Source organism: Streptomyces sp. NPDC026301 (genome assembly GCF_055567935.1).
On the sequence record NZ_JBVHPN010000026.1, the window covers coordinates 1 to 57,671 of the forward strand.

Annotated in this window: 47 protein-coding genes and 1 riboswitch; of the genes, 23 read left to right on the forward strand and 24 right to left on the reverse strand. The window is 70.9% G+C overall.

Translation table 11 applies throughout. From position 1 onward, the window contains the following. Positions 1-160: 160 nt before the first annotated feature. The 3 genes from treS to ACZ4MH_RS31475 form a co-directional block, all read right to left on the reverse strand. Positions 161-1,882 carry a maltose alpha-D-glucosyltransferase gene (gene treS / locus ACZ4MH_RS31465; protein ID WP_351591667.1) on the reverse strand — a complete coding sequence of 574 codons (1,722 nt, stop codon included), beginning with the start codon at positions 1,880-1,882 and terminating at the stop codon, positions 161-163. After that, complete coding sequence (locus tag ACZ4MH_RS31470) at positions 1,879-3,870, reverse strand: alpha-1,4-glucan--maltose-1-phosphate maltosyltransferase (RefSeq protein ID WP_351591664.1); 1,992 nt, start codon at positions 3,868-3,870, stop codon at positions 1,879-1,881. The genes treS and ACZ4MH_RS31470 overlap by 4 nt, the downstream gene beginning before the upstream one ends. 328 nt (positions 3,871-4,198) lie before the next feature. Next, positions 4,199-5,425: a S8 family peptidase gene (locus tag ACZ4MH_RS31475; RefSeq protein WP_351591661.1), complete on the reverse strand. Its 1,227-nt coding sequence runs from the start codon at positions 5,423-5,425 to the stop codon at positions 4,199-4,201. A gap of 418 nt (positions 5,426-5,843) precedes the next feature. On the opposite strand from ACZ4MH_RS31475, the gene glgP reads away from it, so the two are divergent. Beyond that, positions 5,844-8,483 (forward strand): alpha-glucan family phosphorylase, encoded by a 2,640-nt coding sequence (glgP, locus tag ACZ4MH_RS31480; protein WP_351591658.1) that lies wholly within the window; start codon positions 5,844-5,846, stop codon positions 8,481-8,483. Positions 8,484-8,673: 190 nt separating this feature from the next. Here the strand turns inward: glgP and ACZ4MH_RS31485 are convergent, their stop codons facing one another. The 8 genes from ACZ4MH_RS31485 to glgX form a co-directional block, all read right to left on the reverse strand. Then, on the reverse strand, positions 8,674-10,302 hold the full coding sequence (locus ACZ4MH_RS31485; protein ID WP_351591655.1) for a M4 family metallopeptidase: 1,629 nt from the start codon (positions 10,300-10,302) through the stop codon (positions 8,674-8,676). A 221-nt stretch (positions 10,303-10,523) separates the two neighbouring features. After that, on the reverse strand, positions 10,524-12,512 hold the full coding sequence (locus ACZ4MH_RS31490) for a M4 family metallopeptidase (RefSeq protein ID WP_351591733.1): 1,989 nt from the start codon (positions 12,510-12,512) through the stop codon (positions 10,524-10,526). 336 nt (positions 12,513-12,848) lie between these two features. Continuing rightward, positions 12,849-13,466, reverse strand: a complete 618-nt coding sequence (locus ACZ4MH_RS31495; protein ID WP_351591652.1) for a hypothetical protein — start codon at positions 13,464-13,466, stop codon at positions 12,849-12,851. 24 nt (positions 13,467-13,490) lie between these two features. After that, positions 13,491-15,650: a hypothetical protein gene (locus ACZ4MH_RS31500; RefSeq protein WP_351591650.1), complete on the reverse strand. Its 2,160-nt coding sequence runs from the start codon at positions 15,648-15,650 to the stop codon at positions 13,491-13,493. Then, positions 15,650-16,099 (reverse strand): hypothetical protein, encoded by a 450-nt coding sequence (locus ACZ4MH_RS31505; protein WP_351591647.1) that lies wholly within the window; start codon positions 16,097-16,099, stop codon positions 15,650-15,652. Before ACZ4MH_RS31505 ends, ACZ4MH_RS31500 begins: the two co-directional genes overlap by 1 nt. Positions 16,100-16,310: 211 nt before the next feature. Next, positions 16,311-18,218 (reverse strand): ABC transporter ATP-binding protein, encoded by a 1,908-nt coding sequence (locus ACZ4MH_RS31510; RefSeq protein ID WP_351591644.1) that lies wholly within the window; start codon positions 18,216-18,218, stop codon positions 16,311-16,313. Further along, positions 18,215-20,155, reverse strand: coding sequence for an ABC transporter ATP-binding protein (locus tag ACZ4MH_RS31515; RefSeq protein WP_351591641.1), 1,941 nt, complete (start codon positions 20,153-20,155; stop codon positions 18,215-18,217). The genes ACZ4MH_RS31510 and ACZ4MH_RS31515 overlap by 4 nt, the downstream gene beginning before the upstream one ends. A gap of 77 nt (positions 20,156-20,232) precedes the next feature. Further along, positions 20,233-22,452, reverse strand: a complete 2,220-nt coding sequence (glgX, locus tag ACZ4MH_RS31520) for a glycogen debranching protein GlgX (RefSeq protein WP_467754811.1) — start codon at positions 22,450-22,452, stop codon at positions 20,233-20,235. A 166-nt stretch (positions 22,453-22,618) separates the two neighbouring features. Here glgX and ACZ4MH_RS31525 point away from each other — a divergent pair, with 166 nt between their 5' ends. The 9 genes from ACZ4MH_RS31525 to ACZ4MH_RS31565 all read left to right on the forward strand — a co-directional run bounded on the left by ACZ4MH_RS31525 (position 22,619) and on the right by ACZ4MH_RS31565 (position 30,703). Next, positions 22,619-23,836: a L,D-transpeptidase gene (locus ACZ4MH_RS31525; protein WP_351591638.1), complete on the forward strand. Its 1,218-nt coding sequence runs from the start codon at positions 22,619-22,621 to the stop codon at positions 23,834-23,836. A gap of 226 nt (positions 23,837-24,062) precedes the next feature. Further along, entirely contained in the window at positions 24,063-25,283 is a 1,221-nt protein-coding gene (locus ACZ4MH_RS31530) for a L,D-transpeptidase (RefSeq protein WP_351591635.1), read from the forward strand. Positions 25,284-25,423: 140 nt separating this feature from the next. Next, on the forward strand, positions 25,424-26,191 hold the full coding sequence (locus tag ACZ4MH_RS31535) for an enoyl-CoA hydratase/isomerase family protein (protein WP_351591633.1): 768 nt from the start codon (positions 25,424-25,426) through the stop codon (positions 26,189-26,191). Positions 26,192-26,467: 276 nt separating this feature from the next. Continuing rightward, positions 26,468-27,016 carry an ATP-binding protein gene (locus ACZ4MH_RS31540; RefSeq protein ID WP_351591630.1) on the forward strand — a complete coding sequence of 183 codons (549 nt, stop codon included), beginning with the start codon at positions 26,468-26,470 and terminating at the stop codon, positions 27,014-27,016. Positions 27,017-27,441: 425 nt separating this feature from the next. Then, a complete protein-coding gene (locus ACZ4MH_RS31545; RefSeq protein ID WP_467754812.1) occupies positions 27,442-27,894 on the forward strand; it encodes a hypothetical protein in 453 nt (150 codons plus the stop codon). A 91-nt stretch (positions 27,895-27,985) separates the two neighbouring features. Beyond that, positions 27,986-28,768, forward strand: coding sequence for a DsbA family protein (locus tag ACZ4MH_RS31550; protein WP_351589898.1), 783 nt, complete (start codon positions 27,986-27,988; stop codon positions 28,766-28,768). Then, the gene (locus tag ACZ4MH_RS31555) at positions 28,765-29,595 is read left to right on the forward strand and encodes a cytochrome c biogenesis CcdA family protein (protein WP_351589901.1); all 831 of its coding nucleotides are present in this window, start codon (positions 28,765-28,767) and stop codon (positions 29,593-29,595) included. Before ACZ4MH_RS31550 ends, ACZ4MH_RS31555 begins: the two co-directional genes overlap by 4 nt. 111 nt (positions 29,596-29,706) lie before the next feature. After that, positions 29,707-29,871 (forward strand): DUF5993 family protein, encoded by a 165-nt coding sequence (locus ACZ4MH_RS31560; protein WP_351589904.1) that lies wholly within the window; start codon positions 29,707-29,709, stop codon positions 29,869-29,871. A 112-nt stretch (positions 29,872-29,983) separates the two neighbouring features. Continuing rightward, positions 29,984-30,703 carry a disulfide bond formation protein B gene (locus tag ACZ4MH_RS31565; RefSeq protein ID WP_351589907.1) on the forward strand — a complete coding sequence of 240 codons (720 nt, stop codon included), beginning with the start codon at positions 29,984-29,986 and terminating at the stop codon, positions 30,701-30,703. A gap of 13 nt (positions 30,704-30,716) precedes the next feature. On the opposite strand, the gene ACZ4MH_RS31570 is transcribed toward ACZ4MH_RS31565, so the two are convergent. From ACZ4MH_RS31570 to gcvT, 7 genes are all read right to left on the reverse strand, one after another. Further along, positions 30,717-31,049 (reverse strand): hypothetical protein, encoded by a 333-nt coding sequence (locus tag ACZ4MH_RS31570; protein ID WP_351589910.1) that lies wholly within the window; start codon positions 31,047-31,049, stop codon positions 30,717-30,719. 201 nt (positions 31,050-31,250) lie between these two features. Then, positions 31,251-32,081 (reverse strand): ammonia-dependent NAD(+) synthetase, encoded by an 831-nt coding sequence (gene nadE, locus ACZ4MH_RS31575; protein WP_351589913.1) that lies wholly within the window; start codon positions 32,079-32,081, stop codon positions 31,251-31,253. 87 nt (positions 32,082-32,168) lie between these two features. Next, entirely contained in the window at positions 32,169-32,726 is a 558-nt protein-coding gene (locus tag ACZ4MH_RS31580) for a GH25 family lysozyme (RefSeq protein ID WP_351589916.1), read from the reverse strand. Between the two features lie 485 nt (positions 32,727-33,211). Next, positions 33,212-34,594 carry an L-serine ammonia-lyase gene (locus ACZ4MH_RS31585; RefSeq protein ID WP_351589919.1) on the reverse strand — a complete coding sequence of 461 codons (1,383 nt, stop codon included), beginning with the start codon at positions 34,592-34,594 and terminating at the stop codon, positions 33,212-33,214. 238 nt (positions 34,595-34,832) lie between these two features. Next, positions 34,833-36,098 carry a serine hydroxymethyltransferase gene (gene glyA / locus ACZ4MH_RS31590; protein WP_351589922.1) on the reverse strand — a complete coding sequence of 422 codons (1,266 nt, stop codon included), beginning with the start codon at positions 36,096-36,098 and terminating at the stop codon, positions 34,833-34,835. 69 nt (positions 36,099-36,167) lie between these two features. Then, positions 36,168-36,545 carry a glycine cleavage system protein GcvH gene (gcvH, locus tag ACZ4MH_RS31595; protein ID WP_351589925.1) on the reverse strand — a complete coding sequence of 126 codons (378 nt, stop codon included), beginning with the start codon at positions 36,543-36,545 and terminating at the stop codon, positions 36,168-36,170. Between the two features lie 130 nt (positions 36,546-36,675). Then, positions 36,676-37,800 carry a glycine cleavage system aminomethyltransferase GcvT gene (gcvT, locus tag ACZ4MH_RS31600; protein WP_351589928.1) on the reverse strand — a complete coding sequence of 375 codons (1,125 nt, stop codon included), beginning with the start codon at positions 37,798-37,800 and terminating at the stop codon, positions 36,676-36,678. A gap of 152 nt (positions 37,801-37,952) precedes the next feature. Beyond that, a riboswitch (glycine riboswitch) is annotated at positions 37,953-38,049 on the reverse strand. 241 nt (positions 38,050-38,290) lie between these two features. Here gcvT and ACZ4MH_RS31605 point away from each other — a divergent pair. The 11 genes from ACZ4MH_RS31605 (at position 38,291) to ACZ4MH_RS31655 (ending at position 51,331) form a co-directional block, all read left to right on the forward strand. Continuing rightward, positions 38,291-38,995: an AAA family ATPase gene (locus ACZ4MH_RS31605; protein ID WP_351590061.1), complete on the forward strand. Its 705-nt coding sequence runs from the start codon at positions 38,291-38,293 to the stop codon at positions 38,993-38,995. Positions 38,996-39,126: 131 nt separating this feature from the next. Continuing rightward, complete coding sequence (locus ACZ4MH_RS31610; protein WP_467754815.1) at positions 39,127-39,951, forward strand: enhanced serine sensitivity protein SseB; 825 nt, start codon at positions 39,127-39,129, stop codon at positions 39,949-39,951. Between the two features lie 313 nt (positions 39,952-40,264). After that, entirely contained in the window at positions 40,265-41,053 is a 789-nt protein-coding gene (locus tag ACZ4MH_RS31615; RefSeq protein WP_351589930.1) for an enhanced serine sensitivity protein SseB C-terminal domain-containing protein, read from the forward strand. Between the two features lie 406 nt (positions 41,054-41,459). Beyond that, positions 41,460-42,458 (forward strand): ABC transporter permease, encoded by a 999-nt coding sequence (locus ACZ4MH_RS31620; RefSeq protein ID WP_351589933.1) that lies wholly within the window; start codon positions 41,460-41,462, stop codon positions 42,456-42,458. A gap of 74 nt (positions 42,459-42,532) precedes the next feature. After that, positions 42,533-44,284 (forward strand): ABC transporter substrate-binding protein, encoded by a 1,752-nt coding sequence (locus tag ACZ4MH_RS31625; RefSeq protein WP_351589936.1) that lies wholly within the window; start codon positions 42,533-42,535, stop codon positions 44,282-44,284. A gap of 75 nt (positions 44,285-44,359) precedes the next feature. Continuing rightward, positions 44,360-45,370: an ABC transporter permease gene (locus ACZ4MH_RS31630; protein ID WP_351589938.1), complete on the forward strand. Its 1,011-nt coding sequence runs from the start codon at positions 44,360-44,362 to the stop codon at positions 45,368-45,370. After that, positions 45,367-46,491 carry an ABC transporter ATP-binding protein gene (locus ACZ4MH_RS31635; RefSeq protein WP_467754813.1) on the forward strand — a complete coding sequence of 375 codons (1,125 nt, stop codon included), beginning with the start codon at positions 45,367-45,369 and terminating at the stop codon, positions 46,489-46,491. The genes ACZ4MH_RS31630 and ACZ4MH_RS31635 overlap by 4 nt, the downstream gene beginning before the upstream one ends. Then, positions 46,488-47,582 carry an ABC transporter ATP-binding protein gene (locus ACZ4MH_RS31640; protein WP_351589940.1) on the forward strand — a complete coding sequence of 365 codons (1,095 nt, stop codon included), beginning with the start codon at positions 46,488-46,490 and terminating at the stop codon, positions 47,580-47,582. The genes ACZ4MH_RS31635 and ACZ4MH_RS31640 overlap by 4 nt, the downstream gene beginning before the upstream one ends. A gap of 104 nt (positions 47,583-47,686) precedes the next feature. Continuing rightward, a complete protein-coding gene (locus ACZ4MH_RS31645) occupies positions 47,687-49,090 on the forward strand; it encodes a M1 family metallopeptidase (protein ID WP_351589941.1) in 1,404 nt (467 codons plus the stop codon). Between the two features lie 112 nt (positions 49,091-49,202). Further along, positions 49,203-50,048 carry a thioesterase family protein gene (locus ACZ4MH_RS31650; RefSeq protein WP_351589944.1) on the forward strand — a complete coding sequence of 282 codons (846 nt, stop codon included), beginning with the start codon at positions 49,203-49,205 and terminating at the stop codon, positions 50,046-50,048. A gap of 113 nt (positions 50,049-50,161) precedes the next feature. Continuing rightward, a complete protein-coding gene (locus ACZ4MH_RS31655; RefSeq protein WP_351590070.1) occupies positions 50,162-51,331 on the forward strand; it encodes a cysteine desulfurase family protein in 1,170 nt (389 codons plus the stop codon). A 67-nt stretch (positions 51,332-51,398) separates the two neighbouring features. Here ACZ4MH_RS31655 and ACZ4MH_RS31660 read toward each other — a convergent pair whose 3' ends face one another. After that, positions 51,399-52,091 carry an N-acetylmuramoyl-L-alanine amidase gene (locus tag ACZ4MH_RS31660; protein WP_351590073.1) on the reverse strand — a complete coding sequence of 231 codons (693 nt, stop codon included), beginning with the start codon at positions 52,089-52,091 and terminating at the stop codon, positions 51,399-51,401. A gap of 101 nt (positions 52,092-52,192) precedes the next feature. Between ACZ4MH_RS31660 and mnmA the strand changes: the two genes are divergently transcribed. Then, complete coding sequence (gene mnmA, locus ACZ4MH_RS31665; protein ID WP_351589947.1) at positions 52,193-53,311, forward strand: tRNA 2-thiouridine(34) synthase MnmA; 1,119 nt, start codon at positions 52,193-52,195, stop codon at positions 53,309-53,311. Between the two features lie 136 nt (positions 53,312-53,447). Continuing rightward, positions 53,448-54,617: a DUF5685 family protein gene (locus ACZ4MH_RS31670; protein ID WP_351589949.1), complete on the forward strand. Its 1,170-nt coding sequence runs from the start codon at positions 53,448-53,450 to the stop codon at positions 54,615-54,617. 38 nt (positions 54,618-54,655) lie between these two features. On the opposite strand, the gene ACZ4MH_RS31675 is transcribed toward ACZ4MH_RS31670, so the two are convergent. From ACZ4MH_RS31675 to ACZ4MH_RS31695, 5 genes are all read right to left on the reverse strand, one after another. Continuing rightward, on the reverse strand, positions 54,656-55,084 hold the full coding sequence (locus tag ACZ4MH_RS31675) for a type II toxin-antitoxin system VapC family toxin (protein WP_351589952.1): 429 nt from the start codon (positions 55,082-55,084) through the stop codon (positions 54,656-54,658). Then, entirely contained in the window at positions 55,081-55,356 is a 276-nt protein-coding gene (locus ACZ4MH_RS31680; protein ID WP_351589955.1) for a hypothetical protein, read from the reverse strand. The genes ACZ4MH_RS31675 and ACZ4MH_RS31680 overlap by 4 nt, the downstream gene beginning before the upstream one ends. A 43-nt stretch (positions 55,357-55,399) precedes the next feature. Further along, the gene (locus ACZ4MH_RS31685) at positions 55,400-56,305 is read right to left on the reverse strand and encodes a hypothetical protein (protein WP_467754814.1); all 906 of its coding nucleotides are present in this window, start codon (positions 56,303-56,305) and stop codon (positions 55,400-55,402) included. Between the two features lie 270 nt (positions 56,306-56,575). Beyond that, positions 56,576-56,770, reverse strand: coding sequence for a DUF397 domain-containing protein (locus ACZ4MH_RS31690; RefSeq protein ID WP_351589961.1), 195 nt, complete (start codon positions 56,768-56,770; stop codon positions 56,576-56,578). After that, complete coding sequence (locus ACZ4MH_RS31695) at positions 56,767-57,582, reverse strand: helix-turn-helix domain-containing protein (RefSeq protein WP_351589964.1); 816 nt, start codon at positions 57,580-57,582, stop codon at positions 56,767-56,769. The genes ACZ4MH_RS31690 and ACZ4MH_RS31695 overlap by 4 nt, the downstream gene beginning before the upstream one ends. Between the last annotated feature and the right edge of the window lie 89 nt (positions 57,583-57,671).

The window sequence follows — 57,671 nt, forward strand, 5'->3', positions numbered from 1 at the left end:
TTTGGGGGGGGGTGGGGGGTGGTGGTTTTCTCTCTTTGGGAAGGGCTTTTTTTTCGTTTGTTGTGTGTTCCTCGTCTGTGGGGTTCCCTGCTTCCCCCCCCCCCCCCCCCCCCCCGGCACCGGCCCGTAAGCCCGGCCGGTGCCCGGAACGTCGTGCCGGCTAAGCCACCGCGTCCTTCCGCAGCCGGAACCAGTAGAAGCCGTGCCCCGCCAGGGTCAGCAGGTACGGCAGCTGACCGATGGCCGGGAAGCGCACGCCGCCGATCAGCTCGACCGGGTGCCGGCCGTCGAAGGCCTGCAGGTCCAGCTCGGTGGGCTGGGCGAAGCGCGAGAAGTTGTGCACGCACAGGACCAGGTCGTCCTCGCCTTCCCCGTTCGCGGGGGCCTCGCGCAGGAACGCCAGCACCGCGGGGTTGGACGAGGGCAGTTCGGTGTACGTGCCCAGGCCGAAGGCCGGGTTCTGCTTGCGGATCTCGATCATGCGCCGGGTCCAGTGCAGCAGGGACGACGGCGAGGACATCGCGGCCTCGACGTTGGTCACCTGGTAGCCGTAGACCGGGTCCATGATCGTGGGCAGGAAGAGCCGGCCCGGATCGCAGGACGAGAAGCCGGCGTTGCGGTCCGGCGTCCACTGCATGGGCGTGCGCACCGCGTCCCGGTCGCCCAGCCAGATGTTGTCGCCCATGCCGATCTCGTCGCCGTAGTACAGGATCGGCGTGCCGGGCAGGGAGAGCAGCAGGGCGGTGAACAGCTCGATCTGGTTGCGGTCGTTGTCCAGCAGCGGGGCCAGCCGGCGGCGGATGCCGATGTTGGCGCGCATCCGCGGGTCCTTGGCGTACTCCGCGTACATGTAGTCGCGCTCTTCGTCCGTGACCATTTCGAGCGTGAGCTCGTCGTGGTTGCGCAGGAAGATGCCCCACTGGCAGCCGGACGGGATCGCCGGGGTCTTGGCGAGGATTTCCGAGACCGGGTAGCGGGATTCGCGGCGTACCGCCATGAAGATGCGCGGCATCACCGGGAAGTGGAACGCCATGTGGCACTCGTCGCCGCCGGTCTCCGGGTCGCCGAAGTAGTCGACCACGTCCTCCGGCCACTGGTTGGCCTCGGCCAGCAGCACCGTGTCCGGGTAGTTCGCGTCGATCACCGAACGCACCCGCTTCAGGAAGGCGTGCGAGGCGGGGAGGTTCTCGCAGTTGGTGCCCTCCTCGGCGTAGAGGTAGGGCACGGCGTCCAGCCGGAAGCCGTCGATGCCCAGGTCCAGCCAGAACCGCAGGGCCGAGATCATCTCGTCCTGGACCGCCGGGTTCTCGTAGTTGAGATCCGGCTGGTGGGAGAAGAAGCGGTGCCAGTAGTACTGCTTGCGCACCGGGTCGAAGGTCCAGTTGGACGCCTCGGTGTCGACGAAGATGATGCGGGCGTCCTGGTACTGCTTGTCGTCGTCCGCCCAGACGTAGTAGTCGCCGTACGGCCCTTCGGGGTCGGTGCGGGACTCCTGGAACCACGGATGCTGGTCGCTGGTGTGGTTCATCACCATGTCGATGATCACCCGCATGCCGCGCTGGTGCGCGGCGTCCACGAACTCCACGAAGTCGGCGAGGTCACCGAACTCCGGCAGTACCGAGGTGTAGTCGCTGACGTCGTAACCGCCGTCCCGCAAGGGGGACTTGAAGAACGGCGGCAGCCAGAGGCAGTCGACGCCCAGCCACTGCAGATGATCCAGCTTGGCCGTCAGGCCCTTCAGGTCGCCGACGCCGTCCCCGTTGCTGTCCTGGAACGAACGGACCAGGACTTCGTAGAAGACGGCCCGTTTGAACCAGTCGGGATCGCGGTCCTTGGCCGGAGTGTCCTCGAACGTGTCGGGGACGGGCTCGTTGACGATCAATTGGGTGACCCTCCGATCGGTGAGGACGGTCGCAGGGACAGTACGTGCGCGGGCGCAATGCCACTGCCCGGCTCCAGGCGCACATAGTTGTCCCTGCCCCAGTGGTAGGTCTCGCCGGTGAGCTCGTCGCGCACCGGTACGGACTCGTGCCGGTCGAGGCCGAGCTCCGGCATGTCCAACGACACCGTCGCCTCGTGGGTGTGGTGCGGGTCGAGGTTCACGACCGTGAGGACCACGTCGGCACCCTCGCGCTTGGAGTAGGCGAGGACCGCGTCGTTGTCGACATGATGGAAGTGCAGGGCACGCAACTGCTGGAGTGCCGGATGACGGCGGCGCAGCCGGTTGAGTGCCGTGATGAGAGGAGCGATGCTACGGCCCTCGCGGCCCGCTGTCTGCCAATCCCGGGGACGCAGCTGATACTTCTCCGAATCCAGGTACTCCTCGCTCCCGTCTCGTACCGGAGTCCCCTCGCAGAGCTCGTATCCGGCGTACACGCCCCACGTCGGGGACAGGGTCGCCGCGAGCACCGCGCGTACTTCGAAGGCCGCCCGGCCGCCGTGCTGGAGGTAGGCGTGCAGGATGTCCGGGGTGTTCACGAACAGGTTCGGCCGCATGCAGTCGGCCGAGTCCCGGGACAGCTCGGTGAGGTACTCGGTCAGCTCCTGCTTGGAGTTGCGCCAGGTGAAGTACGTGTAGGACTGCTGGAAGCCGACCTGCGCGAGGGTGCGCATCATGGCGGGGCGGGTGAACGCCTCGGCCAGGAAGATGACGTCCGGATCGGTGCGGTTGATGTCCGAGATCACCTTCTCCCAGAACACCACCGGCTTGGTGTGCGGGTTGTCCACCCGGAAGATGCGGATGCCCTTGTCCATCCAGAAGCGCAGCAGCCGCTCCGTCTCCTTCACCAGGCCGCGGAAGTCCGCGTCGAAGGCGAGGGGGTGGATGTCCTGGTACTTCTTCGGCGGGTTCTCGGCGTACGCGATGGTGCCGTCGGCGCGGTGGTGGAACCACTCGGGATGCTTGTCCAGCCAGGGATGGTCCGGCGAACACTGCAGCGCGAAGTCCAGCGCCACCTCCATCCGCAGGTCCCGCGCGGTGCGCACGAAGTACGCGAAGTCCTCGAAGGTGCCCAGGTCCGGGTGGAGCGCGTCGTGCCCGCCCTCGGCCGAGCCGATCGCCCACGGCGAGCCGACGTCGTGCGGGCCCGCCGAGAGCGCGTTGTTCGGGCCCTTGCGGTGGGTGGTGCCGATCGGGTGGACCGGCGGCAGGTAGACCACGTCGAAGCCCATCGCGGCCACCTCCGGCAGCCGCTCGGCGGCGGTCCGGAAGGTGCCGCTGACCAGGGTCCCGTCGGGCGCCTCGTACGCCCCCTCCGACCGCGGGAACATCTCGTACCACGACCCGTACAGCGCCCGGCGCCGCTCCACCAGCAGCGGCATCGGCCGCGAGGCGCTGACCAGTTCGCGCAGCGGGTGCCGGCCGAGGGTGTCCAGGACCTCGGGGGTGAGTGCCGCGGCCAGCCGGGTGGCGGCCGGCAGGCGCTCGTCGCGCAGCGTGTCGGCCACCCGGAGAATCGATTCGCGCCCCGCGTTCTTCGGCACCCCCGCCGCCGCCCGCTCGTGCAGCGCCGCGCCCTCGGCCAGCACCAGGCCGGTGTCCTGACCGGCCGGGATCTTGACCTGCGCCGTGCGCCGCCAGGTCGTCACCGGGTCCGACCAGGCCTCCACGGTGTACGTCCAGCGGCCCTCGGCGTCCGGAGTGACCAGCGCGCCCCAGCGGTCCGTGCCCTGCGCCAGCTCCCGCATCGGCGTCCACGGGCCGCTCCGGCCGCCCGGGTCGCGCAGCACGACGTTGGCGGCGACCGCGTCGTGGCCTTCCCGGAAGACCGTGGCGGACACTTCGAAGGTTTCGCCGGTCACCGCCTTGGCCGGGCGGCGCCCGCAGTCGATCTGGGGACGGACGTCCAGGACGGGAATGCGACCGATCATGGGATCACCTGAGACTTGGGACACTTTGCGGGGTGTTGTCCTTTGTATCTCCGCGACGGGCTTACGGGTTGCGGGCATGAACGGTCCTGTCGCCTTTCACTCGGTTGGAGGTGCGCAGGGCGGGACACGCGGGGGAGGCACGCAACGGACGTACCGCCAGAGCCTTCCCACGCCCCGCGGCCGGGCAATCCGCCCGCGGGTGAACTACTCGTACGTAACACCGCACCGCGATCAAGCCGGGCGAAGCGGCCGCGCGGGGCTGCGGACAGCAGCGGACCGGCCCCGCCGACGGGCGGAGCCGGCCCTCACGGCCCTGTCCGGGGCGGTACTACTCGACCCGGAGCAGCCGGTCCGGTGCGCCCATGGTGTTCTTGACCTGGCCCGCCGAAGCGTCGGCGACCAGCGCCTTCCCGACCTCCGCCGGCTTCGCCCCCGGGTGCCGCGCCAGGAACAGCGCGGCCGCGCCCGCGGCGTGCGGCGCGGCCATCGAGGTGCCGGACAGCACCCGCTCGGCCGCGTCGCCCGAGTTCCAGGCCGAGGTGATCCCGACACCCGGCGCGAACAGGTCCACCGGCGGACCGAAGTTGGAGAACTCGGCACGGGTGTCGTCGCTGTCGGTGGCGCCGACCGTGACGGCCTCCTCGACCCGGGCGGGCGAGTAGAGGGCGGCCGGCAGATTGTTGTTCCCGGCCGCGACGGTGAACGTCACCCCGGCCTCGATCGCATTGCGCACCGCGTCGTCCAGCTGCGGCGACGCCATGCTGCCCAGGCTCAGGTTGGCCACCGCGGGCCGCTCGGCGTGCTGCGCCACCCAGTCGATGCCCGCGATGACATTGGCGGTGGTGCCGGAGCCGGCCCCGTCCAGCACCCGCACCGAGACGATGTCGGCCTCCTTGGCGACGCCGTGCTTCTCACCCGCAATGGTGGCGGCCACATGGGTGCCGTGGCCGTTCTCGTCGCCCGCGTTCCTGTCGTCGCCGACGAAGTCCCACCCGCTTCTGGCCCGCCCCCCGAAGTCCTGGTGGGTGGTGCGCACGCCGGTGTCCAGGACGTAGACCTGGACATCCTTGCCGCCGCCGGGCGGCATCACGTAGGACTCGTTCAGCGGCAGGGTCTTCTGGTCGATCCGGTCCAGGCCCCAGGACGGCGGGTTCTTCTGCAGGGCCCCCGGCGCCTTCGCCGTGTCCGTCAGCCGTACGGTGCGGTTCTGGCTCACCGCCGCCACCGCGGGGTCCGCCGCCAGACGCCGGGCCTGGGTCGCGTTCGCCCGTATCGCGTAGCCGTTGATGGCCTTGCGGTACGTCCGGCGTATCGCCGCGCCGTACTTCGCCGCCAGCCGCTTGCCCGCCGCCGACCGGGCCTCGACCCCTCGCGCACCCTCCTTGAAGGTGACGATGTAACTGCTGTTCACCGCGCCGGACGCCCCCGCCCCCAGTACCCGGCCTTCGGGCGGCGCGGCGTGGGCCGGCAGCGTGGCGGCGCAGAGCAGGGCCGCCGACGCGGCGGCCGTACTCCCCGCGGCCAGCCGTCGCCGGGCTGTTCGTGTCCAGGCCATGTACGGAGTTCCCCTCTTCAACTCGACAGGCGGGCAAGGGTGTTGCGATTCCGTGGCGCCGGCTGCCGCGCCGCGCTCCACCGACGCCATCCTGCAGCCTTCCGTGGGCCCGCAGTCCGTACAAGAGAGGACGACGGGGCGGAATCGGCCATATCGGGTGGGTGATGCGTGGCGAAGGTTGCGGCGATTTCTGGCCGGATCCCGCGCTCGGCCCGGCCGCGGCCGCCCGGCGGGGCACGCACGGCCGGGCCCACAGGCCCGCTCCGGGGCTGGTGCCTCCGTCAAGAGGCGTACGGGATGGTCGGCAAGGGGCGCAGAGGAGCGCGGCCGGCGCGTGGGGCGGGCCTTTCGAGCGGTTGTCCGCAGCGCCGGGCGCGCGCTGTGGTTGCTGCGGCCCGCCCGCCGCTACGGTCGGAGCGTGAAGGCCATTCGTCGATTCACCGTGCGCCCTGTCCTTCCCCCGTCCCTACGACCGCTCAGCGAACTGGCGCGGAACCTGCGCTGGTCCTGGCACACCGAAACCCGCGAGCTCTTCCACGCCCTGGACCCCGACGGCCGGCAGCGGCCCGGCACCGACCCGGTCCAGCTCCTCGGCACCGTCACCGCCGAACGCCTGGCCGAGCTGGCCGCCGACCGCCGCTTCCTGCGCCGGCTCACCGCCTGCGCCGACGACCTGCAGGACTACCTCGCCGGCCGCCGCTGGTACCAGTCCGTCGACGGTGCCCTGCCCGAGGCCGTCGCCTACTTCTCACCGGAATTCGGCATCACCGCCGCCCTCCCGCAGTACTCCGGCGGCCTCGGCATCCTCGCCGGCGACCATCTCAAGGCCGCGTCCGACCTCGGCGTCCCGCTGATCGGCGTCGGCCTGCTCTACCGCCACGGCTACTTCCGCCAGACCCTCTCCCGCGAGGGCTGGCAGCAGGAGCACTACCCCGTCCTCGACCCCAACGAGCTGCCGCTGGAACTCCTCCGTGAGGACGACGGCAGCCCCGCCCAGGTCTCCCTCGCGCTCCCCGGCGGCCGCCGCCTGCGCTCGTACATCTGGCAGGCCCGCGTCGGCCGCGTGCCGCTCCTCCTCCTCGACTCCGACGTCGAGGAGAACGGCCCCGGCGAACGCCAGGTCACCGACCGGCTCTACGGCGGCGGCAGCGAACACCGCCTCCTCCAGGAAATGCTGCTGGGCATCGGCGGCGTACGGGCCGTCCGTACGTACTGCCGGCTCACCGGCCACCCGGCCCCCGAGGTCTTCCACACCAACGAGGGGCACGCCGGCTTCCTCGGCCTGGAACGCATCCGCGAACTGTCCGAAGAGGACGCCGGCGGGCTGGACTTCGACAGCGCCCTGGAAGCCGTACGGGCCGGCACCGTCTTCACCACCCACACCCCCGTGCCCGCCGGCATCGACCGCTTCGACCGCGAACTGGTCGCCCGGCACTTCGGCCCCGACGGCGAACTCCCCGGCATCGACGCGGCCCGCGTCCTCGGCCTCGGCATGGAGAGCTACCCCGGCGGCGAGCCGAACGTCTTCAACATGGCCGTGATGGGCCTGCGGCTGGCCCAGCGCGCCAACGGAGTCTCCACGCTGCACGGCGGCGTCAGCCGCGGCATGTTCGCCGGCCTGTGGCCCGGCTTCGACCCCGACGAGGTGCCGATCACCTCCGTCACCAACGGCGTGCACGCACCCACCTGGGTCGCCCCCGAGGTCTTCCGCCTCGGCGCCCGCCAGATCGGCGCCCAGCGCACCGAGGACGCGCTCACCGTGGGCGGCTCCGAACGCTGGGACCGGGTCGCCGACATCGCCGACCCCGCCATCTGGGACCTCCGCCGCACCCTGCGCGAACAGCTCGTCACCGAAGTACGGATGCGGCTGCGCACCTCCTGGCGGCAGCGCGGCGCCGCCACCGCCGAACTGGCCTGGATCGACGGCGTCCTCGACCCCGACGTCCTCACCATCGGTTTCGCCCGCCGGGTGCCGTCCTACAAGCGCCTCACCCTCATGCTCCGCGACCGCGACCGCCTCATGGAGCTGCTGCTCCACCCCGAGCGGCCGATCCAGATCGTGGTCGCCGGCAAGGCGCACCCCGCCGACGACAGCGGCAAACGCCTCGTACAGGAACTGGTCCGCTTCGCCGACGACCCGCGGGTCCGGCACCGCATCGTCTTCCTGCCCGACTACGGCATGGCCATGGCGCAGAAGCTCTACCCGGGCTGCGACATCTGGCTGAACAACCCGCTGCGCCCCCTGGAGGCGTGCGGCACCTCCGGCATGAAGGCCGCCCTGAACGGAGCGCTGAACCTCTCCGTCCTGGACGGCTGGTGGGACGAGTGGTACGAGCCGGACTTCGGCTGGTCCATCCCCACCGCCGACGGCACCGCCACCGACGACGAGCGCCGCGACGACCTCGAAGCCGCGGCCCTCTACGAACTCCTCGAACAGCGCGTCGCGCCGCGCTTCTACGAGCGCGACGAGGCGGGCGTGCCGCACCGCTGGGTCGAGATGGTCCGCCGCACGCTGGTCACCCTCGGCCCGAAGGTGCTCGCCGGCCGGATGGTCCGGGAGTACGTCGAGCGGCTCTACGCGCCCGCGGCGCACGCGCACCGCGCCCTCACCCCGGAGGCCGCGCGCGGTCTCGCGGAGTGGAAGGTCAGGGTGCGGGAGGCGTGGCCGCGGGTCGCGGTGGACCACGTCGAGACCGGCAGCCCCGCCACGCCCGCCAACGGCCAGGCCGAACTGGGCGGCACCCTCGTCCTGCGCGTCCGGGTCGCGCTGGACGAGCTGGCCCCCGAGGACGTCGAGGTACAGCTGGTCTCCGGCCGGGTCGACGAGTCCGACCGGATCGCCGACCCGCTCACCGTCCCGCTCAAGCCGGCCGGCGGCCCCGACCTGGAAGGCCGCTGGCTGTACGAGGGCCCCCTGGTCCTGGACCGCACCGGCCCCTTCGGCTACACGGTCCGCATCCTCCCCGCCCACCCCCTGCTCTCCACGCACGCCGAGATGGGCCTGATCGCCGTCCCGTCGGAAGCCACGGGCGAGGCGGCGGGGGTCCTTCTGCGGTAACGGTGACCGCCACCGCCCCATGAAAGAGCGGTGTCCGGGGGGATAACGGGAGCCCCCGGACACCGCCCGGTCTGTGCGTACGGTCTGCCCCCTGGAGGAGTACGGGGGCGGATCACCCTGTGGACAAAGCCCACACGACTCTCCGCCCCCATAAGATCCCCGGCTGTAAGGGGGGCCAAGTGGCGGAGCGTTACTTCACCGCCACGCCCGTCCAAGCCGCCTCGACGCCCTTGACCTCGGCGCCGTCCGCGCCGTACAGGTCGGTGGCCGCCTTGACGGTCGCCTCGCGGGCGGCCTTGTAGTCCGTCGTCGAGGTCATGTACTCGGTCAGCGCCTTGTACCAGATCTTCTCGGCCTTGTCCCGGCCGATGCCCTCGACCTTGGAGCCGTCGGCGGTCGGGCTGTCGTACTTCACGCCCCCGATCTCCTTCGCGCCGCTGCCCTCGGACAGCAGGTAGAAGAAGTGGTTGGCGATGCCCGAGGAGTAGTGCACGTCGACGTCGCCCGCGCCCTCCTTCCAGAAGTCCAGCGACTGGCCGTCCTTGCTGGGCTTGTCCATGTAGCGCAGCGGCGAGCCGTCACCGTTGATGTCGATCTTCTCGCCGATGAGGTAGTCGCCCGGGTCCTCGGTGTTCTTGGCGTTGAACTCCACCGAGGTGCCGAAGATGTCCGAGGTGGCCTCGTTCAGGCCGCCGGACTCGCCGCTGTACTCCAGGTTCGCGGTCGCCGAGGTGACGCCGTGCGACATCTCGTGCGCCGCGACGTCCAGGGCGGTCAGCGGGTGGGTGTTGCCCTCGCCGTCGCCGTACGTCATGCAGAAGCAGCTGTCGTCCCAGAACGCGTTGACGTAGTTCTGGCCGTAGTGCACGCGGGAGGACGCGCCCTTGCCGTCGCCCTTGATGCCGCTGCGGCCGTGCACGTTCTTGTAGTAGTCCCAGGTGACCTGCGCGCCGTACGCCGCGTCGACGGCCGCGGTCTGCGGGTCGTCGCCCTTGCCGGTGCCCCAGTTGTCGTCGTCGTCCGTGAGCAGCTTGCCCTCGCCGCTCTCCGAGCCGCCCAGGTCGAACGTGGAGTGGCCGCCGCGGGTGTCGTCGGTCAGCTCGTAGCCGCTGCCGCCCTTCTTGGTGGCCAGGTCGACCTTGCCGCTGTACATGCTGGTGCCGGCGCCGGTCTCGATGGCCTGGTGCTGGAACAGCTTCTTGCCGGTACTGGCGTCGGTGACGACGTGCAGCTCGCTGGGGGTGCCGTCCTTCTGGACGCCCTTGACGACGGTCTCGTACGCGAGGACCGGCTTGCCCGAGGCGGCCCAGATCACCTTGTTCGGCGTCGCCGCGTCGGACTTCTTGATGCCCTCCGTCTTACCGGACACCGACTCGGCGGACGTTGCGGCGGACTTCGGAGCGATCTTCGGGGTGGTGGAGGCGACCTTGATGGTGGCCTTCGTGGCCTTGGTGGTCGACTTGACGGCGCCGCCCTTGGCCTGGTGGACGACGAGGTCGCCGCCGAGCACGGGCAGGCCGTCGTAGGTGCGCTCGTAGCGGGTGTGCGTGGTGCCGTCGGCGTCCTTGATGACGTCCTTGACGACCAGCTTCTCCTTGGACCCGAGGCCCAGTTCCTCGGCGGTCTTCGCCTTCGTGGCCTGCGCGTCGCGCAGCAGTTCGGCGCGGTGCGAGGCGGTCATCTTCAGCGGTGCGCCGGCGGCCTGGTGGCCGGCCGGGGCCGCGCCCGCCGTGCCGGTGGCGATGCCGGCCGCGAGCAGCGCGGCTGCGGCGACGGAGGCACCGGCGATACGGGTGGTACGCGATATGTGGGGGATCACGCGTGCTCCTTCAACTTTGCCTGTGGTGGGGGGTGCAAAGCGATGCGGGTGGTACGTGCGGGGTTAGCGTGCCATCCGAACGGGTGTCTGTCACCGGGTAATTGGGGCCCGTTCGCAATTTGTTCGCAAAGAGCGAGCCGACGTCCGCATAACGGAGGAGTGCCACCCCCGCCGCTCGGCGGGGGTGGCACTCCTGGTTCCGTGCGTGGTGAGGGACCTGGTCAGAAGGTCAGCTTCCAGCTGTTGAGGTAGCCGGTGTCGCCGGAGTACACGTCCCGCACCCGCAGCTTCCAGGTGCCGGCCGCGTTCTCCGAGGAGGCGTTCACGGTGTACGTGGTCTTCACGTCCGCCGCCGAGTCCCAGGAGCTGGAGTTCTTCAGGCGGTACGCGGTGCCGTCCGGCGCGACCAGGTCGATGACCAGGTCACCGCGGTAGGTGTGCACGATGTCCACGCCGACCTTGAGGGTGCTGGGCGCCGCGCCGGTCCGGTTGACGCTGATCGGCGAGGTGACCGCGGCACCGGCGTCCGGGATCGCCAGGTCGTTGGTGTTCTCGAAGACGTTGCCGCCCGGGTCCGGGTCGCCGCCGTCCCCGACGCGGCTGCCGACGTTCACCGCGGCCCAGGTGTTGGCGACCGTGTTGTACGTCGGGGTGTCCTTGCCGAAGAGGTCGGCGGCCGCCTGCAGGGTGGCGGTGCGGGCACCCGCGTAGTTGGTGTTGGAGCTCATGTACTGGGTGAGCGCCTTGTACCAGACCTTCTCGGCGTTGGCCCGGCCGATGCCCGGCACGGGCAGGCCGTCGGAGGTCGGGCTGTCGTAGTGCACGCCGTTCACGTCCTTCGCGCCGCTGCCCTCGGACAGCAGGTAGAAGTAGTGGTTGGCGATGCCGGAGGAGTAGTGCACGTCGACGTTGCCGACGCCGGAGTACCAGGAGTCCTTGGACGCGCCGTCCTTGCTGGGCTTGTCCATGTAGCGCAGCGGCGAGCCGTCGCCGTTGATGTCGATCTTCTCGCCGATGAGGTAGTCGCCCGGGTCCTTGGCGTTGTTCGCGTTGAACTCGACGGCCGACGCGAAGATGTCGGAGGTCGCCTCGTTCAGGCCGCCGGACTCACCGCTGTAGGTGAGGTTCGCGGTCGCGGAGGTGACGCCGTGCGTCATCTCGTGCGCGGCCACGTCGATCGAGGTGAGCGGGTGGGTGTTGCCCGACCCGTCGCCGTAGGTCATGCAGAAGCAGCTGTCGTCCCAGAAGGCGTTGACGTAGTTGTTGCTGTAGTGCACGCGGCTGTACGCGCCGACGCCGTCACCGCGGATGCCGCTCCGGCCGTGCACGCTCTTGTAGTAGTCCCAGGTCAGCTGGGCGCCGTAGGCGGCGTCCACGCCCGCGGTCTGGACGTTCGTCGCGGTCCCGTCGCCCCAGGTGTCGTCCGGGTCGGAGAAGAGCGTGCCGGTGCCGGACGAGCCGTGGTTGAGGTTGTAGGTCTTGTGGTTGCCGCGCGTGGTGTCGGTCATGGTGTACGAGGGCGCCGTGCCGATCGTCACCTGGCCGCTGTACTGGCTGTTGCCGGTGCCCTGCTCGATGCCCTGGTACTGGTAGAGCTGCTTGCCGGTGGTGGCGTCGGTGACGACGTGCAGCTGGTTCGGCGTCTTGCCGTCGTCCTGCAGCCCGCCGACGACGGTCTCGTACGCCAGGACCGGCTTGCCGTCGGCCGCCCAGACCACCTTGCGCGGCTCCTTGGCGGCGGCCTTCTCGGCCCCCTCCGCCTGGGACGCCTTCAGGGCCTTGGCCTCGGCCGTCGCCGGCCGCACGGCCGCCTTCGTACTGGCCACGGCTATCCGGGCCCGTACGCCCTTGGTGACCCGCTCGACCTTGCCGGTCCTGGTCTCGTGCACGACGAGGTCGCCGCCGAGGACGGGCAGCCCCTCGTAGGTGCGCTCGTACCGGGTGTGCGTCGTGCCGTCCACGTCCTGCTGGACGTCCCGGACGACGAGCTTCTCCTTGGCGCCGAGCTGCAGCTTCTTCGCCGTCTGCGCGGTGGTGCCGGCGGCCTCCTTCAGCAGCTCCGCACGCTGCGAGGGGGAGAGCTTGGCGGGCAGGGCGCCCGCTCGGGGCTGTGCGTGCGTGCTGCCGGGGTTGGGCGCGGCGTTGCCCGCGCCGGTCTGCACGCCGACGGCGAGCAGGGCCGTCACGGCGACGAGGGTGCCGGTGGCCATCACACGTCTGCGGCCCGTCACGGCACGACCATGGGGGGTGCGTCTCACGCTGGCTCCTTCTGCGGGGCCGCGGCGGGATGGGCCGCGACCGGGGGGACCGGGCGGCGAGGTGGCCGTCCGGGCAGAACAAGTGCGTGTGGGGGGAGCGGTACATACGCGACCGGGGCAGGGGTGGTGTTGCCGTGGGGGCCCCGTTTCCGGACACGTTTTCGGACTGCCGCGCAGCTTCCCACCCACCGGGCCGGTTTGTCAGGCACCGCTCAACAACATGGCCGAAACCGTCCGTAGAGCGGCGGTTCGCGTCCGCATAACGGTCGAGCGGCCTGCCGTACCTCGTCAGTGGGCCGATACCCGTGGCGCCGCTGAAGGCAGTTCAGCCTGCTCCCGGCACTGGGCCGCCCGCTGCGAATGGCGAGCCACCTGGACGGCGAAGTCGGACAACTGCTGGCGGAGCTCGTCGCCGGAGATGCGGCTGTCGCCGGCAACGGTCGCCTCAATGTCCAGCGAAAATGCCGTCTCGGCCTCGTTGCTCTTCTTTCCTGGCGGTGTGCACGGCAGGTAAATCGTCGTCTTGTTCGGCCAAGAAAGAAGGTGCAAATTTCCGGGCGGTTCAACGTATCCGTCGCCCAAGTCCTTACGCCAGTAATTTCGCCACGATGTGACACTCGCGTCGTGCTTTTTCACGATGGCCGAGATCGCGGAATCGCCTGTATCGAGCGAACAGAGGAAGAAAAAGTTGTCTGCCGGTGACTCTTGCGATTCATATTTCACTTCATGTGCGGCGGGGAGGATTTTTGCCGCAGTCGCCCGCTGAACGGCACCGCCGCACGGCCGCTTCGGCAGTTCCTCGATGCCTTGCAAATAAATTTCTCGGTAGCCGAATATCGCACCGGTGAGCACTATCGCACAGCTGGTCCCACCGATGAGCCAGTTACGCCTCGACTTTTGCTTCACTGTGATGCTTCCTTCGGAGGGGTGTCAAGAAGTGGCGCTCTTACTGACTTCCTTGAGCCTGGTGTGACTTTCGAGCCAGCCAGCCCTGACGGATTCCCGGATGGTATTGTCCAAAGCATCCTGGCTCGGGCCGCCTTCGTGGGATTTCCGCGCTTCGTGGCCCGCATCGATGACGGTGCCGATAGTGTCGTCCTCGGAAATGTACAGACGGCGGCCACTTTGATACATCGCCTTGTCCATGCCGTCGAGCTCCCGGCCGTCCATGATGCGGTCCACGCCCATCGTGGCGGCGCCGGCGAAGAACGCGCCCCCTGCGCCGACGGCCGCCTCCGCGGCCGCTCCCACTGGAGCGAGAGCCACAGCGCCGACCGCGAAACCGGTGGACAGCATGGTCTTGAAGAACTCTCCTTGCCGCTTGATCGCCTCGTTCTCCGCCTTCTCCCCTTCCTGCTGGTTCCCGACCTCCATGTCCTGCCGTGAATGTGCCAGAATCCCTTCGATCACGCCGGAGTTGTGGGAAATCGCTGTGATCGCGTCGGTGGTGCTTCCCCCGAAAAGGTGTGGATCGGCGATGTGGGCTTCCATCGTGCTGCTCGTGTAGATGCTGCGCCCGTAGATGACGGCAGCACTGGCATCGTCGTCCCTGCCCAGGGCGCTCAGGAATCGGTATGTGTCGGCCCGGTCGAGGTTGCCTGGCGCGTCACTGTGCGTCAGGAAGATGTGTTCGGCGCCCTGCCCTGCGATGGTCCGGTTGATCTCCGGCATATATGCCGCGGCCATGTGGCCCAGGCTCGCCCCCATCTTTTTGTCGACCAGATCGGCGCCGCCCTCGGGGTTCGCCACCGCGTGCATGACGTTCCTCATGATGTCGACCTGGGTCCGGTCGTGCGGGATGGGGGCGGTCGGCTTGGTGTCGCCGTGTGCGACGCCTGTGACGGCGGCTTCGAGCGCGTGGCCTACGGAAGTGCCGCGGTCGGTGTTCTTCGTGCTTTCCAGGAGGTGATTCAGGTCGGTCTTCTTGTCGAAGGCGTGCTCGGCGGATTCTGGATTATGGGAGAGTGCGTCCATGAAGCCGATCAGGGGATCGCTTCCGTCCTGCTTGCCGAATACCAGGTCGACCCCGCCGGTGTTCCCCCAGATTTCTTCCGTGCGGGTCGCGCCCATGGCGTGGCTCTTGTCCTTGCGGAGGAGGGCGCTGCCGTACGCGTCCAGAAATTCCGTGTCGTACCGGCCGTGACCCATCAGGCTGCTCATGACCTGGAATCCGAGCGCGCTGTTGGAGCTCCGTACCGGGTCCGGCTGGAAGCTGGTGTTGCCCGCCTTGATGATCGACTGCTCCCAGCTCTGCATCGCCGGGCTGTCGGAGTGCGTCGCGGTGGCCAGCGTCATGCTGAGGTTCGTCTGCAGGTCCTTCAGCATGGCCGCATGGCCTCGGTCTCCTTGGTTCGCGCCCGCTGTTCTCGTCCAGAACTCCAGCGTCCCGTCGGCACCGAGTTCGGTGGCGAAGGTCTCGGCGAAGAGGTCATCGTCGCGGTATTTCTTCAGGTCCCGGTTGAATGCGCTGAGCTCTTCCGGTGACATGCCCTTCGAGTTCCTGGCGGCCTTGGCCATTTCCGCTGCCCGCCGCAGTGCCCGGGCTGCGGAGTCACGATCCTTGTACGAGGCGTCCGAAAACCCGTACTTGCTCTGATCCGCCAGTGCGCGCAGGGCCTTCGCCGCGCTGGTGTCGGACTCCGTGGCTTTGCCCAGAATCTCCGCGATCTCATCCCTGACGGCGTTGAGTTCGCCCTCGTCGGGCTCGTCCTCTTCCGTTGTGCACAGCGAGCTGACGAGGAACTTGCCGCCGCCGGTGGGTACCACGCTGATCTTCTTGTCCCGCGCGCGGCTCAGTGCCTCCTTGAGCGTCTCGCGGTAGCTGATGAGCTCGCCGCGGGTGTCTCGGAGGATGTTGCGGATGGAAGTGGCCTGGGTGACCGCGTCACCGAACTCCGTTGCCGTCTTGGTGACGAACTCTCGGGTGACGGTGGCGTTGAGGCCGGCCCAGTTCGCCTTCTTGGCCTTGGCGTCGAGCTCCTTCTCCGCCCGCTCCCGCAGTTCTGTGAGCTTGTCCACCATGGCCGACCAGTCCGTGACGGCCTCGCCCAGTTTGGCGAAGTTGCCGTGCTGCAGAGCGTCCAGGTCCATCAGCGACCGCCCCGCCCGTCGAAGCCTTTGTCGAGCTCGGAAATCCGGCTGAAGACGGTGGCGAGATACGTCTCCTGCCCCCGGTGGGCCTTCTTCGTGTAGTCGAGGTGATTCGAGATGTGCGCACATGCGTCGAGAAGGGACCGCTGCTGATCGACCCACCTGGCCGTGACGTGGTCCAGCGCGCTTCCCAGTGCGAAATCCTTCTTGAGGGAAGAGGCGGCCTCAAAACTGCTCAGCCGTGCGTGGTCGCCGTCCCTGCTGAGGTCTTCGTGAAGTCTGAAGGCGGCGTCACCGATGGCGGCCAGGTCCCGTTGGCTGACCCGCAGGTCCCCCTGCGGGACGCCGCCTCCTCCGCCTTCCGGGGCCAGCTGGTTGAGACGTACATGGGTCTGTCGGGTATCGGACGAGTCCGTCTTGAGCTGCTTCCACTCGGCTTCGAAGGACATATGTCCGATTCCTTGGCGTAGTTGACGCGACGAAGTGGTGCGAGGGGCAAGCCCACTGTGCATGGTGGGCGCAGGGGAAACCGACACGGGCGAGCGCAGTGTGCCTGGCGCGCCACGTGAGGCAGTGGAGATTTTACGGATGTAGGGGCAGTCAGGGAGCCATTGACGGTAATCGACAGGCGCTCGGCGCGGACGCTTCACTGCTCGCCGCTCACTGCACCAGGCTGTCCCGCCAGGCTTCGTGGAGGGAGGCGAACTCGCCCTTGTCCGCGATGAGTTCGGGTGGGGTGCCGTCCTCGACGATGCGGCCGTGGGACATCACCAGGACGCGGTCGGCGATTTCGACCGTGGAGAGTCGGTGGGCGATGACGACGGCGGTGCGGTCGCGCAGGACGGTGTGCATGGCGCGCTGGACGGCGCGTTCGCCGGGGACGTCCAGGGATGAGGTGGCCTCGTCGAGGATCAGTACCGCGGGGTCGGCGAGGAGGGCACGGGCGAAGGCGACGAGCTGGCGCTGGCCTGCGGAGATGCGGCCGCCGCGCTTGCGCACGTCGGTGTCGTAGCCCTCGGGGAGCGCGGCGATGAAGTCGTGGGCGCCGAGGGCCTTCGCGGCCCGCTCGATCTCGGCGCGCGGGGCCTCGGGGCGGCCGATGGCGATGTTCTCCGCGACCGTGCCGGAGAAGAGGAACGCCTCCTGGGTGACCATGACGACCCCGCGCCGCAGGTCAGTCGTGGAGAGGTCGCGCAGGTCGACGCCGTCCAGCAGGACCCGGCCGCCCGTGGGGTCGTAGAAGCGGGCGAGCAGCTTGGCGAGGGTGGACTTGCCCGCGCCCGTGCTGCCGACCACCGCGACGGTCTTCCCCGCGGTGAGGGTGAGGTCGAAGCGGGGGAGTACCTCGCCGCCGGTGCGGTAGGAGAAGTGGACGCCGGAGAAGACGACTTCGCGGCCGGGGCGGTCGGCGGCGCGCTCGGGCAGCGGGACGGGCGTGGCCGGTTCCGGGACGGCGGGCCGCTGGGCGAGGAGGCCCGCGATCTTCTCCAGGGAGGCGGACGCCGACTGGTAGGCGTTCAGGAACATGCCGAGGCGGTCGATCGGGTCGTACAGCCGGCGCAGGTAGAGGACCGCGGCGGCGAGTACGCCGAGGGCCAGCGAGCCGGTGGCGACGCGGTACGCGCCCCACAGGACGATGGCCGCGAGGGCGATGTTGGCGGCCGTGCGGGAGAGGAGGACGTACCGGGCCATCTCCAGGATGGCGGTGCCGTTGACCCGCTCGTGGACGCGGTTGAGGCGGCCGAACGCCGCGTCGTTGGGCCGCTCGCGGCGGAACGCCTGCACCGGGCGGATGCCGTTGAGCGTCTCGGCGAACTTCACGATGACCGCGGCGATGGCCGTCGAGCGGCGCTCGTAGACCCGCCGGGAGCGGCGCCGGAAGGAGCGGATGAAGAGCAGCAGCGGCCCCGTGGAGAGCACGGCCGCCGTGCCCAGGCCCCAGTCCAAGTACAGCAGCATCGCCGTGACGTAGACCATGGACAGTACGACCCCGACGAGCTCCTGCAGGCCGTCGTTGAGCAGCTCGCGCAGCGATTCCACGTCGGTGGTGGAGCGGGAGATCAGCCGTCCCGAGGTGTAGCGCTCGTGGAAGTCCAGGCTGAGCGCCTGGGCGTGCCGGAAGATCCGGCCGCGCAGGTCGCGCAGCACGTCCTGGCTGACCCGCGCGCAGGACCGCGTGAAGCCGTACTGCAGGGCGCCCGCGGCCAGCGCGCACGCCAGGTATCCGGCGCCGACGGCGAGCAGCGGGCCGTGGTCGTGCGCCCGCAGCGCGGGCACGGCGCTGTCGATGGCGTACGCGACGAGCAGCGGCCCGGCCTGCACGGCGGCCTGCTGGAGGAGGAGCAGGACGACGGTGAGCCGGCCGCGGCCCGCGTACGGGCGCAGCAGCGAGCGGAGCAGGGCGAGCGAGGCGCCCTTGGGGGTGGGCAGGACGTCCCGGTCGAAGGGATCGCCGGCGGAGGGGTCGCCGGACGAGGGGTCGCCGGACGAGGGCGAACCGGGCGGCGCGGCCGCGTCGTCGTCGCTGTCCTCGGGCGGCCGGCCGGCGGCGGTCGTGGTCGTGGTCATCGCTCCGTCTCCTCTGCGGTACGGGCCGGCGCGGCGGCGTCTGCGGTGGGGGCCGACCCGGCGGCAGGGCTCGGGGCACCGGACCGGTCGGCGCCGGCCGGGTCGGCGTCGGTCTCGGCGCCCGCCGGACCCGCGCCCACCGGACCCGCGCCCGACATCAAGTGCGCGTACTCCGCGCTCTCGCGCAGCAGTTGCTGGTGTGTGCCGACGGCGGCGACGCGGCCGCCGGAGAGCAGCGCGACCCGGTCGGCGAGCAGCACCGTGGAGGGGCGGTGCGCGACGATCAGCGCGGTCGTGGTCGCCAGTACCTCCCGCAGCGCGGCCTCCACCCGCGCCTCGGTGTGCACGTCCAGCGCGGAGAGCGGGTCGTCCAGGATGAGGAAGCGCGGGGACCCGACCACCGCGCGGGCCAGCGCGAGCCGCTGCCGCTGCCCGCCGGACAGGCTCAGGCCCTGCTCGCCGACCTGGGTGTGCTCGGCCTGCGGCAGCGCGGCGACGAACTCGTGCGCCTGGGCGACCCGCAGCGCCCGCCGCACGCCGTCCCCGTCCGCCTCCGCGCCGCCCATCAGGACGTTCTCCGCCGCGGTCGCCGAGAAGAGCGTCGGCTCCTCGAAGGCCACCGCGACCAGCGACCGCAGCTCGTCCCGCGGCAGGCTCATGATGTCGCGCCCGTCCAGGGTGATCCGCCCGCCGGTGGCGTCGTACAGCCGCGGTACCAGCGCGGTCAGCGTGGTCTTGCCACTGCCCGTGGCGCCCACCAGGGCCATCGTCTCGCCGGGGCGGACGTGCAGGTCGACGCCGCGCAGCGTGGGCGGCGCGTCGGCGGGCGCGTCGGGATAGCGGAACTCCACGCCGGTGAGGACGAGGCCGTCGGGGGCCGGGGCGCCGGGGGCGGCAGCGGCGGCGCGTACGGCCGCGTCGGCCGCGTCCGCCGGCGGGACGTCCATGACCTCGAAGTACCGGTCGGCGGCGGTGGCCGACTCGTTGCTGATGGCCAGCAGGAAGCCGATCGACTCCACGGGCCAGCGCAGCGCCAGCGCGGTGGACAGGAACGCCACGAGCGTGCCCGCCGACAGGTCACCGTCCGCGACCTGGACCGTACCGAGGACCAGCGCGGCCCCGATGGCGGTCTCCGGCAGGACCGTGATGACGCCCCAGATCGCGGCGAGCAGCCGGGCCTTGTGCAGCTCGGTGGCGCGCAGCTCGTGGGTGAGGGCGGTGTACGCGCGGGCCTGGGCGCGGTGCCGCCCGAAGCCCTTGATGATGCGGATGCCCAGTACCGACTCCTCGACCAGCGTGGTCAGGTCGCCGACCTGGTCCTGCGAACGGCGCGCCGCCACGGAGTACTTCGCCTCGAACACCGAGCACAGCACCACCAGCGGCACGAGCGGCGCGAGGAGCACCAGCCCCAGCGTCCAGCGCTGGGCGAGCAGGATGGCGCAGCCGGCGAGGATCGTGACGCCGTTGACGAACAGGAACGTCATCGGGAACGCCAGGAACATCCGCAGCAGCTGCAGGTCGGTCGTGCCGCGGGAGAGCAGCTGCCCGGTGGGCCAGCGGTCGTGGAAGGCCACCGGGAGCCGCTGGAGGTGGCGGTAGAGCGCGGCGCGCATGGCCGCCTCGACGCCCGCCAGCGGGCGCGCGACCAGCCACCGGCGCAGCCCGAAGAGCCCGGCCTCGGCCAGCCCCAGGAGCACCAGGATGCCGCCGCCCAGCCAGACGCCGCCCGCGTCCCGCTCCGCGACCGGCCCGTCCACCAGCCACTTCAGTACGAGCGGGAGGAGCAGGCCCATGCCGGACGCCAGGACGCCGACGCCGGCCGCGCAGAGCAGCCGGGTCCGTACTACGCGTACGTACGGCCACAGGCGCAGCAGCGAGCGCACGGGGGAGCGGGGAGTGGGGACGGCGGACTCGGGGCGGTGCGCGTCATCGCTCATCAGTAGTGAGCCTAGAAGTCACCACTGACAATCCTCATGCGGTTTTTTCCCGCCGCGCGGGCACGTGGGCGCGGCGGTCACCGCCCGGCCCGCAGCAGCCACACCGCCCGGCCCGGCATCTCCACCTCGGCACCCGCCTCGTACGCCGTGCCCGGCTCCGCCGTCTGGTCCTCCCGCGCGGTGTCGACGAGGAGCTCGTACGTACGGGCCCACGGCGCGCCCGGAAGGGTGAAGCGGCCCGGCTCCTCCCCGGCGTGCAGCACGACGAGGAAGCTGTCGTCGGTGACCGGCAGCCCGCGCTCGTCCCGCTGCGGGATGTCCGTACCGGACAGGAACATGCTCAGGCCCGCGGCGTGCGCATACCAGTCCGCGTCCGTCATCTCCGTCCCCGCGGGCGTGAACCACGCCAGGTCCCGCAGCCCGTCGGGCCCCTGCGGCCGCCCCGAGAAGAAGGCGCGGCGGCGCAGCACCGGGTGCGCCCGGCGCAGCGTGATCAGCCGGGTGACCAGCTCGGTCAGCGGCCGCCACGCCGGGTCGTTCGCCAGCGACCAGTCCAGCCAGCCCAGCTCGTTGTCCTGGCAGTAGCCGTTGTTGTTGCCGTGCTGGGTGCGGCCCAGCTCGTCGCCCGCGACCAGCATCGGCACGCCGGTGGAGAGCAGCAGCGTGGTGAGCAGGTTGCGCAGCTGGCGGCGGCGGAGCGCCTTGATGCCGGGGTCGTCGGTCTCGCCCTCGGCGCCGCAGTTCGACGAGCGGTTGTCGTCCGTGCCGTCGCGGTTGCCCTCGCCGTTGGCCTCGTTGTGCTTGTGCTCGTAGGAGACCAGGTCGCGCAGCGTGAAGCCGTCGTGCGCCGTGATGAAGTTGACCGACGCCTGCGGGCGGCGGCCGCCCCAGGCGTACAGGTCGCTGGAGCCGGACAGCCGGTACCCCAGGTCGCGGACGTCCGGGTACGCGCCGCGCCAGAAGTCGCGGACGGCGTCGCGGTACCGGTCGTTCCACTCCGTCCACAGCGGCGGGAAGGCCCCGACCTGGTACCCGCCCATCCCCACGTCCCACGGCTCGGCGATCAGCTTCACCCGGCGCAGCACCGGGTCCTGCGCGATCACCGCGAGGAACGGCGAGAGCATGTCCACGTCGTGCATGGAGCGGGCGAGCGCGGCGGCCAGGTCGAAGCGGAAGCCGTCCACGCCCATCTCGGTGACCCAGTAGCGCAGCGAGTCGGTGATCAGGCGCAGCACGTTGGGCTGGACGACGTGCAGGGTGTTGCCGCAGCCGGTGTAGTCGGCGTACCGGCGCGGATCCTGCTGGAGGCGGTAGTAACCGCGGTTGTCTATGCCGCGCAGGGACAGCATCGGGCCCATCTCGTTCGCCTCGGCCGTGTGGTTGTAGACCACGTCGAGGATGACCTCGATGCCCGCGTCGTGCAGCGCGCGCACCATCCGCCGGAACTCGCCCACCTGCTGGCCGCGCGTCCCGGAGGCGGCGTACGCGGCGTGCGGCGCGAAGTAGCCGATGGAGTTGTAGCCCCAGTAATTGCGCAGGCCGCGCCGGAGCAGATGGTCCTCGTGCGCGAACTGGTGCACGGGCAGCAGCTCGACGGCGGTGACGCCGAGCCGGGTCAAGTGCCCGATCGCGGCCGGGTGCGCGAGCCCCGCGTACGTGCCGCGCAGGTGCTCCGGGATGCCGGGGTGCCGCTTCGTGAAGCCGCGCACGTGCAGCTCGTAGAGGACCGAGTCGGCCCACGGCGTCTTCGGGCGGCGGTCGTCCGCCCACTCGTCACCGGGCGCGTCGTCGTGCACCACGACGCCCTTGGGGACGTGCGGCGCGGAGTCCCGGTCGTCACGCACGGTGTCCGCTATGTGCTGCTCGGGCCAGTCCCGCACATGGCCGTACACCTCCGGCGGCAGCCCGAAGTCCCCGTCGACCGCGCGGGCGTACGGGTCGAGCAGCAGCTTCGCCGGATTCCAGCGGGCCCCGGTCCACGGGTCCCAGCGGCCGTGCACGCGGTAGCCGTACCGCGCCCCCGGCAGCACGCCGGGCACGAAGCCGTGCCAGATCTCGTGCGTCAGCTCGGTGAGCGCGTACCGGGTCTCGGCGCCCGCGTCGTCGAAGAGGCACACCTCCACCGCCTCGGCGCCCGCCGCCCACAGCGCGAAGTTCGTCCCCGCGACGCCGTCCGGACCGCTGCGGAAGCGCGCCCCGAGGGGCTGCGGGCTCCCGGGGCGCACCGTGACCGTGCCCGGGGCCGTTCTCGCCCGGCCGTCGTCCGGCAGTGCCTCCTGCTCCAGCGCGCTCGACACGTGGCAGCCTCCCGCCGCTCGGCGACTCGATCGGGCGGTGCCGCACACGGCGTCCCGGCCGCGTGCGTGGACGTGCCCTCCCGGCGATCCATCCCTGCACCCTTCCTTCCCCGAACTGGGCAGGACCTCACGTTTCCCCACGAAGCGAACGCTCGTTGAGACCACCGTGAGCTACCGAACCCTCAGAAACCGAGCGGCCGGGCGGCCCTGGACGGCCGCCGTACCGCTGCTCACCGGCGCCGTCCTGCTCTCCGGCTGCCAGCTGCCCGGCGGCTGGACGTCGGACGCGCCGCGCTCCCCGCGCGAGGTCGTACGGGTGGATCCGGACGACGGCGCGCGCGGCGTGCGCGCGGGCCACCGCATCGAGGTACGCGTACCGGACGGGCGCCTGGAACGGGTCGAGGTCACCCGGGCGGGGGACACCGGCAGCGCGCCGGTGCCCGGCCGGCTCTCCCGCGACGGGCTCGGCTGGCGCTCGGCCGGCGCCCCGCTCGCGCTCGGCTCCCGGTACACCGTCGAGGCCGTGGCGCTGGACGGGCAGGGGCGGCGCACCGCCCGGCACACGACCTTCACCACGTACGTGCCCGAGCACCGCGTCGTCGGCTTCTTCCGGCCCGAGCACCGCTCCACCGTCGGCACCGGAATGATCGTCTCCTTCGACTTCAACCGCCCGGTGCGCGACCGCGCCGCCGTAGAGCGGGCCGTCTCCGTCACCGCGCGCCCCGCTGTCCGCATCGCTCCCCACTGGTTCGGCGCGCGCCGGCTGGACTTCCGGCCCCGGGAGCGCTGGCGGCCGGGCACGGAGGTGACGATGGCGCTGCGGCTGCGGGACGTGCGTGCGGCGCCCGGGGTGTACGGGATCCAGCACAAGACCGTCCGTTTCCGGATCGGCCGGGATCAGACCAGCGTGGTTGACGCCGCCGCGCACACCATGACCGTACGGCGCGCGGGGACGCCGCCGGTGACCCTGCCGGTCACCGCCGGGGACCAGGACAACCCCACATACAACGGCCGGATGGTGATCCTGGAACGGCATCCGATGACCCGGATGGACGGCGGCACGGTCGGTTTCGGTGGTGAGTACGACATCCCCGATGTGCCGCACGCGCTGCGCCTGACCACGTCGGGGACGTTCCTGCACGGGAACTACTGGGCGGCGCGGGGGACGTTCGGCGGCGCCAACACCAGCCACGGGTGCGTCGGGCTGCGGGACGAGCAGGGCGGCAGCCCGTCCACGCCGGCGGGGTGGTTCTACCGCAACTCGCTGATCGGCGACATCGTCGAGGTGATCCGCTCGCGCGACGCGACGGTGGCACCGGACAACGGGCTGGGCGGCTGGAACATGCCGTGGGAGGAGTGGCTGCGGGGCTCCGCCGTCCGCTGATCCCGGGGGCCGCGCGGGCACCGACCGCACCGTTATCCGGTCGACTTGACCGCCCGCGCGGCCCCCTCGCGCACGTCCCGTACCACCGTCACCACTTGGGACGAAACGGTGACATGTCCGGGGAGTCCGTCCTCGTCCCCGGTGTGGTTATCTGGCGGCAGCCGCGCGCGTGGCCCGTGCCGCGCGCCGCGGATGCGGGCCGTGCGAGGGGAAAAGAGGCCAAGTCTTGGACGTGCAGCCGATATGGGGGGCGCCGCGAGGGCGGTTTCGGCGGCGGCAGGGGGGAAGGGTCCTGCTCGCTCCGGTGCTCGGGGCGCTGATGGTACTGGTGGCCGCGTGCGGCGGCAGCGGGGGAGACAAGGACGGGGACAAGGACGCGGCGTCGCAGGCCGCGGTGAAGATCTCGCCGAAGGACGGCGCCGAGGACGTCGCCACGAGCGGCGCCCTGAAGGTGACGGTGGACAAGGGCACGCTGAAGTCCGTGACGGTCAAGGACGCCAAGGGCAACACCGTCGACGGCCGGCTCTCCAAGGGCGGCGGCGTCTGGCGGCCGGTCGGGCACCTCGGCGCGTCGACGGAGTACACGGTCGACGCGGTCGCGAAGGACGCCGAGGGCCGCGAGGCCGCCGAGCACGCCGCCTTCACGACCCTGGTGCCCAAGAACACCTTCGTCGGGCGCCACGTCCCGGAGAACGGGCAGACGGTCGGTGTCGGAATGCCGGTCGATGTGCGCTTCACGCGCGGCATCACGCACCCGAAGGCCGTGGAGAACGCGATCAAGGTGACGGCCGAGCCGTCGGTGCCCATCGAGGGCCGCTGGTTCGGCAACGACCGCCTGGAGTTCCGCCCGGAGAAGTACTGGAAGCCGGGCACGAAGGTCACCCTGACCATGAACCTCAACGGGGTCGAGGGCCGCCCCGGGGTCTACGGGACGCAGACCAAGAAGGTCACCTTCACCGTCGGCCGCAGTCAGATCAGCACGGTCGACGCGGCCTCGCACCAGATGACCGTGGTCCGCGACGGCAAGAAGATCAAGACGCTGCCGATCACCTCGGGCGCGCCGGGCACCGAGACGTACAACGGCAAGATGGTCATCAGCGAGAAGCACCCGGTGACGCGGATGAACGGCGACACCGTGGGCTTCGGCGGCGAGTACGACATCAAGGACGTGCCGCACGCGATGCGGCTCAGCGACTCCGGCACGTTCATCCACGGCAACTACTGGTCCGGGCAGTGGACCTTCGGCAACCGCAACGCCAGCCACGGCTGCGTGGGCCTCTTCGACTACCGCGGCGGCAGCACGTCCACGCCCGCCGGGTGGTTCTACGGCAACTCCATGATCGGTGACCTGGTCGTCGTCAAGAACTCGCACGACCGCACCATCCAGCCGGAGAACGGCCTGAACGTGTGGAACATGCCGTGGAAGGAGTGGAAGGCGGGAGACTAGCGACGCCTGCCCCTGGGTATCCCCCAGTAGGGGGCCCCGGGGGCTGCACAAGTAGGCGGGGCGCCGCGTTCGAAACGCCTCCGGCCACTGTGACCAAGTGCACCGGCGCCGTTCGCGTGAACGGCTATTAACCTGCCCTCATGACTGTGAACTTCGAGGTGGCCGACGGCGTCGGCACCGTCCGCCTGGACCGTCCGCCCATGAACGCGCTGGACACCGCCACCCAGGACCGGCTGCGCGAGCTGGCCGAGGAGGCCACCCGCCGCGACGACGTCCGCGCGGTGGTGATCTGGGGCGGCGAGAAGGTGTTCGCGGCCGGCGCGGACATCAAGGAGATGCAGGTGATGGACCACGCGGCGATGGTCGCCCGGTCCAAGGCGCTGCAGGACTCCTTCACCGCCGTGGCCCGCATCCCCAAGCCCGTGGTGGCCGCGGTGACCGGGTACGCGCTCGGCGGCGGCTGCGAGCTCGCGCTCTGCGCCGACTTCCGCATCGCGGCGGAGAACGCCAAGCTCGGCCAGCCCGAGATCCTGCTCGGCCTGATCCCGGGCGCGGGCGGCACCCAGCGCCTCGCCCGCCTCATCGGCCCGTCCAAGGCCAAGGACCTGATCTTCACCGGCCGTCAGGTGAAGGCCGACGAGGCGCTCGCCCTCGGGCTGGTGGACCGGGTGGTTCCCGCCGAAGAGGTGTACGCGCAGGCGCACGCCTGGGCGGCCCGGCTCGCCGTCGGCCCGGCGATCGCGCTGCGTGCCGCGAAGGAGTCGGTGGACGCCGGTTTGGAGACCGACATCGACACCGGGCTGACCATCGAACGGAACTGGTTCGCAGGCTTGTTCGCCACCGAGGACCGCGCGACGGGCATGCGCAGTTTCGTCGAGGAGGGCCCGGGCAAGGCCAAGTTCCTCTGATAAGAGCGGTGTTGGTGGTACGGATGGGATCGGGCATGCACGGCCCGTGCTCCTTGCGGGCGAATGAAGTGAGGCTCAAGGGGGCCTTATGTCATCGCCGCGCGCCGGTCCCGGCGATCGCCTGCGAGCGGGCTGCCGCGCAGGTCAGACGGGTCGCGCGGGGGTGTTGACTGCCCTTGGCATATGTCGGTGAGGGGTGCGGGAACCGCGGATTCCGGGCGACCGATTCCAGCGGTTCCGCCCCCGTACCGTGCCCGTTGCGTCCATGATGGTGGCATGGCGGGCCTCGAAGGAACGGAGCAGCCGCGGCCGGGGACCGGCACGGCTGCCGCGCGACGGTTTCTGCCCGCCCAGGACGTGGAGGGGGAGAGGGCGAGGGTGACGGCTGCCGCTCGGGGTGACGGAGCGATCCAGATGCTCGATCTCATCGGCGATCCCGCCCACGAAGAGGTACGACTGCCCTCGCGTCCCGAATCCGCCGCCACGGCCCGCAGATTGACGCAGTCCGTCCTGCTGAAGCAGTGGTCGCTGACGCCCCAGCTCGCCGAGCACGCCGTGCTGCTCGTCTCGGAGCTGGTCGGCAACGCCGTACGGCACACCGGCGCCCGGTCGTTCGGCCTGCGGATGCTGCGCCGCCGCGGCTGGATCCGCGTCGAGGTGCGCGACCCGTCCCGCGGGCTGCCCTGTCTGATGCCGGTCCACGAGCTGGACGTGAGCGGCCGCGGGCTCTTCCTCGTGGACAAGCTCTCCGACCGCTGGGGCGTGGACCTGCTGCCGCGCGGCAAGACGACGTGGTTCGAGATGCGGGTGACGGACCGCGCGTGACGGATCGCGCGTAACGGACCGCGTGTGACGGATCGCGTGGGCCGCGCGGGAAAACGTGACTGGGGCCCTTCCGCGTTGTCCGCGGAACGGGCCCCAGTAATCCGCGCCGATGGACGGAAGGGGTGTGCCCACGGCGCCGTGCGACCTGGCCCGGGTCAATGGGGGGTCGTTGCCCCGACTATCGCAGGCGGGGCGGGCGGCTGCCAAAAGGGCATATCGGTCGGTCTCGGGGCGTACGGGGAGTAAGTCGCGGTTGATCGAAGGTGAGTTGCGCCACCGGCCTTTCAATCACCGACCCCGGCCGGGAATCGCTGAGTAATTACGTACCGGCGTTCCCTCGTGGGAGCGGGCCGGTACGGTCCGTAGGATGGGCGCCGAGCCGCTCGCCCGTGGGCGGCACCGGACACCGGGGAGGGAGCGGCCGCATGGGAGCGACGGGACGTGCGCACCGCTCGGCGGCCTGGACGCTGCTCCTCCTCCTGACGGTGGTCTTCGCGCCGCTGCTGTGCGGCACGTCCGGCGGCCCGGCCGCGGCGCCGGCCGCAGCCGCGTCCATGACGGCGCCGGCCGCCTCCGCCGTCACAGCGGCGCCGGTCTCCGTGGCGGCGCCGGTCTCCGCAGTCCGGCCGGTCTCCGAAGCCGCGCCCGCACCCGTCGCCGCCTCCGCCCCCAAGAAGTGCGCGCCGCGCGACGCGCCCGGGCAGGGCGAGACCCCGCCCGCGCCCGCCACGCACCGCGGCGAACCGCTCGCGGCGCCCGCGGTCACCCCGGTCCCGTACCTCTCCCACGACCCCGCGTGCTGCGCGCTCGCCCGGCCGCCCACCGGCCCGGCGCCCGCCACCGATCCCTGCGCCCTCCTGCCCGTACTGCGGATATAGCGCCGCCGCGCGATCCGGTCCGTCCGTTGGACCGGTCGTCGCTCTCCGGCAGCAACCCCGGTATCCGCATCCGTACGTCAGGAGCACACCCATGTCCGCAACCGCTTCACCGGGCCGCCGCCTCGCGGCCGTCGGCGCGATCCTCGCCCTCATCGTCGGCCTCGTCGCCCTGGGCATCGCCGTCGGCACGGCCGTCGAGGGCGGCGGCAGCCACCGGGCCGCCGAGCCCGGACCCGCCGCGTCCGTCGAGACCGAGGACCCCGGCGGCCGCCAGAAGATGTACGACGACCTCGCGAAGCAGACCTCGCGCCGGGAGAAGGGCGACGCACTGGCGATCGGCCGCACCGACGCGCCGGTCGTGCTCGTCGAGTACGCCGATTACCAGTGCGGCTTCTGCGGCCGCTTCGCCCGCGAGACCCAGCCCGAACTGATCGAGAAGTACGTGGACGAGGGCGTCCTGCGCATCGAGTTCCGCAACTTCACCCTCTACGGCGAGGACTCCGAGCGGGCGGCCCGGGCGTCCTGGGCCGCCGGGCAGCAGGGCAGGTTCTGGGAGCTGCACGACGCGCTGTACGCCAAGAGCCGCAAGGGCTCGGCGCTCGCCGAGGGCAAGTTGGTCGAGCTGGCGCGGGACAGCGGCGTGAAGGACATCGACCGCTTCCGGCGCGACATGAAGAGCGACGCGTCGGCGGCCGCGCTGGACCGCGACCAGCAGGAGGGCTACCAGCTCGGCGTGCAGTCCACGCCGTCGTTCCTGGTCAACGGGGCGCCGATCGCCGGCGCCCAGCCCACCGCCACCTTCACCCAGGCCATCGACGAGGCCGCCGACCGGGTGGGGAAGAGCGGGGCGGGGAAGAGCGGGGGCGGCAAGTGACCGACATCGGCTACCTCGCCGCCTTCCTGGGCGGCGCCCTCGCCCTGCTCAGCCCGTGCAGCGCGCTGCTGCTGCCGGCCTTCTTCGCGTACTCGCTCGCCACGCCCGGCCGGCTGCTGGCCCGTACCGGCGTGTTCTACCTGGGCCTGTCGGTCACGCTGGTGCCGCTCGGCGCCGCCAGCACCGCCGCGAGCCGGCTCTTCAACGGCCACCGCGACCTGCTCATCGCCGTCGGCGGCTGGGTGGTGATCGCGATGGGCGTGCTGCAGATCCTGGGGCTGGGCTTCGCGTCCCGCCGTGCGCAGTCCGCCGCCGCCCGGATCACCCCCCGCTCCGCCGTCTCGACCTTCCTCCTGGGCTGCGTCTACGGCCTCGCGGGCTTCTGCGCCGGGCCGATCCTGGGCGCCGTGCTCACGGTCACGGCGGTCAGCGGCTCGCCCGTGTACGGCGCGTCGATGCTCGCGGTGTACGCGCTGGGGATGGCGCTGCCGCTGTTCGTCCTGGCCCTGCTCTGGGACCGTTTTCAGCTCGGGCGGCGCGGCTGGCTGCGCGGCCGCGAATTCGGCGTCGGGCCGCTGCGCCTGCACACCACTTCGCTGATCTCCGGGCTGTTCTTCATCGGCATCGGAATTCTTTTCCTGGCGTTCAACGGCACGAGTGCGCTGCCCGGAATTCTGGACACCGAATCCGAATTCCGGCTGGAGGAATGGGTGTCCGGCGTCGCCGCCGCCGTGCCGGATTCCGTACTGATCGCGGCGGCCGCGCTCGTGGTCGCGGCGGTGCTCGGCCGGATCGCGCTGCGTCCGGAAAAGCAGACGAAGGACTGATCCCACCCATGGGGGACGCGTAGGGCCATTCGGCTCATATCCGGGGCGGCGGCCGGTGACCTTCCGTGGCGTACGCGGGATGGCGCCGGCCGGCCGCTACGTTGCCGTGCCATGGACGCCCTCCTCTTCGCCGGTCTCTTCGCCACGCTCCTGTGCATCGTGGGCCAGCGGAGCCGGCTGGCGGTGGTCGCGGTGTGGTCGGCGATGTTCGCCGCCGTCGTGTGGCTGATGGCGCATCATGTCAGCGGAATTCTCGCGCTCGGTCTCGCGCAATGAACCGCGCCGCGTCCCGCCGGGGCGCAATGAATCGCGCCGCGCCCCGCCGGTCCGTTCCCGCCGGCGGACCGGAAACGGCTGGACCGACGACTGGACCGGAGTTTTCTTTGTCATGAGTGCACTGCTGACCGGGCGGATGACCACGCCGATGAGTACGCCGGCGATTCCCGCACTGGATCCCGGGCCGCCGGGAATCATCGCCCGCGCGCAGTACTGGTTCGCCTGCCTCTTCGTGACCGGCTGGACCGCGGTGCTCTGCGCCGGGCTGTACCTCCAGTTCGTCGCCGGGGAAGCGCCGTGCCCGCTCTGCGTCGTACAGCGGATGTTCATGGTGCTGGCGCTGCTGGGCGCCGCGCACATCGTCCGGCAGGGGCTGCGCGGCGCGGTGCCGCGCCGGGACTACCTCATGGGGTGGGGGCTCGCGCTGGTCGGCTGCACGGCCGGTTCGCTGGCGGCGGGTTGGCAGGCGCTGCCGTACCTCCTGCTCGGCGGCCGGGCGCACGGCGGCGGGCCCCACGGCGGCGCGGCGTACGGCAGCGGGGCGTACGGTGACGCGGTCCAAGGGCTGCCGGCCGGCGTCTGGGCGTGGCTGTTCTTCCAGGCGTCCGTGCTCGCGATCGCCGCCGTGCTGGTCACCTCGCACCTCACCACGGCGCGGCGGATCCCCACGCAGGGCCTGCACCGCACGGCGGGGCAGGCCGCGCTGCTGCTCGCCGGAGTGGTCATCGCGGTGAGCGCGGTGGCCGTCTTCCTCCAGACGGGACTGCACGCCTTCCTGCCCGTCGCCCCCAGCCGCTACCAGCTCCTGTACGACCTGGGGATGCGAGGCTGAGGCGCGCGGGCCGTCAGGCCGTGCGGCGCAGGGGTGGGTGCGGGTGGGCGTCCGCCCGGCGTCGGCGGTCGTTGCACAGCAGGCACTTGCCGTACCCCGGCGGCAGCGGGTCTTCGGGGTCGCCGTACAGCGGGTCCACCGCGCCGTGCGGATGCGCGGCGCAGCCGGTCGGGCTGCCGGTCGGCCCGTCGTCGGAGCCGAGCGATCCGGCGGCGGTCAGGGCGCGCCGCAGGACGTCGACCAGTTGGTCGGCGTCCCGTCGGCTGGGGGCCGTCTGCAGGCCCGAGGCGAGGTCGGCGGCGAGGGTGAGCGCGGTCTGGAGTTCGCGCAGGTCTGCGTGACTCATGCTCCGGAGCGTAGGCGCACCCACTGACAGTTGATCTTCCGATCGCACTTGGTGGCATCCCATGGCCCGATGCATGCCCGTCGGCGGCCACGATTCACCGTCCCGTGGCGGAAGACCCTCTTGCGGGGGCATGACATTTTCCGTGCCGGACGGGGAGCGCCCGGGCAGGGGCCCGGCGGCCGGCCGGGCCCCCGCGCCGCCTCAGGGCGCGATCGGCAGTTCGCGCTTGTGGGCCGTCAGGCGATAGCGGCGCACGATCGTCTCGTACGTCTGCTCGCTGACCGGCTTGCCCTCCAGGAAGTCGTCGATGTCGTCGTACGTGACGCCGAGCGCGTCCTCGTCCGCCTTGCCCGGGTCCAGCGTCTCCAGGTCGGCGGTCGGGGTCTTCCAGACCAGCTCGGCGGGGGCGCCGAGGGCCTCGGCCACCGCGCGCACCCGGCGCTTGGTCAGGCCGGTCAGCGGCACCAGGTCGGCGGCGCCGTCGCCGAACTTGGTGAAGAAGCCGGACACCGCCTCGGCGGCGTGGTCGGTGCCCACGACCAGGCCCTCCCGGGCGCCGGCCACCGCGTACTGGGCGATCATGCGCTGCCGGGCCTTGATGTTGCCCTGCACGAAGTCCTGGTGGTGGGCGTCGCGGAAGGCCGCCCCGCCCTCCAGTACGGCTTGCAGCGCGGCGTCGCTGGCCGGCTTCACGTCGACCGTGAGCAGCTGGTCGGCCTTGATGAAGGAGAGCGCGAGCTGCGCGTCGTGCTCGTCGGCCTGGACGCCGTAGGGCAGCCGCATGGCGTAGAACGTCGCGTCGTGCCCCGTCGCCCGGGCCCGCTCCACCGCGAGCTGGCAGAGCCGGCCCGCGGTGGTGGAGTCCACGCCGCCGCTGATGCCGAGCACCAGGGAGCGCAGCCCCGTGCCGGTCAGCCGCTCGGTGAGGAAGGCCACCCGGCGCTCGATCTCCTCGTGCGCGTCGAAGGACGCGGACACCTGGAGATCCCTGGCGATCTCCTGCTGCAGGCTCATGGACGCCGGGTCGGTCACGGTGGCTCCTCGTGGTCTCGCTGTGGCGCCGGGGCCCGCGGAGGGGCGGGCGGCACCGGCACACAGGCGCGTACGTACGAGGAAACTCTATTCGGCGTTCGCCCACTCCTTGAGAGCGGCCTTGCTGGAGAACTGGCCGACGTTCTTGTCGATCGGGCTGTCGGTGTACTGGTGGAAGCGCCACCTGGCCTTGATGCGCGGGTGGCCCGCGCTGACGTAGTCCGCTATCCACAGGCCGTCGCCCGCGTAGGACGTGGTGTCGTGGTTGAGCCAGAAGTCGCGGTTGCAGTACAGGAGCACCCGGTGGCGGTCCGGGCGCAGGGCCTTCACCTCGCGGATGAACTGGTCCTTCTGTGCGTTGCTCGCGTACGTCCCGGCGCTGGTGCGCTCCCAGTCCACTATCAGCACGTCGCCCAGTCTGGACGCGCACTTGTCGACGAAGTACCGGGCCTGCGCCGCGATGTTCCCCGGCCACAGGAAGTGGTAGAAGCCGACCACGCAGCCCGCCTCGCGGGCCCGCGACGCCTGGGAGCTCTGGTGGGGGTTGATGTAGGAGCGGCCCTCGGTGGCCTTGATGAAGACGAAGTCCAAGCCCTTGGTGGAGTACGTGGGCTGGTACGAGCTGACGTCGACGCCGTGCAGCATTGCAATCCTCCCGCAACCGTGCGATCACCAAGCGTCACTGCGAGTCCTTCATGGACATGCCCGCTGACGCAAGGTCTCAAAGGTCTTCCTGCCGTATTGGCCGTGCTCGCTGTCCCCCTCAACGTCCCCCGTGCACGACGGCTGTGCACGCTGCGTGACAAGTGCCGTCGATCGTCAAACGCCGCCAGGCGTGCGGGAGTTCCCGCGGGTAATACGGTGACGGGGTACGGGCGGGCGCGCAAGCAAAAAACGGCAACGGGTCCGACCCGCAAGGGTCGGACCCGTCATGGGGGCAGAAGGTCAGGCCGGGGGGCGGGGCGCGTAGCGCGCCACCAGCGCGCCCAGCGACGCCAGCGCAATCAGCATTACGAGAATCACCACCGTCGCCTGCCCCGAACTCCCCAGGGCATTCCGTGACCTGAGTCACATGTGGTTTCGAGGAGGGCGACGGGCCGCGTGCCGCTCACCGGGCAGGCCGGTACCGCTCAGCACTCGATGATGTTGACCGCCAGTCCGCCGCGTGCCGTCTCCTTGTACTTCACGCTCATGTCGGCGCCGGTCTCCTTCATGGTCTTGATGACCTTGTCGAGGGAGACGTGGTGCCGGCCGTCGCCGCGCAGCGCCATGCGTGCCGCGGTGACCGCCTTGGCCGAGGCCATGCCGTTGCGCTCGATGCACGGGATCTGCACCAGGCCGCCGACCGGGTCGCAGGTCAGCCCGAGGTTGTGCTCCATGCCGATCTCCGCGGCGTTCTCCACCTGCTCCGGGGAGCCGCCCAGTACCTCCGCCAGGCCGCCCGCCGCCATCGAGCAGGCCGAGCCGACCTCGCCCTGGCAGCCGACCTCGGCGCCGGAGATGGAGGCGTTCTCCTTGAAGAGCATGCCGATGGCGCCCGCGGCCAGCAGGAAGCGGACCACGCCCTCCTCGTCCGCGCCGGGCACGAAGTTCATGTAGTAGTGCAGGACGGCGGGGATGATGCCGGCCGCGCCGTTGGTGGGCGCGGTCACGACCCGGCCGCCCGCCGCGTTCTCCTCGTTGACGGCCATCGCGTAGAGCGTGACCCACTCCATGGCGCGGGCCTGCGGGTCGCCCTCGGAGCGCAGCGCGCGGGCCGCGTTCGCGGCGCGCCGGCGCACCTTCAGGCCGCCGGGCAGGATGCCCTCGCGGCTGGTGCCGCGGCTGACGCACGCCTGCATGACGTGCCAGATCTCCAGCAGCCCGGCGCGGATCTCCTCCTCCGTGCGCCACGCCTTCTCGTTCTCCAGCATCAGCGCGGAGATCGACAGGCCGGTCTCCCGGGCGAGCCGCAGCAGCTCGTCGCCGGTGCGGAAGGGGTACTTCAGCACGGTGTCGTCGAGCACGATGCGGTCGGCGCCGACCGCGTCCTCGTCCACGACGAAGCCGCCGCCCACCGAGTAGTACGTCTTCTCCAGCAGCGGGGCGCCGTGCGCGTCGTACGCGAAGAGGGTCATGCCGTTGGCGTGGTACGGCAGCGAGCGGCGGCGGTGCAGGATCAGCTCGGTCGACTCGTCGAAGTCGATCTCGTGCACATCGCCTATCTCGGCGTCCAGCAGCCGCAGCCGCTTCGTCGTGCGGATGCGCTCCACCATCGCGTCGGCCTTCTCGACGTCGACGGTGCGCGGCGAGTGGCCCTCCAGGCCCAGCAGCACGGCCTTGGGGGTGCCGTGGCCGTGCCCGGTGGCGCCGAGCGAGCCGAACAGCTCGGCCCGTACGGACGTGGTCTGCGCGAGGAGGCCGTCCTTCTTGAGGCGGCCCACGAACATCCGTGCCGCGCGCATCGGGCCGACCGTATGGGAGGAGGACGGGCCGATGCCGATGGAGAAAAGATCGAAGACGGAGATGGCCACGGTGGCGGACTCCTTTGTCTGCTCAGGGTGGGCGAGGGAGCGGGATACGTGCCGCGGGGCACGCGCCGCGGGAGCAGGCTGTTAACGGCGTAGATGGGACGTTTCTTCGCCGACTGTCGAGCCTAACGCGACCGAGGGGGCCTACGGGGCGGTCACTTCCTGTGGCGAGGCGCACAGGCCACGGGCCCGGGGACAGGATGCCCCGGGCCCGTGAAGCCCGTACGACCGCCGGATGGCGTTACTTGCCCAGCGCGGGGTACAGCGGGTGCTTGTCGGCGAGGGCGGTGACCCGGGCCTTCAGCGCCGCGGCGTCGAAGTCGGGCTTCAGCGTCTCGGCGATGATGTCGGCGACCTCGCGGAAGTCCTCGGCCTGGAAGCCGCGGGTGGCCAGGGCCGGGGTGCCGATCCGCAGGCCCGAGGTGACCATCGGGGGCCGCGGGTCGTTCGGGACGGCGTTGCGGTTGACCGTGATGCCGACCTCGTGGAGGCGGTCCTCGGCCTGCTGGCCGTCCAGCTCGCTGTCGCGCAGGTCGACCAGGACCAGGTGCACGTCGGTGCCGCCGGACAGGACGGAGACGCCGTGCTCGGTGACGTCGCCCTGTACCAGGCGCTCGGCGAGGATCTTGGCGCCCTCGACCGTGCGGCTCTGGCGCTCCTTGAAGTCCTCCGAGGCGGCGACCTTGAAGGAGACCGCCTTCGCCGCGATCACGTGCTCCAGGGGGCCGCCCTGGAAGCCCGGGAAGACGGACGAGTTGAGCTTCTTCGCGAAGTCCTTCTTGGCGAGGATGATGCCGCCGCGCGGGCCGCCCAGCGTCTTGTGGGTGGTGGAGGTGACGACGTCCGCGTACGGAACCGGGTTCGGGTGCAGACCGGCCGCGACCAGACCCGCGAAGTGCGCCATGTCGACCCACAGAGCGGCCTCGACCTCGTCGGCGATCCGGCGGAACTCCGCGAAGTCCAGCTGCCGCGGGTACGCCGACCAGCCCGCGATGATCACCTTCGGGCGGTGCTCCTTGGCGAGCCGCTCCAGCTCGGCCATGTCGACCAGACCGGTCGTGGCGTCCACGTGGTACGCGACCACGTTGAACTGCTTGCCGGAGAAGTTCAGCCGCATCCCGTGGGTCAGGTGGCCGCCGTGCGCCAGGTCCAGACCGAGGATGGTGTCGCCGGGCTTGGCCAGTGCGAACAGCGCGGCCTGGTTGGCGGAGGCGCCGGAGTGGGGCTGCACGTTGGCGTACTCGGCGCCGAACAGTTCCTTGACCCGGTCGATGGCGATCTGCTCGGCGACATCGACGTGCTCGCAGCCGCCGTAGTAGCGGCGGCCGGGGTAGCCCTCGGCGTACTTGTTGGTGAGGACCGAGCCCTGCGCCTCCATGACGGCGACCGGAGCGAAGTTCTCCGACGCGATCATTTCGAGGGTGGACTGCTGACGGTGGAGTTCGGCGTCGACAGCGGCGGCGACGTCGGGGTCGAGCTCATGGAGGGAGCTGTTGAGAAGCGACATGAGTCTTCCTGGGTGGGAGACACGGAGAGGGGCGGCGGGGCCCCTTTCCGTACGGCGGGCGGGCGTGGGTCAGCCTGCGGTGAAAGCGGTGTACTCGTCGGCGGAGAGCAGGTCCTCCGGCTCGCCGCTCAGCTTCACCTTGAACAGCCAGCCGCCCTCGAAGGGGGCGGAATTCACCAGCGACGGGTCGTTCGCCACGTCCTCGTTGATCTCCGTGACCTCACCGTCGACCGGGGAGTAGAGATCGCTGACGGACTTGGTCGACTCCAGCTCGCCGCAGGACTCACCCGCGGTGACGGTGTCGCCGACCTCGGGGAGCTGGGCGTAGACGACATCGCCGAGCGCGTTGGCCGCGTGCTCGGTGATGCCGACCGTCGAGACGCCGTCCACGGCGGCCGACAGCCACTCGTGCTCCTTGCTGTACCGGAGCTGCTGGGGGTTGCTCATGGTTCGATTCTCCTGGATGCGGGGGAATGGTCGTGCAGAGGGTCTTGACAGGTGAGACGCGAACGCGTCACTTCTACCGGCCGTACGGGTGCCGCGCGGCCGATTCTCCTGGCCTCGGTGGGCCGTGCGGTCACTTCTCCCGCTTGTAGAAGGGCAGCGCGACGACCTCGTACGGCTCGTGCTTGCCGCGGATGTCCACGGCGACGCCCTTCGTGCCCGGCTCGGCGTGCGCCGCGTCCACGTACGCCATCGCGACCGGCTTGCCGAGGGTGGGGGAGGGGGCGCCGGAGGTGACGGTGCCGATGGCGGTGCCCTCGGCGTCCACGACCGGGTAGCCCGCGCGCGGCACGCGGCGGCCCTCGGCGATCAGCCCGACCAGCTTGCGCGGCGGGTTCTGCTCGGCGCGCTCGGCGGCCGCCGCCAGCGCGTCCCGGCCCACGAAGCGGCCCTCGTTCCCGGCCTTCTCGAACTTCACGACGCGGCCCAGGCCCGCGTCGAACGGCGTCAGGGAGGTGGACAGCTCGTTCCCGTACAGCGGCATGCCCGCCTCCAGGCGCAGCGTGTCGCGGCAGGACAGGCCGCAGGGGACCAGCCCGGCGTCCTTGCCCGCCTCGGTCAGCGCCTCCCACAGCGCGACCGCGTCGGCGGGCCGGACGAACAGCTCGAAGCCGTCCTCGCCGGTGTAGCCGGTGCGGGCGATCAGCGCGGAGACGCCCGCGACGGTGCCCGGCAGACCGGCGTAGTACTTGAGACCGTCCAGGTCGGCGTCGGTGAGCGACTTCAGGATGCCCGCGGACTCCGGGCCCTGGACGGCGAGCAGCGCGTACGCGTCGCGGTCGTCCCGCACGGCGGCGTCGAAGCCGGCCTGCCGCCGGGTGAGCGCGTCCAGCACGACCTGCGCGTTGGAGGCGTTGGCCACGACCATGTACTCCCGGTCGGCCAGCCGGTAGACGATCAGGTCGTCCAGGATGCCGCCGTCCTCCTGGCAGATCATCGTGTACCGGGCGCGGCCCACCGCGACCTTGCCGATGTTGCCGACCAGCGCGTAGTCGAGGAGGTCGGCCGCCTGCGGGCCGGTGACGGTGATCTCGCCCATGTGGGAGAGGTCGAAGAGGCCGGCGCGGGTGCGGACGGCGACGTGCTCGTCGCGCTCGCTGCCGTAACGCAGCGGCATGTCCCAGCCGGCGAAGTCGGTCATGGTCGCGCCGAGGGCGCGATGCGTGGCATCGAGCGCGGTCTGGCGGGGTTCAGGCATGGCAGCGGGCTCCCGGGATGGACGACAGGGACGTATCGGACGTCTCCCCATCTGTCATCGGAACCTGAGAGGTTCACCGACAGCCCCCGTCGGGGGCTTCGGCTTGCACCTTGGGTGGGGCCGCACCCGGGCGGCCCGCTTTTCAGATCTGCCTCGTCCGCGCAGTACAGGGGCCTGAGAGATTCAAGGGAGTACTTGCTCCTTCGGCGCCCCGCCGTGGCTTGGCGGGAACTCTCCCGCGCGGATTCAAGCGGCCGGTATGCAGTTGGGCGCCGGTGTGCGGTCACGGTGCACGTGGCGCGCACATCATTGCACGGGAGCGCCGGATAGCCGAGCCCCGGCCCGCACGCCCCGGAGAACCCGCCATGACCTGCCCTCCGCTTGAAGCTCATTACCTTTTCTTGACACTCTGCGGGTAAGCGCCTGGGACTGCACCACGGTGCACGCGCAGGCTTCGACGGGGGATCCGGGGAACGGGACGGGGAGGGCGATCACGGTGCAGAGGCAAGCCGCATACGCGACGACGTCGGGGGTCGCGCGCGGCGCGGTGCCGCGCCGGGCACGCGCGCCCAAGGCGGTGGTGCGCCCCGGCCGCGGCGCCCCCGTGACGGATCTGCGCGGAACGGAGGGGGACCGGGCCGTCCGCGCGCTGGACTTCCCCGCCCGCGGCCTGGTGGTGGTCTCGGGCCTGCCGGGCAGCGGCAAGAGCACCCTCATGCAGCGCGTGGTGCCCGCGCTGGACCGGGCCGGCGCGCCCGTCCACCGCATCGACTCCCAGGACGTACGGGAGCGCTGGGCGGCCGGCCGGCTCGGCGCGCTGCCGTACGGCCTGGTCAGGCCGCTGGTGCGGGTCGCGCACTACTACGGCCTGCGGCAGGCGCTGCGCTCCGGCGGCAGCGTGGTCGTGCACGACTGCGGCACGCTCGCCTGGGTGCGCCGCTGGATCGCGCGCACCGCCCGGCGGGACGGCCGCGAGCTGCATCTGCTGCTGCTCGACGTGGCGCCGGAGGTGGCCCTGTCCGGGCAGCGGGCCAGGGGCCGCGGCGTGTCCGGTTACGCCTTCGCGCGGCACCGGCGCGCGGTCCGGCGGCTGCTGGCCAGGGCCCGGTCGGCCCGGCTCCCGAAGGGGTTCACGGCGACGGTGCTGCTGGACCGGCGGGCCGCGGACGCGCTGGAGCGGACGACCTTCGGCTGACGGGACCCGCCCGTTCCGCGCTCGGGTGTACGACAGCCGAGAGAGCTCGCGTGTGAGACGGCCGAGAGAAAACGGCCGGTCGGACGCTAGGGTTTCCGACCAGGCAGCGCGGTACGAAGCGGGTGGTGACCATGGACATTCCGGAGCAGAGCATCCCTGGGCAGGGCATGACCGACCAGAGCATTCCGCAGTTGGCCTGGCCGGCCAACGAGCTGGAAGAGGTGCTCGCCGCGTCGGTCGGCCACCCCCATGCCGGCGCCCGGATCGTCGAGGTGCTCGGCCGCAGCCGGGTATGGGTGCCGCTGCCCAAGGGCGGCGGCCCCGAGAGCGCCGGCTTCGGCCGGCCCGGCCTGGACCTGCCCACGGTGGAGCTCCCCGACGGCCTGGCGTACGTCCCCGTCTTCAGCTCGGAGCAGGAGTTCCTGCGGGTCGTCGGGGCGCACATGCCGTGCACGGTCGCGCCGGCCCGCGAGTTCGCCCGCGGCCTGCCGCCGAAGATCGGCATCGCGGTGAACCCGGACGGCACGGTCGGCGTGCCGCTGCCGCCGCCCGCCGTGGCCGAGCTGTGCCGCGGTGACGTGCCGCGCGAGGGCCTGCCCTCCGGCGGCCGGGTGCGGCTGTACGAGCCGGACTGGCAGGACGAGCCGGTGGACTTCCTCGCCGCGGCGGGCCTGGAGTTCTCCGGCGTCCCGTACGTCACCACCGCCCGCCGCTGCCTGGCGAACATCGAGGGCGACGCGCCCACACTCTTCGTCGGCGTGCAGGTCGCCGACCCGGCGGCCGCGATCCAGGACCAGGCGCAGCGGGACGGGGCGCTCGCCGCCCTGGGCCGGGCGCTCGGCGCCGTACCGGTGCCCTGGCCGGTCCAGCTGGTCATGCTGGACATCGCGCAGGACCCGGTCGTGGACTGGATGCGGGAGCGGGTCCGGCCGTTCTACGCCCAGGACCTGGTGTAGCGCCGCGGCCGTACGGAGACGGACCGGCGGCCCGGACCGGGGCGGAACGCGCGCGCCCGGCACCGGCCGGGCGCCGGACCCGCCCTGAGAGCCTGTGTCATGCCCCCGGCCGGGCGCCCGCCGCCTGGCACGCACGCTCGCGGCGTTGCCGAAACGCCCTAGTAGCTCCGCTACGAGGACGCTCCGGCGCCTTGCGATCGCACGCACCAGACGACGTTCGCTGATCCGACCGGGGGCATGACACAGGCTCTAAGCTGGTGCAATGACCGGGCGGGCGCCCCCACGTGCCTGCCGAGAGAAGGGACGGGGACACGTGAGCGCGGGTGCGCATCAGGGAGCGGCGGGCGGCCAGGTCGAGCAGGTGCTGCAGCAGGTCTCGCCCGGCCGCTACGACGCCTACGAGGCGCTGCTGCAGGCGCTGGCCGGGGGCCAGGTGTGGATGCTGCTGTGGCAGGGCGGCGCCGGGGCCCCCGATGCGCAGTACGGCAACATGGAGGTCGACGGGCTCGGCTACGCCCCGTGCGTGACCTCCCCGGCGGAGCTCGCGGCCAGCGGCTGGAGCCGCGCCCACGAAGTGGTCTCCGGGCCGGAGATCGCCGCCGCGCTCTACCCCGACCGCTGGGGCCTGTGGCTGAACCCGCACGCGCCGGGCGGCGGCGTCGGCATCCCCTGGCTGGACCTGCGCCGGATCGCCGGCGGCCTGGACCGGCTGCCCGCCGGGCCGCTGCGGATCACCGAACCGGCCGTGGAGATCCCGCAGTTCTACGCCCTCCTCGGGCAGAACGCGCACCGCACCCCCGCCGTCCGCTCGCTGCGCCGCGCCTGGGTGCAGCCCGCGCTCGGCGTCCCGTACCTGGCGATCGGCCTGGAGCTGTACGACACGGGGCCGGCCGCCGTGGAGTCCGTACGGCTGATGATGCAGCAGTCCATCGGCGCGGTTCCGGAGGGACTGCCCGTCTCGACGGTGGCGATGGACGACGAATACGACCCGGTCGGCATGTGGATGCGTGCCTACGCCCGCCCCTTCTTCGACCGCGGGGCACAGGACCCCGCCGCCGCCCCGGCCGCCTCGTACGGCTACGGCTACCCCCGCCCTTACTGAGGTCACCCGCGCCCTTCACCGCGGCGCGAAAGCGCCGTCGCCCCGCGCGCCGTCGCGTGCCGAATTGCCCTCCTGTGTACCGTCGTTGAGGTCACCTCCGGGAGGGTGTACGAACCGCTCAGCCGTCCCGGATGTCCGTATAACGGAATGCCGTGGAGCACATCACAGTTGCGCATCCTTTCCCCGGCAGGGCTGGTGACTGATCGCGACTCGGATGAAGACTCCCGCAGCAGGGTCTGGACCCTGTGTGCGACGGGCAACGACCGCTGTCGCGCGGACATCCGAAAAACGCTGAGCTGCAAGACCTCCGGACCGTCCGCCGGCGCGCACACCAGTGATGTGAACCGAGCCGCCGACGCGGCGGACATGGGCCGGCCAGAGCGCGGCCGAGAGGGGTCTAAGGCACGTGACCGCACCGATCGAGACCACCGGCGCGGCTGCCGAGGCGCAGCCGGAAGCGGTGCTGGAAGGCGTGCCGAGCAAGCGGATCGAGGGCCGCTCGCTCGGCCAGATCGCCTGGCTGCGCTTCAAGCGCGACAAGGTCGCGGTGGCCGGTGCCATCGTTGTCATCCTCCTCATCGTGATCGCGGCGCTCTCCCGGCCCCTGCAGTCACTCCTCGGCCTGGACCCGAACGAGCCGAATCAGTCGCTGATCGACCCCAACACCACCCTGCCGCTCGGCGACTTCGGCGGCATGAGCGGGAGCCACCCGCTCGGCGTGGACCCCAAGTTCGGCCGCGACCTGCTCGCGCGGGTCCTGGAGGGCTCCTGGGTCTCGCTGATCGTGGCGTTCGGCGCGACGCTGCTGTCGGTGGCGATCGGCACGGTCCTCGGCGTGGTGGCGGGCTACTACCGCGGCCGGGTGGACGCGGTGATCAGCCGGATGATGGACGTCTTCCTGGCGTTCCCGCTGCTGCTCTTCGCCATCGCCATCTCCGCCTCGCTGCAGGGCGGCGCCTTCGGCCTGGAGGGCCTGCCGCTGCACATCTCGGTCCTGATCTTCGTGATCGGCTTCTTCAACTGGCCGTACATGGGCCGCATCGTGCGGGCCCAGACGCTGTCGCTGCGGGAGCGCGAATTCGTCGACGCGGCCCGGGGGATGGGCGCACGCGGCCCGTTCATCCTCTTCCGGGAGCTGCTGCCGAACCTGGTGGGGCCCATCGTCGTGTACTCCACGCTGCTGATCCCCTCGAACATCCTCTTCGAGGCGGCGCTCAGCTTCCTCGGCGTCGGTATCCAGCCTCCCCAGTCCTCCTGGGGCGGAATGCTGAACCAGGCGGTCAAGTACTACGAGGTCGACCCGCAGTACATGCTCGTCCCCGGCCTCGCGATCTTCGTCACCGTACTCGCGTTCAACCTGCTCGGTGACGGCCTGAGGGACGCGCTGGACCCGCGCAGCCGCTGACACACCTCCGGCAGCGCCGGGAGGTCCGGCAGTTCCACCGAAGTTTCCGACGAACGAAGGGGAAACCGAGCATCATGCGAAGGTCAGTTCCGGTCGCGGCGATCGCGGCCATATCCAGTGCGGGCCTTTTGCTGGCCGGCTGCAGTGGCGGCAAGGACGCAAGCGGCGGGTCGTCCGCGGCGAACGCCGCGACGAAGGGCGTCGTCAACGCCTCGGACGCGAAGGGCGGGACGGTCAACTACGCGATCAGCGACGCCCCCGAGTCCTTCGACCCGGGCAACACCTATTACGCCTTCATCTACAACTTCAGCCGTCTCTACGCGCGTCCGCTCACCACCTTCAAGCCGGCCCCCGGCGAGAAGGGCAACGAGCTGGTGCCCGACCTCGCCGAGTCGATGGGCAAGCCCACCGACGGCGGCAAGACCTGGACGTACAAGCTCCGCAAGGGCGTGAAGTACGAGGACGGCAAGCCCGTCACCTCGCAGGACGTGAAGTACGCGGTGGAGCGCTCCAACTTCGCGCGCGACACCCTCTCGCTCGGCCCGAACTACTTCCAGCAGTTCGTGGAGAACAAGGACAAGTACAAGGGTCCGTACAAGGACAAGTCCAAGGCCGGGCTGAAGTCCATCGAGACGCCGGACGACCACACGATCGTCTTCCATCTGAAGAAGGCGTTCGCGGAGTTCGACTACCTGGTGTCCGCGCCGCAGACCGCGCCGGTCCCGCAGGCCAAGGACAAGGGCGCCGACTACACCAAGAGCGTCGTCTCCACGGGCTCGTACAAGTTCCAGAGCTACCAGGAGGGCAAGCAGCTCGTCCTGGTGCGCAACCCGCAGTGGTCCGCCAAGACCGACCCGCTGCGCAAGCAGCTCCCGGACAAGATCGTCCTGAAGATGAAGGTCGCCCAGTCGACCATCGACAAGGACCTGCAGTCCGGCAACACCCAGATCGACCTCGCCGGGCGCGGCGTGGACGGCCAGACCCAGGCCCAGCTGCTGACCGACCCGAAGCTGAAGGCGAGCACGGACAACGCGCTCGGCCAGCGGCTCGTCTACACGGCGATCAACTCCAAGGTGAAGCCGTTCGACAAGCTGGCCTGCCGCCAGGCCGTGCAGTACGCGATCGACAAGCGCGCCGTGCAGACCTCGCTCGGCGGCCCGATCCGCGGTGACATCGCCTCCACCGTCCTGCCGACCGACATCCCCGGGTACCAGAAGTTCGACCTGTACCCGCAGAAGTACGACGCCAAGGACAAGCTGGACCTGACCGAGGCGAAGAAGAAGTGGAGCGAGTGCGGGGCCGGCAAGACCGACACCACCATCCTCGCCCGCTCGGACCGCCAGGACGAGGTCGACGCGGCCACCACCGTCATCGACTCGCTGAAGAAGATCGGCATCAACGCCAAGATCCAGCAGTACCCGACGAGCAAGTACTTCTCGGACTACGCGGGCGTGCCGAAGTTCAACAAGAAGAACAACGTCGGTCTGATCATGATGCAGTGGGGCTCGGACTTCCCGACGGGCTACGGCTACCTGCAGCAGATCCTGAACGGCAAGGCGATCAGCCAGTCCGGCAACACCAACCTCTCCGAGCTGGACGACCCGGCGATCAACAAGCTGCTCGACACCGCCATCGCCAACACCGACCAGGCCGCGCGCGAGAAGGCGTACGCCGAGATCGACAAGAAGACGATGGAGCAGGCGGTGATCGTGCCGCTGACCTACTTCAAGGTGCTGATGTACCGCTCGCCGGAGGCCACGAACCTGGTGTCCACCTCGGCCTTCAGCGGTCAGTACGACTACCTCAACGTCGGCGTCAAGAAGTAGCAGCCCCGGAAGGCAGGTGAAGGCATTGGTGCCCGCGGGCCGCCGCAGGCCCGCGGGCACCGACGCCGCAGTCCCGTGTTCTCGTACATCATCCGCAGGTTGATCAGCGCAGTGATCCTGCTGCTGATCGTCAGCGCGGTCACCTTCGGCATCTTCTTCCTGCTGCCGAAGCTGGCCGGGCAGTCCTCCGACCAGCTCGCGCAGCAGTACATCGGCAAGGCCCCCACCGCCGCGGACATCGCCGCGGTGAAGAAGAACCTCGGCTTGGACAAGCCGGTGTACGAGCAGTACTGGGACTTCCTCAAGGGCATCTTCGCCGGCGTCGACTACAAGTTCGGCCCCGACGTGGCGCACTGCCACCGGCCGTGTTTCGGCTACTCCTTCAAGACCCACATCGAGGTCTGGCCCGAGATCCAGTCCCGGCTCCCGGTGACCCTCTCGCTGGCCGCCGGCGCCGCCGTGGTCTGGGTCGTCTCCGGCGTCGCCACCGGCGTCCTCTCCGCGCTGCGTCCCGGCTCCCTCTTCGACCGGGCGGCGATGGGCGTGGCGCTGGCCGGTGTCTCGCTCCCCATGTTCTTCACCGGCGCCCTGGCGCTGGCCCTGTTCACGTACCAATGGCCGATCTTCGAGCGCAGCGATTACCTACCGCTGCTGGAGGATCCGTTCGGCTGGGCGCGCACGCTCGTCCTGCCGTGGGTCACCCTGGCGTTCCTCTACTCGGCGCTGTACGCCCGGCTCACCCGCGCCGGCATGCTGGAGACGCTGAACGAGGACTACATCCGTACCGCACGGGCCAAGGGCCTGCGCGAGCGCAAGGTCGTCGTCCGGCACGGCCTGCGCGCCGCGCTCACCCCGATCATCACCGTCTTCGGCATGGACCTCGGCCTGCTGCTCGGCGGCGCGCTCATCACCGAGCAGGTCTTCTCCCTCCAGGGCGTGGGCGCCTTCGCCGTCCAGGCGATCACCGCCAACGACCTGCCCAACATCCTCGGCGTCACCCTGCTCGCCGCCTTCTTCATCGTCCTGTGCAACCTGGTGGTGGACGTCCTGTACGCCGCCGTCGACCCGCGGGTGAGGCTCTCGTGACCGACTCCGACGACCTGACGAAGACCGCACCGGCGGCGGCCTCGGCCGCGATCGCCGAGCCGGTCGCGGAGGGCGGCGCGGCACCCACCGCGTTCCTCGAAGTACGCGACCTGAAGGTGCACTTCCCGACCGACGACGGCGTCGTGAAGTCCGTCGACGGGCTCTCCTTCAAGCTGGAGAAGGGCAAGACCCTCGGCATCGTCGGCGAGTCGGGGTCCGGCAAGTCCGTGACCTCGCTCGCCGTGATGGGCCTGCACCGGGCCTCCCGGCGGCAGCGCGACAAGGTGCGGATGTCCGGCGAGATCTGGCTGGACGGCCAGGAGCTGATCGGCGCTGACCCCGACGACGTACGGCGGCTGCGCGGTCGCGAGATGGCGATGATCTTCCAGGACCCGCTGTCCGCGCTGCACCCCTTCTACACGGTCGGCCAGCAGATCGTGGAGGCGTACCGCGTCCACAACGACGTGAACAAGAAGACCGCACGCAAGCGCGCGATCGAGATGCTGGACCGGGTGGGCATCCCGCAGCCCGACAAGCGCGTGGACGACCACCCGCACCAGTTCTCCGGCGGCATGCGGCAGCGCGCGATGATCGCGATGGCGCTGGTCAACAACCCCGAGCTGCTGATCGCCGACGAGCCGACCACCGCGCTGGACGTCACCGTCCAGGCGCAGATCCTGGACCTCATCCGGGACCTGCAGAAGGAGTTCGGCTCCGCCGTCGTCATCATCACCCACGACCTGGGCGTGGTCGCCGAGCTCGCGGACGACCTGCTGGTGATGTACGGCGGGCGGTGCGTGGAGCGGGGCCCCGCCGAGAAGGTCTTCTACGAGCCGCAGCACCCCTACACCTGGGGCCTGCTCGGCTCGATGCCGCGCATCGACCGCGATCAGACCGAGCGCCTGATCCCCGTCAAGGGCTCGCCGCCCAGCCTGATCAACGTCCCCTCCGGCTGTGCCTTCAACCCGCGCTGCCCGTACGCGGACGTCCCGAAGGACAACCTCACCCGTACGGTCCGCCCCGAGCTGCGCCAGGTCGACGGCCGGCACTTCTCCGCCTGCCACATGTCGCAGGAGGAGCGGGAGCGGATCTGGACCGAAGAGATTGCGCCGAAGCTGTGACCGAGACGACTGACGAACAGAACGCGACGAGCACGCCGGGGGAGGCCGCGCCGCTCCTGAAGGTGCGCGGCCTGGTCCGGCACTTCCCGATCACCAAGGGGCTGCTCAAGCGCCAGGTGGGCGCGGTGCAGGCGGTCGACGGCATCGACTTCGAGGTGTACCCGGGCGAGACGCTGGGCGTGGTCGGCGAGTCCGGCTGCGGCAAGTCCACGATGGGCCGGCTGATCACGCGGCTGGACGAGCCGACCGGCGGCCGCATCGAGTTCGAGGGCCGGGACATCACGCACCTGTCGACCGGCGGGATGCGCCCGATGCGCCGCGACGTCCAGATGATCTTCCAGGACCCGTACGGCTCGCTGAACCCGCGGCACACCATCGGCGGCATCGTCGGCACCCCCTTCCGGCTCCAGGGCGTCGAGCCCGAGGGCGGCGTGAAGAAGGAGGTGCAGCGGCTGCTGGAGCTGGTCGGGCTGAGCCCGGAGCACTACAACCGGTACCCGCACGAGTTCTCCGGCGGCCAGCGCCAGCGCATCGGCATCGCCCGCGCGCTCGCGCTCAAGCCCAAGCTGGTGGTCGCCGACGAGCCGGTCTCCGCGCTGGACGTCTCCATCCAGGCCCAGGTCGTGAACCTGATGGACGACCTCCAGGAGGAGCTGGGCCTGACGTACGTGATCATCGCGCACGACCTGTCCGTCATCCGGCACGTCTCGGACCGGATCGCGGTGATGTACCTCGGCAAGATCGTGGAGCTGGCGGACCGCAAGTCCCTGTACGAGGCGCCGATGCACCCGTACACCAAGGCGCTGCTGTCCGCCGTCCCCGTACCGGACCCCAAGCGGCGCACCGAGCGGGACCGCATCCTGCTCAAGGGCGACGTGCCCTCGCCGATCAACCCGCCGTCCGGCTGCCGCTTCCGCACCCGCTGCTGGAAGGCGACGGAGGTGTGCGCGACGACCGAGCCGCCGCTGGTGGCGCTGCGCACGGGGCACCAGGTGGCGTGCCATCACCCGGAGAACGCCCCCGACCAGGTGCCGGGCCAGGCCTCGGACGAGGCCCCGGAGTCGGTCGGTAAGGAGTCAACCACTCCGTAATTGCTGATGAGTTGGCAAAGTGACGGGTGTGACGGAACGGGAGAGTGCAGAGTCGGCGCGGTTGTTCATCATGCATCCGTGTGTTCGAAGGGACCGGCTCACCCATGGCACTCTCCCGTTCAGCACGTCACAGAACCCGCCTGCTCGCGCTCGCGATCGCGGCCGCCTCGGCGTTCACCGTCGCCGCGGCGCCCGGTGGCTCGCCCGGTGACCCGGGCGCAGGGGACACCTACTTCCCGAACCTGGGCAACGGCGGCTTCGACGCCCTCCACTACGACCTCGGCGTCCGCTACGACCCGGACACCGACCGCCTCGACGGCCGCACCACCCTCACCGCGAAGGCCACCGAGAACCTCAGCGCCTTCGACCTGGACCTGCAGAAGCTGGCGGTCGCCTCGGTACGGGTGAACGGCGAGCGGGCCCGCTTCGGCCGCTCCGGCGACGAGCTGACCATCACCCCGAACTCCGTCCTGCGCAAAGCCCAGCGCTTCACCGTGCGCGTCGAGTACGGCGGCGTGCCCGAGCCGCTCGGCGGCCCGATCGTCTTCGGCTCCCAGTACGGCTGGATGAAGACCGCGGACGGCGTCTTCGTCGGCTGCGAGCCCAACGCCGCCTCCACGTGGTTCCCCTCCAGCGACCACCCCGGCGACAAGGCCACGTACGACATCCGCATCGACGCGCCCAAGGGCCTGACCGGCGTCTCCAACGGCCGGCTGGTCGCCGCGTACGAGAAGCACGGCCGCTCCTACGCGCACTGGCGCGAGACGAAGCCGATGGCGACCTACCTCGCGACCGCCACCATCGGGAAGTTCGACGTCCGTACCGGCACCACGCCCGGCGGCGTCCCGGTCTACACGGCGATCGACCCGACCCTGCCCACCGGCGGCGTCGACGTCTACGGCGTCACCTCGGAGGCCACCGACTACTGGTCGAAGGTCTTCGGTCCGTACCCCTTCGAGGAGACCGGGGCGATCGTCGACGACATGCCGCAGGCGGGCTTCTCCCTGGAGACCCAGTCCAAGCCCGTCTACTCGGCCGTGCGCAGCGAGTCCACCATCGTGCACGAGCTGGCCCACCAGTGGTTCGGCGACTCCGTCTCCGTGGCCAAGTGGCAGCACATCTGGCTGAACGAGGGCTTCGCCACGTACGCGCAGTGGCTGTGGAGCGAGCACAAGGGGCAGCTCAGCGCGCACGACTCCTTCCTGAAGGCGTACCGGGCGCGGCCCGCCGACTCCGACTTCTGGAACGTGCGGGTCGGCGATCCGCAGCGGGACACGATGTTCTCCTCGGCGGTGTACCAGCGGGGCGCGATGACCCTGCAGGCGCTGCGCGAGCGCATCGGCGACAAGGCGTTCTTCCAGCTGCTGCCGGCCTGGACGCGGCAGCACCGGTACGGCAACGCCAGTACCGCGCAGTTCATCGCGCTGGCGGAGCGGATATCCGGGCAGCAGCTGGACGACCTCTTCGACACCTGGCTCTTCACGGACAGCAGGCCGGCGCTGCCGTAACGGGCGGGAAAATCGCAGGTGGCGGCGGGGAGAGTGCGCGCTTTCGCCGCCACCCGGCGAGAGGGTGAGACGCCTCTACCGGTCGGTAATAATTCCATGTACCGTGCACCGCATGGCAGAGGTGACCATAGGCAACAGCGAGTTCGACCGTGACACGGCCATCGTGCGCCGCTCTCCCGGCGTGTACGACGCGGAGCTCTCCGCGGGCTGGACGATCATCCACGCGGTCAACGGGGGCTACCTCCTCGCGCTGATGGGCCGCGCCCTGGGCGACGCGCTGCCGCACCCCGACCCGATGACGGTCACCGCCCACTACCTCACCGCCTCCCGGCCGGGACCGGCCGTGATCCGCACCGAGGTCGTGCGCACCGGGCGCACGATGTCGACCGGTACCGCGACCCTCGTCCAGTTCGAGGAGGACGGCACCGAGGTCGAGCGGCTGCGCGTACTGGCCGCCTACGGCGACCTCGACGCGCTCCCGGACGACGTCCGCACCACCGCCAAGCCGCCCGCCATGCCGCCCCTCGCGGAGTGCTTCGGGACCGACGCCGCGCCCGAAGGCCGCCCGGCCCTCCCCGGCAGCTCGGCGATCACCGACCGGCTCGACGTCCGCCTGGACCCCGCGACCTGCGGCTGGGCCGTCGGCGCGCCCAGCGGCAACGGCGAGATGCGCGGCTGGTTCGGCCTCGCCGACGGCCGCGACGCCGACCCGCTCTCGCTCCTCCTCACGGTCGACGCGCTGCCGCCCACCGCCTTCGAGATGGGCCTGAAGGGCTGGGTCCCCACCGTGGAGCTCACCACCCACATCCGCTGCCGCCCGGCCCCCGGCCCGCTCCGCGTCTCGATCACCACCCGCAACCTCGCCGGCGGCTTCCTCGAAGAGGACGCCGAGGTCTGGGACGCCGACGACCGCCTGGTCGCGCAGTCCCGCCAGCTGGCCCGGGCGCTGCTGGACTGAAGCGCGTAGGGTGCGCCTGACAGCGGTTTTACGGAGGGTGCCTCCGAGCGCCGGGCATGCGCCGGGTACGCGCTCCCGTAGGCTGCCCGGCAGCTCGTAGAATCGTGCGCACCATGGTTTACCTCGACCACGCCGCCACCACCCCGATGCTTCCGGAGGCGGTGCAGGCGATGACCGCCCAGCTGACCGTCACCGGCAATGCCTCCTCGCTGCATGCCGCCGGCCGGCGTGCCCGCCGTACCGTCGAGGAGGCCCGGGAATCCCTCGCCACCTCGCTCGGCGCACGCCCCAGTGAGGTGGTCTTCACCGCGGGCGGCACGGAGGCCGACAACCTCGCCGTCAAGGGCCTGTACTGGGCCCGCCGGGACGCCGAGCCGTCCCGTACCCGCGTACTGGCCAGCCCCGTCGAGCACCACGCCGTGCTCGACGCGGTCGAGTGGCTCGCCGAGCACGAGGGCGCGCGGGTGGAATGGCTGCCGGTGGACGCCCACGGGCGCGTGCACCCGGACGCCCTGCGCGAGGCGATCGCCACGGACCCCTCGGACGTCGCGCTGATCACCGTCATGTGGGCCAACAACGAGATAGGGACCGTCCAGCCGGTCGCCGAACTGGCCGCGGTCGCGGGCGAATTCGACATCCCGATGCACGCGGACGCGGTCCAGGCGTTCGGCCAGCTGGAGGTCGACTTCGGCGCGAGCGGGCTGGCCGCGATGACTGTGTCCGGGCACAAGATCGGCGGCCCGTACGGCATCGGGGCGCTGCTGCTGGGCCGCGCGTACGCGCCCGTGCCCGTGCTGCACGGCGGCGGCCAGGAGCGCCACGTACGCTCCGGCACCCTCGACACGCCCGCGATCGCGGCCTTCGCCGCGGCCGGCCGGCACGCCGTCGCGCACCGCGAGGAATTCGCGCGCGAGATCGGCGCCCTGCGCGACGAGCTGATCACGGCCGTACGGGCTGCCGCACCGGACGCCGTGCTCGGCGGCGACCCCGACCCGGCGGGCCGGCTGCCCGCCAACGCGCACTTCTCCTTCCCCGGCTGCGAGGGCGACTCCCTGCTGCTCCTCCTGGACGCGCAGGGCATCGAGTGCTCCACCGGCTCGGCCTGCACGGCCGGCGTCGCCCAGCCCTCCCACGTCCTGCTCGCCGCCGGCATGGAACCGGACCTGGCCCGCGGCACGCTCCGCTTCTCCCTCGGCCACACCTCCACGAAGGAGGACGTCGCGGCACTGGCGGAGGCGATCGGCCCGGTGGTCGAACGAGCACGGAGCGCGGGGCTGAGCTGAGCGGCCGGGCCGCCGGGCGCGACCGGTACGCGGCGGTGCCGGGCCCGGCGGCCGGGCCCGCGGCGGCCTACGCCGGGGCCTTCCCCGGGTCCCGGCCCTTCCCCGGATTCCGGGACAGCGCCTCCCGCACCAGCCCCATGTACCGGTCCCAGTCCCAGTGCGGCCCCGGATCGGTGTGATCGGCCCCCGGCACCTCGATGTGGCCGATGACATGCTTCCGGTCCGCCGGAAACCCGTACCGCGCACAAATATCCGCCGTCAGCCGCGCCGAGCTCTCGTACATCGCGGCCGTGAAGTCCTGCGGCCGGTCGACGAAGCCCTCGTGCTCGATGCCGATGCTGCGCTCGTTGTACTCCCGGTTGCCTGCGTGAAAGGCGACATCCAGCTCCCGGACGGTCTGCGCGACATGCCCGTCCTTCCGGACGACGTAGTGCGCGGCCGCGCCGTGATCGGGATTGCGGAACACCCGCAGGGCGGTCGCATAGCTGCCCTGCACCACATGGATCACCACCCGGTCGATCACATAGTCGGCCGGGCGGTCGGCCCGCCGCCAGTTCGTCCCGGACGCGGCGGACCACTGCGCGCTCCGATAGTCCACCTCGCCCGGTTTGCGCGGTTTCTCCTGACCGGGCAGTCGCCACCACCAGCGCGCCACCTCGTCGTGCGCCGCCAGCCCCGCGGCCGCCACCGCGACCGTCCCGCCGATCAGCACCGCGCGGCGGCCGATGTTTCTGCGGCCCGTGTGATCACCGTCTCCCATGCGCTGAACAACGCTCACCACCCGCCTCCCGGTTCCGCCCGGCGGCCGGACACCTCTCCCCGTCCACCCCTGTCAGCGGTTCCGTCTACTCTGGAAGAGCTATGACTGACGCTCCCCGCCGCCTTCGCGTGCTCGCCGCCATGTCCGGCGGTGTCGACTCCGCCGTCGCCGCCGCCCGCGCCGCCGAGGCGGGCCACGACGTGACCGGCGTACACCTCGCGCTCTCCGAGAACCCCAAGTCCTTCCGCACCGGCGCGCGCGGCTGCTGCACGATCGAGGACTCGCACGACGCCCGCCGCGCCGCCGACGTCATCGGCATCCCCTTCTACGTCTGGGACCTCGCCGAGCGCTTCCGCGAGGACGTGGTGGACGACTTCGTCGCGGAGTACGAAGCGGGCCGCACGCCCAACCCGTGCCTGCGCTGCAACGAGAAGATCAAGTTCGCGGCGCTCCTCGACAAGGCCCTCGCCCTCGGCTTCGACGCGGTCTGCACGGGCCACTACGCCACGGTCGTGACCCGTGAGGACGGCAGCCGCGAGCTGCACCGCGCCTCCGACATGGCCAAGGACCAGTCCTACGTCCTCGGCGTCCTGGACGAGCGCCAGCTGGCGCACGCCATGTTCCCGCTCGGCGACACGCTCACCACGAAGGCCGAGATCCGCGAAGAGGCGGCCCGCCGCGGCCTGTTCGTCGCGAAGAAGCCCGACAGTCACGACATCTGCTTCATCGCCGACGGCGACACCCAGGGCTTCCTCGCGAAGCGCCTGGGCCGCGCCGAGGGCGACATCGTCGACGAGACAGGCAACGTCCTGGGCACGCACGAGGGCGCATACGGCTACACCATCGGCCAGCGCAAGGGCCTCCGCATCGGCACCCCGGCCCCCGACGGCAAGCCGCGCTACGTCCTGGACATCTCCCCGGTCGACAACACGGTCACGGTCGGCCCCGCCGCTTCCCTCGACGTGACGGCCCTCACCGCCATCCGCCCCCGCTGGTGCGGCACCCCGCCGGCCGGCCCCGGCACCTACACCGCCCAGCTCCGCGCCCACGGCGACGAGACGGAGGTAACCGCCGAGCCCACCGAGGACGGCTTCAAGGTCACCTTCACCACCCCGGCCCGAGGCGTCGCCCCCGGCCAGGCCGTCGTCCTGTACGACGGGACGAGGGTGGTCGGCTCGGCGACGATCGCGACCACCACGCGGGCCACGGCGGGGGTATGACACAGGCGCTATGGCTGGAAACCGCCCCATCTGACGACACGACGTCCATGCGGGGACCTGTATACGCCGTTTATGCAGGTCAGCGGCGTGGTCTGTACGATCCCCAGGCGCTGTCGACGTCATACGGGGGTTTCAGATGTTCGGAATCGTCAGGCCCTGCACGCATCGCCTGACCGAAGGGCTCAAAGCGGAGTGGATGGCCCATCTGTGCGGCCTCTGTCTCGCGCTGCGTAACGATCACGGGCAGTTCGCCCGGGTGGTCACGAACTACGACGGCCTGATCGTTTCCGTACTGACGGACGCTCAGACCGGCCGTGCGACGGCCGCGCGCCGCACCGCGGGCCCCTGCCCGCTCCGCGGCATGCGGACCGCTTCGGTGGCGCGGGGAGAAGGCGCTCGGCTCGCCGCATCGGTCTCCCTCGTCCTCGCTTCGGCGAAAATACGCGACCATGTCACCGACCGGAACGGACTGCTGCGCCGCCGCCCCGTGGCCGCCGCCGCGCGCAAGGTCGCCGCCGGGTGGGACCGGGCCGGAGCGCGCACCGGCAGCACGCTCGGCTTCGACACCGCCGTACTCGTCGACGCGGTCGACCGGCAGCCGGCCATCGAGCGGCTGGCCGGCCCCGGTACCCCGCTGACGGTCATCACCGAGCCGACCGAGACGGCGACCGCCGCGGCCTTCGCCCACACCGCGGTACTGGCGGGTAGGCCCGGCAACGCCGAGCCGCTGGCTGAAGCCGGCCGCCTCTTCGGCCGACTGGCGCACCTCCTCGATGCCGTGGAGGACCGTGCGGCGGACGCCGCGGAGGGCGCCTGGAACCCGCTCACCGCCACGGGGACCGGCCTCGACCAGGCCCGTCGCCTCTGCGACGACGCGCTGCACGGCATCCGACTCGCCCTGCGCGATGTCGACTTCGCCGACGCCGGGCTCGTCCACATACTGCTCGTCCACGAACTCCGCCGCTCGGTGGACCGCGCCTTCGGCACGACCTTGTGCCGCCACGCCGGGCACGGCGCTGCCCCTGGTCAGCCGCCAGGAGGCTTCGGGGGCGGCGGCTGGGGCGGCGACAAAGGCCCCCACTCGCCGAAGAAGCCCCGCGGTTTCTTCGCGGGCTGCGCGGCCTTCATCGGCCTGTGCTGTACTTGCAAGCTCTGTTGCGCCGACGAGTACGAGGGCCCCTGGTCCCGCAAGAAGCGCGAGGGCTGCTGCAACGACTGCGACTGCGGCGACTGCGGCGACTGCGGCAGCTGCGGCGGCTGCGGCGAATGCTGTGAGTGCTGCGGCTGCTGCGACTGCGGCTGCTGACCGCCGCAATCGCGGTACGCCCTCGCCGCGTCGGATCGCTATGCCGCGTGCTCCCAAGGATTGACGACGGCGACGCCGGTGCGCTCGAAGTGCTTGGCGTTCCGGGTGGCGACGGTCCAGCCATGGGCCAACGCGGTCGCCGCGATCAACGCGTCGGGCGGATCAATGCACGTCCCGGCAGCCTTGAGCTCCCTGTGCAGGGCGACGTACGAAGTCGCCTCGGGCTCATCGATGACGGCGATGCGGTCACGGTATTCCCGCCGCACCTTGTTCAACGCCTCGGCGTAGCGCCGTTGCCGGATCGCGTCGGGCGCGGCTGCGACGCCCGCCTCGATCTCGGCCATGGTGATCACGCTGACGAAGCGGCTGGTGCGTGCGGTCGAATGAAACCAGGAGAGGACGCGTTCATCGGGCCTGGCCCGTGTGGTGAGCTCCGCGATCACATTCGTGTCGAAGAGGAAGATCACTCGCCCGTCTCCTCGTCGTAGGACCGGGCGCCGAATTCCAGTCCCTCGAACGGTGCCGACAGGAGGAACTCTGCGAATCCGTCGAATCCCAAGGTGATCCACCGGTGGAGCATCTCCGGCAGTGCGTCGATGTCCGTGTCCGCCAGCTCGGCGTCGAAGTGGTGTCGCTGGTCCTCCGGGAGCGCCTCACGGATGTCCCGAATCGTGCGCAGAGGGTGCGCAGCACCATCGGGTGTCGTAGGACGTGAGTCGTCATGAGGTGCAGACGGCATCGGTGCCTCCCTCTCTGCGAGTGCGTGCGGCATTTCTGTCCTTTCAGGCTACGGCGAGGGACGCCGGCGTGGGCCGGTGGTGATGGGGTCGTGTCGGCTCAGGCAACGTGCCGTACCTGCCGGAGGCCGCGCAGTCCTGGCAGCGGCCCGGGTGGGTGGCGCGGAAGGCGCGGTCGCAGCCGTCGCAGTTCTGGAGGGGGACGACCGGCGGGCGGCCGGGCTCCGGCGCCGCCGGGCCCATGCGGCCCGTACGGCTCGTACGGGCTGGTGGGCGCAGGACGGCCAGCCGGTGGGCGAGGAGGCGCGCCGGACGGCGGACGATGCGGTCGGGGAGGTTGGCGGTCAGCGCGACGGTGATCTCTTGGGGCGTGATGCCCCGGGTCAGCCAGTCGGCGACCGCCGGTGCGAGCGTCGCGATCTCGCGCTCGGAGAGCAGCAGGCGACGATCGGTGAGAGGGAGATCGATGAGGACGGCGGCGGCGTCGGCGATCTCGGGGGCCCGCTCAACCACGTGTTCCGGGGTGGGGATTGGTTCCGGCGTGGGGCTGGGTTCCGGTGTGCGGTCCGGTTCCGGTACGGGCTCAGCCAGGGGTGCGGGCGGGGGCCCAGCCGGCGCTCCGGGGAGGTCGTACACGAGCGTGCGGGTGGTGATCCGGCCGCGCGGGCTGCGTTCCACGCGCCGCTCCAGCCAGCCTTCCGCCTCCAGCTCCCGCAGGGCGCGTGCGATGGCGATCTTGCCTTCGGAGAAGTGCGCGCACAGGGCCTCGATGGTGGCGGGGGCGCCGTCGGGGAGGGAGAGGAGGTACGCCGCGACACCGACCGTGACCGCGCTGCCGGGGCGCTGGGCAAGGCGGTTGGCGACAATGGTGAAGTCGGCGGTCTGGACGACACGGATGTGGATGATGCCGCCGCTGGCGGAGCAGGGCGCGTTAGACTTCATCGAAGTCATCGGGAAGGGCTCTTCTTCCTGGTGATCAGGCCCTCGATCGGGATTGCCGTCCCGCCGGGGGCCGTAACTTTTTGTGACTGTCGCGGCCGAGCGTAGCGGTATGCCGGGCGAATATTCCCCCAAGTCACCCGAAGGGGTGAGGCGTTGGGAAGCTGCAGGTCACAGACGGTGGGGTAGGTCGGTAGGTTCTTTACCTAGGTTCTTTAGGAGATCGTCCGGTACACCGGCGGGCGGCGGGGCGGAACCTCGCGCCGCCCCACCGGTGCACGGTCAGCCGACTCCAGGAGCGACCTGCGCGAACGCGACGAACTCCGCCCAGGCGCCGGGGGAGACGGTGACGTACGGACGCGCGGTGTCCTTGGAGTCCCGGACACGTATCGCCCCGGGACCGGTCGCCACCTCGACGCAGGCTTCGCCCTCACTGCCGCTGTAGCTGCTTTTGAACCACGCCGGATCGGTGTTCATGACTCTCCTGTCAGCAGACGCTGAATGAAAGCTCGCGACGCCTCGGCGTCGAGGGCCTGGGATCTGATGGTGCCGTAGCGATGACTCAACACGCTGACGTCATCGGGCTCGGTCAGGAAGTAACTGCCCTTTTGCCCCTCGACGTAGACGACGGTGTGGTGGTCCGGCGTCTCCAGCAAGGTCATGGGGCCGTCAAGCCCGGCGTGGGTCTCGCGCGCGAGCGGCATCACCTGCAACTGGACGTTGTGCAGTTCGGAGAGCTTGAGCAGGTGCTTCAACTGGTCTTCCCAGATCGTCCGTCCGCCGATCTTCCGATAGAGCGTGTGCTCCTCCAGCACGAAGGTCATCCGGCAGGCGGGCGTGCGCGTGAGCAGCTTCTGCGTCGCCAGCCGGGCCTGGACGGACTGCTCGATCTCCTCATCGGTCAGACTCGGGCGCAGGCAGCCGAGGACCGCGCGGGCGTACTCCGGGGTCTGCAGCAGACCGTGGAGCAGGTGCGTGCAGTAGACGTGGAGGGCAAGCGCCTGCGCCTGGAGATGGACGTACTCCTCCGCCCACGCCGGGTGATGTTTCTCCGACACGTCCGGGGCCAGGACGCAGAGCAGGCCGTCCGCGCCCAGTACGGCATCCACCGCGTCCACGTACCCCGGCTTCGGCGGGCGTTCGCCGCGCTCGACCATCGCGATGAAGGACTCGGAGTACGGGATGAGCGCGGACAGCTCGCGGCGGGTCAGGTCGCGTTTCTCGCGCAAGTAACGCGACTGCTTGCCGAAGATCAGGAGACTGGTGGGAGGTTCTTTGGACTTGGGCATCGGGCATCCTCCGCTGACGCCGGTCGTGACGGCGGTCGTGCGTCGTACGTCGTACTGCACTGCACGGATCGCACATCCGCTGCCCGTCT

What these genes read in the sequence shown, in the direction of transcription:
- ACZ4MH_RS31650 (WP_351589944.1), top strand. Translation starts at nt 49,203, where the DNA reads ATGGCAGAGGTGACCATAGGCAACAGCGAGTTCGACCGTGACACGGCC.
- ACZ4MH_RS31645 (WP_351589941.1), top strand. Translation starts at nt 47,687, where the DNA reads ATGGCACTCTCCCGTTCAGCACGTCACAGAACCCGCCTGCTCGCGCTC.
- ACZ4MH_RS31625 (WP_351589936.1), top strand. Translation starts at nt 42,533, where the DNA reads ATGCGAAGGTCAGTTCCGGTCGCGGCGATCGCGGCCATATCCAGTGCG.
- ACZ4MH_RS31610 (WP_467754815.1), top strand. Translation starts at nt 39,127, where the DNA reads ATGGACATTCCGGAGCAGAGCATCCCTGGGCAGGGCATGACCGACCAG.
- glyA (WP_351589922.1), bottom strand. Translation starts at nt 36,098, where the DNA reads ATGTCGCTTCTCAACAGCTCCCTCCATGAGCTCGACCCCGACGTCGCC.
- ACZ4MH_RS31695 (WP_351589964.1), bottom strand. Translation starts at nt 57,582, where the DNA reads ATGCCCAAGTCCAAAGAACCTCCCACCAGTCTCCTGATCTTCGGCAAG.
- ACZ4MH_RS31510 (WP_351591644.1), bottom strand. Translation starts at nt 18,218, where the DNA reads ATGACCACGACCACGACCGCCGCCGGCCGGCCGCCCGAGGACAGCGAC.
- ACZ4MH_RS31545 (WP_467754812.1), top strand. Translation starts at nt 27,442, where the DNA reads ATGGGAGCGACGGGACGTGCGCACCGCTCGGCGGCCTGGACGCTGCTC.
- ACZ4MH_RS31655 (WP_351590070.1), top strand. Translation starts at nt 50,162, where the DNA reads ATGGTTTACCTCGACCACGCCGCCACCACCCCGATGCTTCCGGAGGCG.
- ACZ4MH_RS31670 (WP_351589949.1), top strand. Translation starts at nt 53,448, where the DNA reads ATGTTCGGAATCGTCAGGCCCTGCACGCATCGCCTGACCGAAGGGCTC.
- ACZ4MH_RS31500 (WP_351591650.1), bottom strand. Translation starts at nt 15,650, where the DNA reads ATGGACCTGGACGCTCTGCAGCACGGCAACTTCGCCAAACTGGGCGAG.
- gcvT (WP_351589928.1), bottom strand. Translation starts at nt 37,800, where the DNA reads ATGCCTGAACCCCGCCAGACCGCGCTCGATGCCACGCATCGCGCCCTC.
- ACZ4MH_RS31680 (WP_351589955.1), bottom strand. Translation starts at nt 55,356, where the DNA reads ATGCCGTCTGCACCTCATGACGACTCACGTCCTACGACACCCGATGGT.
- ACZ4MH_RS31690 (WP_351589961.1), bottom strand. Translation starts at nt 56,770, where the DNA reads ATGAACACCGATCCGGCGTGGTTCAAAAGCAGCTACAGCGGCAGTGAG.
- ACZ4MH_RS31470 (WP_351591664.1), bottom strand. Translation starts at nt 3,870, where the DNA reads ATGATCGGTCGCATTCCCGTCCTGGACGTCCGTCCCCAGATCGACTGC.
- gcvH (WP_351589925.1), bottom strand. Translation starts at nt 36,545, where the DNA reads ATGAGCAACCCCCAGCAGCTCCGGTACAGCAAGGAGCACGAGTGGCTG.
- ACZ4MH_RS31685 (WP_467754814.1), bottom strand. Translation starts at nt 56,305, where the DNA reads ATGACTTCGATGAAGTCTAACGCGCCCTGCTCCGCCAGCGGCGGCATC.
- ACZ4MH_RS31515 (WP_351591641.1), bottom strand. Translation starts at nt 20,155, where the DNA reads ATGAGCGATGACGCGCACCGCCCCGAGTCCGCCGTCCCCACTCCCCGC.
- ACZ4MH_RS31475 (WP_351591661.1), bottom strand. Translation starts at nt 5,425, where the DNA reads ATGGCCTGGACACGAACAGCCCGGCGACGGCTGGCCGCGGGGAGTACG.
- ACZ4MH_RS31505 (WP_351591647.1), bottom strand. Translation starts at nt 16,099, where the DNA reads ATGTCCTTCGAAGCCGAGTGGAAGCAGCTCAAGACGGACTCGTCCGAT.
- ACZ4MH_RS31565 (WP_351589907.1), top strand. Translation starts at nt 29,984, where the DNA reads ATGAGTGCACTGCTGACCGGGCGGATGACCACGCCGATGAGTACGCCG.
- ACZ4MH_RS31580 (WP_351589916.1), bottom strand. Translation starts at nt 32,726, where the DNA reads ATGCTGCACGGCGTCGACGTCAGCTCGTACCAGCCCACGTACTCCACC.
- ACZ4MH_RS31570 (WP_351589910.1), bottom strand. Translation starts at nt 31,049, where the DNA reads ATGAGTCACGCAGACCTGCGCGAACTCCAGACCGCGCTCACCCTCGCC.
- ACZ4MH_RS31550 (WP_351589898.1), top strand. Translation starts at nt 27,986, where the DNA reads ATGTCCGCAACCGCTTCACCGGGCCGCCGCCTCGCGGCCGTCGGCGCG.
- ACZ4MH_RS31490 (WP_351591733.1), bottom strand. Translation starts at nt 12,512, where the DNA reads ATGGCCACCGGCACCCTCGTCGCCGTGACGGCCCTGCTCGCCGTCGGC.
- ACZ4MH_RS31535 (WP_351591633.1), top strand. Translation starts at nt 25,424, where the DNA reads ATGACTGTGAACTTCGAGGTGGCCGACGGCGTCGGCACCGTCCGCCTG.
- ACZ4MH_RS31540 (WP_351591630.1), top strand. Translation starts at nt 26,468, where the DNA reads ATGGCGGGCCTCGAAGGAACGGAGCAGCCGCGGCCGGGGACCGGCACG.
- ACZ4MH_RS31560 (WP_351589904.1), top strand. Translation starts at nt 29,707, where the DNA reads ATGGACGCCCTCCTCTTCGCCGGTCTCTTCGCCACGCTCCTGTGCATC.
- ACZ4MH_RS31660 (WP_351590073.1), bottom strand. Translation starts at nt 52,091, where the DNA reads ATGGGAGACGGTGATCACACGGGCCGCAGAAACATCGGCCGCCGCGCG.
- mnmA (WP_351589947.1), top strand. Translation starts at nt 52,193, where the DNA reads ATGACTGACGCTCCCCGCCGCCTTCGCGTGCTCGCCGCCATGTCCGGC.